Origin of the sequence: Microvirga roseola, from assembly GCF_020866965.1 — a bacterium.
GTDB classification, from domain to species: Bacteria; Pseudomonadota; Alphaproteobacteria; order Rhizobiales; family Beijerinckiaceae; genus Microvirga; species Microvirga roseola.
In genome coordinates this window covers 57385-113432 of record NZ_JAJATX010000006.1, presented here as the reverse complement: position 1 = coordinate 113432, position 56048 = coordinate 57385, and the positions used below count along the sequence as shown (strand labels likewise).

Annotated in this window: 49 protein-coding genes, 2 other RNA genes and 1 pseudogene (2 of these 52 only partly in view); 19 read left to right on the top strand and 33 right to left on the bottom strand. The window is 65.9% G+C overall.

Annotation, left to right across the window (positions count from 1 at the left end; genetic code table 11):
- Positions 1–431 carry the 5' portion of a thymidylate synthase gene (locus LG661_RS06250; RefSeq protein WP_230531017.1) on the bottom strand. 364 nt of this gene lie to the left of the window's left edge, so only the first 431 of its 795 coding nucleotides appear in the window; its start codon is at positions 429–431; the stop codon falls past the left edge of the window.
- 68 nt (positions 432–499) lie between these two features.
- On the opposite strand from LG661_RS06250, the gene ssrA reads away from it, so the two are divergent.
- Together ssrA and LG661_RS06240 are read left to right on the top strand one after the other, a co-directional pair.
- Positions 500–856: a transfer-messenger RNA gene (gene ssrA / locus LG661_RS06245) on the top strand.
- A 24-nt stretch (positions 857–880) separates the two neighbouring features.
- Positions 881–1492 carry an SspB family protein gene (locus LG661_RS06240; RefSeq protein WP_230531016.1) on the top strand — a complete coding sequence of 204 codons (612 nt, stop codon included), beginning with the start codon at positions 881–883 and terminating at the stop codon, positions 1490–1492.
- 42 nt (positions 1493–1534) lie between these two features.
- Here the strand turns inward: LG661_RS06240 and LG661_RS06235 are convergent, their stop codons facing one another.
- On the bottom strand, positions 1535–2947 hold the full coding sequence (locus LG661_RS06235; protein ID WP_230531015.1) for a cytochrome P450: 1413 nt from the start codon (positions 2945–2947) through the stop codon (positions 1535–1537).
- An 89-nt stretch (positions 2948–3036) separates the two neighbouring features.
- Here LG661_RS06235 and fumC point away from each other — a divergent pair, with 89 nt between their 5' ends.
- The 5 genes from fumC to LG661_RS06210 are packed head-to-tail and all read left to right on the top strand — an operon-like array spanning position 3037 to position 6019.
- Positions 3037–4428 (top strand): class II fumarate hydratase, encoded by a 1392-nt coding sequence (gene fumC, locus LG661_RS06230; protein WP_230531014.1) that lies wholly within the window; start codon positions 3037–3039, stop codon positions 4426–4428.
- A 17-nt stretch (positions 4429–4445) separates the two neighbouring features.
- Positions 4446–4631 carry a DUF4169 family protein gene (locus LG661_RS06225; RefSeq protein WP_230531013.1) on the top strand — a complete coding sequence of 62 codons (186 nt, stop codon included), beginning with the start codon at positions 4446–4448 and terminating at the stop codon, positions 4629–4631.
- Positions 4631–4846, top strand: coding sequence for a ribbon-helix-helix domain-containing protein (locus tag LG661_RS06220; protein WP_230531012.1), 216 nt, complete (start codon positions 4631–4633; stop codon positions 4844–4846). Before LG661_RS06225 ends, LG661_RS06220 begins: the two co-directional genes overlap by 1 nt.
- A 47-nt stretch (positions 4847–4893) precedes the next feature.
- Positions 4894–5808, top strand: a complete 915-nt coding sequence (locus tag LG661_RS06215; RefSeq protein WP_230531011.1) for an RHS repeat-associated core domain-containing protein — start codon at positions 4894–4896, stop codon at positions 5806–5808.
- Positions 5780–6019, top strand: a complete 240-nt coding sequence (locus LG661_RS06210) for a hypothetical protein (protein WP_230531010.1) — start codon at positions 5780–5782, stop codon at positions 6017–6019. Before LG661_RS06215 ends, LG661_RS06210 begins: the two co-directional genes overlap by 29 nt.
- Before the next feature lie 129 nt (positions 6020–6148).
- Here the strand turns inward: LG661_RS06210 and LG661_RS06205 are convergent, their stop codons facing one another.
- Positions 6149–9703 (bottom strand): AsmA family protein, encoded by a 3555-nt coding sequence (locus tag LG661_RS06205; RefSeq protein WP_230531009.1) that lies wholly within the window; start codon positions 9701–9703, stop codon positions 6149–6151.
- An 84-nt stretch (positions 9704–9787) separates the two neighbouring features.
- Complete coding sequence (locus LG661_RS06200) at positions 9788–11203, bottom strand: FAD-binding oxidoreductase (RefSeq protein ID WP_230531008.1); 1416 nt, start codon at positions 11201–11203, stop codon at positions 9788–9790.
- Here LG661_RS06200 and LG661_RS06195 point away from each other — a divergent pair.
- Positions 11202–11369 (top strand): hypothetical protein, encoded by a 168-nt coding sequence (locus LG661_RS06195; RefSeq protein WP_230531007.1) that lies wholly within the window; start codon positions 11202–11204, stop codon positions 11367–11369. The genes LG661_RS06200 and LG661_RS06195 overlap by 2 nt on opposite strands.
- A 16-nt stretch (positions 11370–11385) precedes the next feature.
- The gene (locus tag LG661_RS06190; protein ID WP_230531006.1) at positions 11386–11928 is read left to right on the top strand and encodes a thioesterase family protein; all 543 of its coding nucleotides are present in this window, start codon (positions 11386–11388) and stop codon (positions 11926–11928) included.
- Here the strand turns inward: LG661_RS06190 and LG661_RS06185 are convergent.
- The gene (locus tag LG661_RS06185; RefSeq protein WP_230531005.1) at positions 11925–12206 is read right to left on the bottom strand and encodes a hypothetical protein; all 282 of its coding nucleotides are present in this window, start codon (positions 12204–12206) and stop codon (positions 11925–11927) included. The genes LG661_RS06190 and LG661_RS06185 overlap by 4 nt on opposite strands.
- Positions 12207–12342: 136 nt before the next feature.
- Between LG661_RS06185 and LG661_RS06180 the strand changes: the two genes are divergently transcribed.
- On the top strand, positions 12343–14724 hold the full coding sequence (locus tag LG661_RS06180) for an ATP-dependent helicase (RefSeq protein WP_230531004.1): 2382 nt from the start codon (positions 12343–12345) through the stop codon (positions 14722–14724).
- A 78-nt stretch (positions 14725–14802) separates the two neighbouring features.
- Here the strand turns inward: LG661_RS06180 and LG661_RS06175 are convergent, their stop codons facing one another.
- Complete coding sequence (locus LG661_RS06175) at positions 14803–15681, bottom strand: manganese catalase family protein (RefSeq protein ID WP_230531003.1); 879 nt, start codon at positions 15679–15681, stop codon at positions 14803–14805.
- Positions 15682–15882: 201 nt separating this feature from the next.
- Between LG661_RS06175 and LG661_RS06170 the strand changes: the two genes are divergently transcribed.
- Entirely contained in the window at positions 15883–17154 is a 1272-nt protein-coding gene (locus LG661_RS06170; RefSeq protein WP_230531002.1) for an SAM-dependent methyltransferase, read from the top strand.
- Between the two features lie 118 nt (positions 17155–17272).
- A complete protein-coding gene (locus LG661_RS06165; protein WP_230531001.1) occupies positions 17273–18202 on the top strand; it encodes a 50S ribosomal protein L11 methyltransferase in 930 nt (309 codons plus the stop codon).
- Between the two features lie 136 nt (positions 18203–18338).
- Here the strand turns inward: LG661_RS06165 and LG661_RS06160 are convergent, their stop codons facing one another.
- Complete coding sequence (locus LG661_RS06160; RefSeq protein ID WP_230531000.1) at positions 18339–18563, bottom strand: hypothetical protein; 225 nt, start codon at positions 18561–18563, stop codon at positions 18339–18341.
- Positions 18564–18845: 282 nt separating this feature from the next.
- Between LG661_RS06160 and LG661_RS06155 the strand changes: the two genes are divergently transcribed.
- Positions 18846–20666, top strand: a complete 1821-nt coding sequence (locus LG661_RS06155) for an aminopeptidase P family protein (protein ID WP_230530999.1) — start codon at positions 18846–18848, stop codon at positions 20664–20666.
- Positions 20667–20779: 113 nt separating this feature from the next.
- Here the strand turns inward: LG661_RS06155 and LG661_RS06150 are convergent, their stop codons facing one another.
- The 26 genes and pseudogenes from LG661_RS06150 to LG661_RS06025 all read right to left on the bottom strand — a co-directional run bounded on the left by LG661_RS06150 (position 20780) and on the right by LG661_RS06025 (position 51007).
- Positions 20780–21079, bottom strand: coding sequence for an AzlD family protein (locus LG661_RS06150; protein ID WP_230530998.1), 300 nt, complete (start codon positions 21077–21079; stop codon positions 20780–20782).
- Positions 21076–21786: an AzlC family ABC transporter permease gene (locus LG661_RS06145; protein WP_230530997.1), complete on the bottom strand. Its 711-nt coding sequence runs from the start codon at positions 21784–21786 to the stop codon at positions 21076–21078. The genes LG661_RS06150 and LG661_RS06145 overlap by 4 nt, the downstream gene beginning before the upstream one ends.
- A 65-nt stretch (positions 21787–21851) precedes the next feature.
- The gene (locus LG661_RS06140) at positions 21852–22718 is read right to left on the bottom strand and encodes a helix-turn-helix transcriptional regulator (RefSeq protein ID WP_230530996.1); all 867 of its coding nucleotides are present in this window, start codon (positions 22716–22718) and stop codon (positions 21852–21854) included.
- A gap of 46 nt (positions 22719–22764) precedes the next feature.
- Positions 22765–24924: an NAD-dependent DNA ligase LigA gene (gene ligA / locus LG661_RS06135; RefSeq protein ID WP_230530995.1), complete on the bottom strand. Its 2160-nt coding sequence runs from the start codon at positions 24922–24924 to the stop codon at positions 22765–22767.
- A gap of 856 nt (positions 24925–25780) precedes the next feature.
- Positions 25781–26565 (bottom strand): annotated as a pseudogene (locus LG661_RS06130) (DUF2189 domain-containing protein).
- Between the two features lie 143 nt (positions 26566–26708).
- Entirely contained in the window at positions 26709–28382 is a 1674-nt protein-coding gene (recN, locus tag LG661_RS06125; RefSeq protein WP_230530994.1) for a DNA repair protein RecN, read from the bottom strand.
- 13 nt (positions 28383–28395) lie between these two features.
- The gene (locus LG661_RS06120; RefSeq protein ID WP_230530993.1) at positions 28396–29289 is read right to left on the bottom strand and encodes an outer membrane protein assembly factor BamD; all 894 of its coding nucleotides are present in this window, start codon (positions 29287–29289) and stop codon (positions 28396–28398) included.
- Between the two features lie 211 nt (positions 29290–29500).
- Positions 29501–30445: a UDP-3-O-acyl-N-acetylglucosamine deacetylase gene (gene lpxC, locus LG661_RS06115; protein ID WP_230530992.1), complete on the bottom strand. Its 945-nt coding sequence runs from the start codon at positions 30443–30445 to the stop codon at positions 29501–29503.
- Between the two features lie 276 nt (positions 30446–30721).
- Complete coding sequence (gene ftsZ, locus LG661_RS06110) at positions 30722–32425, bottom strand: cell division protein FtsZ (RefSeq protein WP_230530991.1); 1704 nt, start codon at positions 32423–32425, stop codon at positions 30722–30724.
- Between the two features lie 100 nt (positions 32426–32525).
- On the bottom strand, positions 32526–33848 hold the full coding sequence (ftsA, locus tag LG661_RS06105; RefSeq protein WP_230530990.1) for a cell division protein FtsA: 1323 nt from the start codon (positions 33846–33848) through the stop codon (positions 32526–32528).
- Positions 33845–34819, bottom strand: a complete 975-nt coding sequence (locus LG661_RS06100; protein WP_230530989.1) for a cell division protein FtsQ/DivIB — start codon at positions 34817–34819, stop codon at positions 33845–33847. Before LG661_RS06100 ends, ftsA begins: the two co-directional genes overlap by 4 nt.
- On the bottom strand, positions 34786–35709 hold the full coding sequence (locus LG661_RS06095; RefSeq protein WP_230530988.1) for a D-alanine--D-alanine ligase: 924 nt from the start codon (positions 35707–35709) through the stop codon (positions 34786–34788). The genes LG661_RS06100 and LG661_RS06095 overlap by 34 nt, the downstream gene beginning before the upstream one ends.
- A 66-nt stretch (positions 35710–35775) precedes the next feature.
- The gene (gene murB, locus LG661_RS06090; RefSeq protein WP_230530987.1) at positions 35776–36696 is read right to left on the bottom strand and encodes a UDP-N-acetylmuramate dehydrogenase; all 921 of its coding nucleotides are present in this window, start codon (positions 36694–36696) and stop codon (positions 35776–35778) included.
- Positions 36697–36855: 159 nt separating this feature from the next.
- Complete coding sequence (murC, locus tag LG661_RS06085) at positions 36856–38271, bottom strand: UDP-N-acetylmuramate--L-alanine ligase (protein WP_230530986.1); 1416 nt, start codon at positions 38269–38271, stop codon at positions 36856–36858.
- On the bottom strand, positions 38268–39386 hold the full coding sequence (murG, locus tag LG661_RS06080) for an undecaprenyldiphospho-muramoylpentapeptide beta-N-acetylglucosaminyltransferase (RefSeq protein ID WP_230530985.1): 1119 nt from the start codon (positions 39384–39386) through the stop codon (positions 38268–38270). Before murG ends, murC begins: the two co-directional genes overlap by 4 nt.
- A complete protein-coding gene (gene ftsW / locus LG661_RS06075; protein WP_230530984.1) occupies positions 39383–40525 on the bottom strand; it encodes a putative lipid II flippase FtsW in 1143 nt (380 codons plus the stop codon). The genes murG and ftsW overlap by 4 nt, the downstream gene beginning before the upstream one ends.
- Positions 40526–40527: 2 nt before the next feature.
- Positions 40528–41919, bottom strand: coding sequence for a UDP-N-acetylmuramoyl-L-alanine--D-glutamate ligase (gene murD / locus LG661_RS06070; RefSeq protein ID WP_230530983.1), 1392 nt, complete (start codon positions 41917–41919; stop codon positions 40528–40530).
- A gap of 4 nt (positions 41920–41923) precedes the next feature.
- On the bottom strand, positions 41924–43009 hold the full coding sequence (gene mraY, locus LG661_RS06065; protein WP_230530982.1) for a phospho-N-acetylmuramoyl-pentapeptide-transferase: 1086 nt from the start codon (positions 43007–43009) through the stop codon (positions 41924–41926).
- Positions 43010–43015: 6 nt separating this feature from the next.
- The gene (locus tag LG661_RS06060; RefSeq protein ID WP_230530981.1) at positions 43016–44449 is read right to left on the bottom strand and encodes a UDP-N-acetylmuramoylalanyl-D-glutamyl-2,6-diaminopimelate--D-alanyl-D-alanine ligase; all 1434 of its coding nucleotides are present in this window, start codon (positions 44447–44449) and stop codon (positions 43016–43018) included.
- Complete coding sequence (locus LG661_RS06055; RefSeq protein WP_230530980.1) at positions 44446–45915, bottom strand: UDP-N-acetylmuramoyl-L-alanyl-D-glutamate--2,6-diaminopimelate ligase; 1470 nt, start codon at positions 45913–45915, stop codon at positions 44446–44448. Before LG661_RS06055 ends, LG661_RS06060 begins: the two co-directional genes overlap by 4 nt.
- Positions 45912–47678 (bottom strand): peptidoglycan D,D-transpeptidase FtsI family protein, encoded by a 1767-nt coding sequence (locus LG661_RS06050; RefSeq protein WP_230530979.1) that lies wholly within the window; start codon positions 47676–47678, stop codon positions 45912–45914. Before LG661_RS06050 ends, LG661_RS06055 begins: the two co-directional genes overlap by 4 nt.
- 5 nt (positions 47679–47683) lie before the next feature.
- Positions 47684–48079 carry a cell division protein FtsL gene (ftsL, locus tag LG661_RS06045; RefSeq protein ID WP_230530978.1) on the bottom strand — a complete coding sequence of 132 codons (396 nt, stop codon included), beginning with the start codon at positions 48077–48079 and terminating at the stop codon, positions 47684–47686.
- The gene (gene rsmH, locus LG661_RS06040) at positions 48076–49125 is read right to left on the bottom strand and encodes a 16S rRNA (cytosine(1402)-N(4))-methyltransferase RsmH (protein WP_230530977.1); all 1050 of its coding nucleotides are present in this window, start codon (positions 49123–49125) and stop codon (positions 48076–48078) included. The genes ftsL and rsmH overlap by 4 nt, the downstream gene beginning before the upstream one ends.
- Positions 49122–49619 carry a division/cell wall cluster transcriptional repressor MraZ gene (gene mraZ, locus LG661_RS06035; protein ID WP_230530976.1) on the bottom strand — a complete coding sequence of 166 codons (498 nt, stop codon included), beginning with the start codon at positions 49617–49619 and terminating at the stop codon, positions 49122–49124. Before mraZ ends, rsmH begins: the two co-directional genes overlap by 4 nt.
- 311 nt (positions 49620–49930) lie before the next feature.
- Positions 49931–50309: RNase P RNA component class A (gene rnpB / locus LG661_RS06030), an RNA gene on the bottom strand.
- Positions 50310–50356: 47 nt separating this feature from the next.
- Complete coding sequence (locus LG661_RS06025) at positions 50357–51007, bottom strand: lytic transglycosylase domain-containing protein (protein ID WP_230530975.1); 651 nt, start codon at positions 51005–51007, stop codon at positions 50357–50359.
- A gap of 292 nt (positions 51008–51299) precedes the next feature.
- Here LG661_RS06025 and LG661_RS06020 point away from each other — a divergent pair, with 292 nt between their 5' ends.
- From LG661_RS06020 to LG661_RS05995, 6 genes are all read left to right on the top strand, one after another.
- Positions 51300–51578: a hypothetical protein gene (locus tag LG661_RS06020; RefSeq protein ID WP_230530974.1), complete on the top strand. Its 279-nt coding sequence runs from the start codon at positions 51300–51302 to the stop codon at positions 51576–51578.
- Between the two features lie 99 nt (positions 51579–51677).
- Positions 51678–52403 (top strand): TerB family tellurite resistance protein, encoded by a 726-nt coding sequence (locus tag LG661_RS06015; protein WP_230530973.1) that lies wholly within the window; start codon positions 51678–51680, stop codon positions 52401–52403.
- Between the two features lie 4 nt (positions 52404–52407).
- The gene (locus LG661_RS06010) at positions 52408–53178 is read left to right on the top strand and encodes an N-acetylmuramoyl-L-alanine amidase (RefSeq protein ID WP_230530972.1); all 771 of its coding nucleotides are present in this window, start codon (positions 52408–52410) and stop codon (positions 53176–53178) included.
- Positions 53179–53261: 83 nt separating this feature from the next.
- The gene (locus LG661_RS06005; protein WP_230530971.1) at positions 53262–54701 is read left to right on the top strand and encodes an efflux RND transporter periplasmic adaptor subunit; all 1440 of its coding nucleotides are present in this window, start codon (positions 53262–53264) and stop codon (positions 54699–54701) included.
- 11 nt (positions 54702–54712) lie between these two features.
- A complete protein-coding gene (locus tag LG661_RS06000; RefSeq protein WP_230530970.1) occupies positions 54713–55435 on the top strand; it encodes an ABC transporter ATP-binding protein in 723 nt (240 codons plus the stop codon).
- Positions 55432–56048, top strand: the 5' portion of a protein-coding gene (locus LG661_RS05995; RefSeq protein WP_230530969.1) for an ABC transporter permease. 613 nt of this gene lie beyond the right edge of the window; only the first 617 of its 1230 coding nucleotides appear in the window; its start codon is at positions 55432–55434; the stop codon falls past the right edge of the window. The genes LG661_RS06000 and LG661_RS05995 overlap by 4 nt, the downstream gene beginning before the upstream one ends.

The window sequence follows — 56048 nt, the reverse complement described above, 5'->3', positions numbered from 1 at the left end:
GCGAGCGCCATCTTGTCGAGCTCCGCCGGGTTCCAGGCGGAGACGATCAGGCGGCGGGAATCCGGGTTGCGGCGGATCTCGTCGAGCACCCACGCGATCTGGTCGACCGTGCCGCCGTCGGGCTTCGCCCAGGAGCGCCATTGTTTGCCGTAGACGGGACCGAGATCCCCGCTCTCGTCGGCCCACTCATCCCAGATCGAGACGCCGTTATCCTGCAGATAGCGGATATTGGTGTCGCCCTTCAGGAACCAGAGCAGTTCGTGGACGATCGACTTAAGATGCAGCTTCTTGGTGGTGACGAGGGGAAACCCATGGCTGAGGTCGAACCGCATCTGGTGACCGAAGACGGAAATCGTCCCGGTTCCGGTGCGATCGTCCTTGCGGACTCCCTCGTCCATGATGCGGCGGAGAAGATCGTGATAGGCTTGCATGGGGTGCTCCTCGCTTCATCATAGGACAGCAGGGCGACGCTTCCGAGTCGCAATTCCATCCCTTCCCCACCCTTTCAAATTCGATCCGCCACCCCTATATTGGGATTGCCGGTCGCGAGACCGGCTATGGCGATAAACGGCTGTCGGAATAAACCCATCGGACCCGGGGGCGGTACCCGGCGCCTCCACCAAAATCCAGGCGGGACCTGGCTTTCGGCGGGGGCGAAATAGGATCGACGAGGGCGTAAAGGACGGACTTTCGCTCGGCATGGTTCCGCCGTTATCGGGCCGATTCAATAGTTGCCAACGACAACTATGCTCCGGTTGCAGTGGCTGCGTAAGCGGTCCCTAAAGCCGAATCAAAGCCCTAGCGGTTAGCACCGTTAGGCGGGGTCCGGAGGCACCTGGCAACAGAAGCCTCCACTTCAGTTTCTGTGGGGCACCCTTTCATGGCCGGAAAAGACCTGATCCGCTACGATCTTCTGGTGCAGGACGCGCTAAAAGGCGTCGTGCGCAAGGTGTTGATCGATGCCGGCAAGGACGGCCTTCCGGGCGAGCACCATTTCTACATCTCCTTCCGCACCAATTTCCCGGGCGTTCGGCTCTCGAACCGCCTGCGCGAGAAATATCCGCAGGAGATGACCATCGTCCTCCAGCATCAGTTCTGGGACCTCAACATCACCGAGCATACTTTCGAGGTGGGCCTGTCGTTCTCAGGCATCCCCGAGCGGCTGCTCATCCCCTTCGATGCGCTCACCGGCTTCTTCGACCCCTCCGTGCAGTTCGGGCTCAAGTTCGACAGCCAGGACGATGAAGAGGAGCCCGAGACATCTGCTCCCCCGCCGCCCGCCGTTCGCGGCAGCGGGTCGGAGCCTGTCGAGCTCAAGCAGCCGAGAAAGTCGCTGCCTCCGGCCGAAAAGCCGGAGAAGAAGGCCGACAAGGCCGCTTCGCCCAAGGCCGAGCCTCAGGCGGAAAAACCGGCCGAGCCCACCCCTTCGGGCGAGGCTGCGGAATCCGGGGCCGAAGTCGTCAGCCTCGACGCCTTTCGCAAGAAGAACTGAGACGGGGCAAGACAGCTCCTCCCCCATTCCCTTCCAGATATATCAGGCCCGGCCCGCAACGCCCCGCGAGCGGTGGGTCAGCCGCACCGGCACGCCCCCGTGAGGCCTGAGCGTCACGCGATGGAGGGGCGTGACCTGATGTCCTTCCTTCAGCTCGAACCTGACGGCCCGCACGATGGTGGCGAGCACGATCACCGCCTCCTGTAGGGAGAAGCTGGCGCCGATGCACACCCGAGGCCCGGCCCCGAAAGGCAAATACGCGAAACGGTCGATCCGGCTGCGCTCCTCGGGAAGGAAGCGCTCGGGCCGGAAGGCATCCGGCCTGTCCCAGAGGGTGCGGTGGCGGTGGAGCACGTAAGGGGCGACCGCGACCATGGACCCAGCGGGAATCTCCAGATCGCCGATCCGGTCGTCCTTGATTGCCGCCCGACCCAGGAACGGGGCGGGAGGATAGAGCCGCATCGCCTCCTCAATCACGGCGCGGGTATAGACAAGCCTGTCGAGATGATGCGCCTCGAAAGTCTCGTCGCCCAGCACCGCATCCACCTCCTCCTCGATCCGGGTGCGGGCCCGCTCGTCCTGCGAGAGGAGATAGATCGACCATGACAGGGCGTTCGCCGTGGTCTCGTGGCCGGCCCCGATGAAGGTCACGATATTCGCCTTCACCTCCATGTCGCTCAGCCCCTTACCTGTTTCCGGATCGGCGGCTTCGAGCAGGAGGGTCAGGAGATCGCGCGGGGCAGGCTCCCCGCGGGCGAGAAGGCCTTTCCGGTTCTCGATGAGCTCCCCGACCAGTTCCTCGAAGAAGCGGATCGCAGGCCGCGCCCGCAGGCGACCGATCCGGGGGATCCAGTCCGGCATGCCGAGCACATCGACCGGATCGACCCGGCCCAGGCCCTCGAAGTAGCGCGTGATCGCCCGCGCCAGGGCATCCGGATCGCGCGCGACGCCCTGCGTGAAGATCGTCCGCTCCAGCACGTCCAGGGTCACCCGTGTCATCTCGAGGGAGATGTCCACCTCCCGCCGATCCGGCCGCCTCTGCCAGCGCCTCACAAGGCGCTCCGCAGCCTCGACCATGGCGGGGAAGAAACCGGCGACCGTGCGCGGCGTGAAGAGCGGCGCGATGGTGCGGCGCTGGAGCTTCCATTCCTCGCCCTCGGCCGTAAGCAGGCCGCGCCCGAGCCCCGGGGCCAGGACCCGCAACTGCAGATCGTCCTTCCGGTAATTGGCGGCGTTGTCGAGCAGGACGTGGCGGATCACGGCCGGGTCGTTCGCCACGGTAATGCGCCCTAAAACCCCCTCCCCCGAGAGGACCGGCTCGCTGAAGTGCCGCTCGGTCCAGGTCGTGAGCGGGTTGCGCCGCACGGCCATCAGAAAGGCCAGGAGGCCGAGCGGCTCCCGGAGGGGCTCAGGCCTGGGTGGGTTGAAGAGCGGCGCGTCGAGGGTATCGGTCATTCGAATTGACAAGCCCTGTTATGCGCCTTCGCTGTTGCGGGCGCGAAACTTTGAGATAAGAACACGCAACTCCATCGAAAGAGGTCAGGATGTCGCCCTCAACCCGCACCGAAACAGATACCTTCGGCCCCATCGAAGTTCCCGCCGACAAGCTCTGGGGCGCCCAGACGCAGCGTTCGATCCAGAACTTCCGCATTGGCACCGATCGGATGCCGCTCCCCCTCGTCCATGCGCTGGCCATCGTGAAGCAGGCGGCGGCGCTTGTGAACAAGGACCTCGGCAAGCTCGAGCCGCGCCTGGCCGATGCTATCGCGGCCGCCGCCGCCGACGTGGTGCAGGGCAAGCATGACGACGAGTTCCCCCTCGTGGTCTACCAGACGGGTTCGGGCACCCAGTCCAACATGAACATGAACGAGGTGCTCTCGAACCTCGCCATCGAGCGCCTCGGCGGCAAGCGCGGCAGCAAGAAGCCGGTTCATCCCAACGACCACGTCAATATGGGCCAGTCGTCCAACGACTCGTTCCCCACCGCCATGCACATCGCGGTGGCGCGCGAGATCAATGACCGGCTGCTCCCGGCCCTGAAGCACCTGCTGAGGGCCCTGAACGAGAAGTCGGAAGCCTTCAAGGACCTCGTGAAGATCGGCCGCACGCACCTGCAGGACGCCACCCCGGTGACGCTCGGCCAGGAATTCTCGGGCTATGCCACTCAGGTGCAGCTCGGCATCGCCCGCATCGAGCAGACCCTGCCCGGCATCTATGCCCTGGCCCAGGGCGGCACCGCCGTCGGCACGGGCCTCAACGCCCATCCGGAATTTGCGGACCGCTTTGCCGTAAAAGTGGTGGAGCTGACCGCCCTGCCCTTCACCTCGGCCACCAACAAGTTCGAGGCGCTCGCCTCCAACGATGCGCTCGTCTACACCCATGGCGCCTTGGCGAGCCTCGCCGCCGGCCTGTTCAAGATCGCCAACGATATCCGTCTCATGGGCTCCGGCCCCCGTTCGGGCATCGGCGAGATTTCGCTGCCGGAGAACGAGCCCGGCTCTTCCATCATGCCCGGCAAGGTCAACCCGACCCAGGCCGAGGCCATGACGATGCTGTGCTGCCAGGTGGCGGGCAACCAGACCACCGTGACCTTCGCCGGCAGCCAGGGCCATTTCGAGCTCAACGTGTTCAAGCCGGTGATCGTGAATGCGGTGCTGCAGTCGATCCGCCTACTCGCGGACGGCGCCATCAGCTTCACCGACAACTGCGTCGTCGGCATCGAGCCGAACAAGGATCGTCTCAAGGAGTTGATGGAGCGTTCGCTCATGCTCGTCACGGCGCTCGCCCCGACCATCGGCTACGACAAGGCGGCGGCCATCGCGAAGTCGGCGCACAAGAACGGCACGACGCTGAAGGAAGAAGCCCTCAAGGCCGGCGTTTCGGCCGAGGACTTCGACGCGGTCGTCCGCCCCGAGACCATGCTCTCGCCGGGCTGATTGGGTAAGGATGCGCCATGGCTGAGATCATCAATCTGCGCCAGGCGCGCAAGAACAAGGCGCGGGCCGACAAGGAGGCCCGCGCCGAACAGAACCGCATCGCCTTCGGCCGCACCAAGGCGGAGAAGGACCAAACGAAAGCCGAACGGGAGATGGCGGGACGCCGGCTCGACTCCCACAAGCGCGATGACGAGACGCCCTGATGGGTGCAGGCATCGTCAAGCGCTCCGTCTCGATTGCCGGGCACCGGACGAGCATTTCCCTCGAAGAGCCGTTCTGGGAGGCCCTGCGGGAGATCGCAGCCCAGGAAACCCTCTCAATCCAGGCCCTCATCGGGCGCATCGACGCCGAACGGGGCGAGCAGAACCTCTCCTCCGCCATTAGGGTCTTCGTCCTGACGAGGTTTCGAGGTCGTTAGAAACCGACATCCGGCTGCAGCCGGGGATCGGCGGGCAGGACGCGCTGGTGCACCGGGACCACCTGTCCTCGGTGCGGCGTCTGACGAAGGCCGAGGGCGGAGCGGTGCTGTCGGAGGTGGTGCACCGGGCCTATGGCGAGAAGCGGGTGCTGAAGGGCTCGGAGGCGCTCGACACGCACGGCTATATCGGCGAGCGCGAGGACGGCGAGCTGGGGCTGGTGTACCTGAACGCGCGGGTCTACGACCCGGTGCGGGGCCGCTTTCTGTCGCCCGACAGCCTCGACCCGACCCTGCCGGGGGTGGGCACCAACCGCTACGCCTACAGCCTCAACGATCCGGTCAACAAGAGGGATCCGAGTGGGCACTCCGCCGATGGCACAGGAGGCATGACCAGCACCTATGCGGGCGAGAGCGCTTACGATGCGACCCGCGACTTTGAGGCAGCCCGGGCGCGAGGGGAAGTGCAGGTCGCGGGAGCGGGTGCTGTGCTGGGAGGTGTGGGCATCGGTGCGGGCGTTGGCTCGGCAGGTGGAGTCGGCGGAGCGATACTCGGCGGCATTGTCGGTGGTCTGTCCGGTGATACGCCTCAACCTGGAAAGACGCTGAACAACGAGAAAGCAGGAGGTAGTGAGAAGGCAGGCAAAGGGACTTCTAACCCGGCCGATACAAAGGGAACGCCGGATGATCCTGACCCGAAAAATCCAAGAAAAACGGAAACAGAGTGGTCACTAGGTAAGAACCATACTGAGAAGCAGTGGTCTAACCGAATGAATGCACGGGGCTGGACTAATGAGCAGATTACGGAAGCAATAAGGGACGGGCGGCAGTATTCTGCGCCAAATAATATTAACCCTAATAATCCAGCAACTAGGTACGAGCACCCGGTATCGGGCAAGTCGATTGTTCGCGATGAGGTTACAAAGGAGATCATTCATGTCGGCGGGCAAGGGTTCAGATATTAAAAATGAGATCACTATATATGTTCGCCTTATCGGCGAAGGAACTGATGTATGGCGGCCTGTAAGAGCTGAACAGATCACTACAGATAAGTACTGTATTCTTGAAGAGTGCGTGCCACCCGGTGAGACCTGGGAGTTCCAGCCGGGTGATGTCGTTAAGGTGCGGAAACATATTGGACAAAGCGGTGAGTTTCCTGTTGCTAGCCGTGCCTGAATAAGCTGGTACGGCACATCTCTAGGGCGATCACCTACGATGCGGGTGCCCGGCCCGGCGGGCTTCCCGGAGCGGGGGCTGTGGACGCTCTACCCGCATCCCGACATCCGGCTGCAGCCGGGAGATCCGCTAACGGTTGGATCCACCATGGATCAGCGGCGGCGGGGTCAGCTCGATGGGCGCTCCCAATGGCGGCAGCGAGATCGGCGAGGGCTCCGGGGTCGGAATGGCGTCGTTCTGCTGCTGCCTGAGCCTCTCCGCCTCCCGACGGGTGCGTTCCGCCTCTTCCCGCGCCTTGACCTGACGGGCCGCCTCTTCGGCGGCGGCCCTGCGCTGGCGCTCCGCCTCCTGCTGCGCCTGGATCTGGCGCTGACGCTCGGCGGCCGCCTTTTCCAGAGCCTCGATCTTGTCCAGTTCCCGCTTGAGCACGATGGCCGCCAGTCCGTTACGGAATGGGCTGGCATCGATCTCCCGCGTCGGGGATGCAAGGGTGCCGTGCAAGTTCAGGCCGATGGAGGGCGGCGCCCCGCTCCAGGCGGCAGGCGCGGTCTTGGCGGTCAGGGCCCCGCGTGCATCGAGCTCCAGCTTCTTGAGGTCGTAGGTGACGGCTCCCTGCCACGTGACGGGACCGCTCTCGACCGTGAAGGGCGACAACCGCAGCACGCCGTTGACGATGGCCGCCGACGTGGTCACGGACGGGTCCGTCAGGGGCGCGCGCGCAAGCTCCGTGCCGAGGATCTTCTCGGCCTTGCCCTGGACGAGCGGCTCCTCCTCGGCAAGCGCCTGTTTCAACGACCTGTCGAAAGCCGACGGATCGGCGCCCGGGATGCGAAGGTTCGTGATGCGCCACTCCCCCGCCCCTCCGAGATTGGAGACGAGCCCGGACAGGGTCTCAGCCGCAGAGCCGAATTTCAGGTTGCCGGAAACGGTCGCCTCGAAAGGCGTGGCTCCGATGAGCGCCCAGAGAGGGACGTCCCTGATGGCGCCCTCACCGACGATGGTGGCGAGACCGCCCTGCCGGGTGATCGTCGTGGTTCCGGTGACGGCGCCGCCGCCAATGACCGCATCGAGGTCGCGGATCGCGATGCCGTCCGGCTGCGCCTCGACGGTGAAGCCCGCCCGGCTCGCCTGAAGGCCTCGGCCGAGATCGAGCGCACCGACCTTGAAGTCCACCCGTCCGCCGCGCACGAGCCGCCCCGTCTGGCCGAACTTGGCCGTTGACCAGGTTGCATTCGCGTTCGGATCCCCCGGCACGTTGAGGGCGAGCGCACCGACGAGCCACGGCATCGAAAGACGTTCGAGGGAAATCTCGCCGCTGATGTCCGAGCGGGAGCGGGCGGCCAGGCGCGCCTGTATATCGCTGCCGTCGACCTGACCCGTGATGTTGAGAAGGGTCGCGTCCCTCTCGCGGCCGAGGGTGACCCGCGCCTTCACCGGCACCGGCGGGTTGACGCCGGCTCCGTCGCCCAGCAGGAGCAGGAACGGCGTGATGTCGAGCGCCGCAATTTCCGCTTCGCCGCTGTCCACCACGTCGTCATTCGCGCTCAGGGTGAAGGGCCGGTTGGTCGTCACCATCGCCCCGGCGACCTCGCCGGCGACGGTGACGCTGAACAGGCCCGAGCCGATCCGCGTCCCGCGAAGGTCGATCCGGGACGGGCGCTTGAGGCCGGCCACATTGGCCCGGTCGACCCATTTGCCCGTGTTGTCGGTCGCGAGGGTGACGTTGAGGTTCTCCGTGCGCCCATCGACGGAATCGACCTGCCCCTCGAAGGTGCCGCCAGCCGCCGTTCCCTTCGCCGTTGTCCGCAGGCGCAACTCGGAGGAGTTCGGAGCGGGCGCGATCCGCTCCGTCACCACGTCGAGATCGAGAGATCCCTCGCGGACGAAGTAAGGCACGAGCTTGGAGATGCCGCCGATCCAGACGCTTCCCATGAGATCGACCAGGGGAGCCGCGCGCTTTGCCGTCACCTTGCCGGCGATCCGCCCCGAACCGTCGGGGGCGATGCGCCCGCTCACATTGGCATTGGCTCCCGCAAGGTCGGAGACCTCGAGCCGCTCCACTAGCAGGGCCGGGCCGTCGGAGAGAATGCGGGCCGAAATGCGCCCAGCCCCGGCGCCCTTGCCGGCGCTGACGCCGCGGGCATCGAGGATGAAGCCCACATCCAGGTTCTCGGTCGCCTCGAAGACGCTGGAGACCTGGGGCAACTGCTCGAGGTTCAGGTTCTGGATGGCGACCTGTGCCTGCAGCTTGCCGCGCTCCGTCCCTTCCGGCGCAGTGTAGCGCACATTGCCTGTCGTCACCGCATCGCCGATCTTCAGGCGCATGCGGTTGAAGGACAGGACCGGGTTGGAGAAGGCGATGTCGGAGGAGGCTTCGACGGTGCGTCCGTCGAGCACCTTCAGGAATGGCGAGTTGATGCGCAGGCGGCTGAGATAGCGCGCCAGCCGGTCGGAGGCATTGGACGCCACCGCCACCTTGCCGTTGATGCCGCCTTTCGTCGTCAGGCCGAACTGGCCCTCCAGGGCGACGCGTGTCTCGCCGGGCGCCATAAATTCGAGACGATCCAGCCGCGCCTCGCCCTTCTCCAGGGAGACGCGCAGATTGGCGTTGGTGAGGTCGTCCTGGGCTAGGCCGATGCTGTCGAGCTTGAGGTTGAGGTCGATGGGGACCGTAATCGGCGGGAGCGACCATTCCTGGAGGCGGCTTGCGAAATCCTTACCCTCCGAGGACAGGATGAAGCTGTCCGCGTCGAGCCGCCGCCCTTCCAGCTTCAGTGAGATGCGGGGATCGTCGAGGCGGATGCTGCCCTCCCCCGTCAACCGCAGGCTCGCGCCGCCCTCCCCGGCCTCGACGGCGACGGGACCGAGTTCGACGGCGCCGGCCCTGGTCTTGAATTCCGTTTCCACGGAGATGGGGATCGGGATGCCGGCGGCGGCCACCTGCGCCGGCGGCCCGAACAGCACCTTGGCCTTGCCGGCGATGTTCGGAGTCATGGTCCCGTTGCCCTCATCCAATGCGAGCCGGGCGTCGAGATCGAAGCGCGGATAGATGTCCCCGCCGCCTGCGAGCTTGAGCTGGACGGTTCCATCCTCTCCCAGCTCACCCGTGACCAGCCGGAACGGGACGCCGTTCGTGGTGCCCTCGACGCGCCAGGGGCCGGTCAGCTTCTGGCCTTCGATGTGCACGCCCTCCCCGTAGAACTGGTCGGTGCGGCCGGTGCTCGGCATCTGGGTCGTCAGGAGCAGGTGCGCGACGGTGAGATTGTCCACGGCCCACCGGCGGCCTGCGCCATTGCCTGACAGAAGATCCGGCGGCAACTTCCAGGATCCGTCACCGGAAAGCGGAATACGGATGTCGGCCCGCCCGATCCGGGTTTCCGTGAAGCGGATATCGCCCTGGAGAAGCGGCATCAGCTCGGCTTCGGTCCAGACGAGATCGGCAGCAAGCCTGGGCGAATTCTGCCCCTCGCCTCCGAGGTAAAGCTTCTCGAGGCGCAGCCTCGGCGAGGGGAGCAGCCGGATGTCGATGTTGCCTTCGGTCCGCGCCTGCGTGCCGGTGGCGCGCGAGATCATCCCGTCGATCGTGTCGCGATGAGCCTCCCACTCGATGAGAGGCGGCGCAGCGACCGCAATCGCCAGGACCAGGATCACAATGGATGCGATGATCGTCAGGATATCGCGCAAGTGGCTGCCTTTTCTCCGTTTTCCCGCAGGTCCCTTACCCTATCAGTCGCAACAGCGGGAGCGCAGCAAATTGTCCTTCCACCGTCAAAGCGCAACGATCTTGCCCGGATTCATGATGTTGAGGGGGTCGACGGCCTGTTTCAAGGCTCGCATGAGCCCGAGCGCCGCCGGCCCATGCTCGATCTCGAGGTACTTCATCTTCTTCTGGCCGACACCGTGCTCGCCGGTGCAGGTGCCCTCCATGGCGAGCGCCCGCCGCACGAGCCTGTCGACAAAGGCCTCACAGGCTGCGACCTCCGCCGGATCATCCATGTTCACAAGTGGTTGAACATGGAAGTTGCCGTCGCCCACATGGCCGACGATGGGGGCGATCAGGCCGTTTTCCAGGATGTCCCTCTTCGTCTCGTCCACGCATTCCGCAAGGCGGGAGATGGGGACGCATACATCGGTGGCCACCGATTGCGCCCCGGGCCGCAGGCCCCGCGCCGCCCAATAAGCATCGTGCCGGGCCTGCCAGAGACGGGAGCGCTCCTCCGGCTTCGTGGCCCATTCGAACGGCCCGCCGCGGAACTCGGCCGCGATGTCACCGAAACGTTCCGCCTGCTCCTGCACGCCCGCCTCGCTGCCGTGGAATTCGAGCAGCAGCAAGGGGCTTTCCGGCAGGGTCAGTTTCGAGTGGGTGTTGACTGCCCTCACCTGCAATTCGTCGAGCAGCTCGATACGCGCCACCGGAATCCCTGACTGGATCGTCATGATCACCGCATCGCAGGCCGCCTTCACGGACGGGAACGGGCAGATGCCGGCTGAGATCGCCTCTGGAATCCCGTGCAGCTTGAGCGTGATCTCGGTCACGATGCCGAGCGTCCCCTCCGAGCCGATCATGAGGTGGGTGAGATCATAGCCAGCCGAGCTCTTCTTAGCGCGGCTTGCGGTCTTCACGATCTCGCCGTTGGGGAGAACCACGGTCAACGCCAGCACGACGTCCTTCATCGTCCCGTAGCGGACGGCATTGGTACCGGAGGCGCGCGTAGCCACCATGCCGCCGATGGATGCATCTGCGCCCGGATCGATGGGGAAGAATAGGCCCTTGTCCCGCAGGTGCTCGTTCAACTCCTTGCGGGTCACGCCGGCCTCCACCACGCAATCGAGGTCCTCGTCATGGACGGCGATGATGCGCTTCATCAGGCTCAGGTCGATGGAAGCCCCGCCGTAGGGCGCATTGACATGACCTTCCAGAGAAGTGCCGGTTCCGAAGGGGATGACCGGCACCTCATGGGCGGCGCAAAGCTTGACGATATCGGCCACCTCCTCCGTCGTCCGGGGATAGACCACGATGTCCGGCGGCTGATTCTTGGTCCAGGTCAGGGAGTGCCCATGCTGCTCGCGCACGGCTCCGGAGGTCGAAACCCGGTCTCCGTAACGCCCGGTGAGCTCGGACGTCAGGGCGGCGATGGCGGCTTCCGTGGCCTTCGGGCGGACAGGGGCGTGAGGAGCGTTCATGGAGGCTTCAGGTCCGTTTGGAATGCTTGTTAGCCATAGCTACCAAAACCTTCGGCAAAGCAACACTCTGGATGACGAAGGCGGCAATATTCTCATGCGCAACAAAGGGGAATGTGCTAACATTCCTGCTCTTGCTGGGCTGGGAGAGCAATATGACCGGCTCTGAGGACGAACTCTGAACCATGAAGAAGCGGGCTCCCATTTTCTTTTTCGCTCCCTTCGTCTCTTCGACGATGAGGGTCGAGCCCGCATGGATCGATTATAACGGCCACATGAACATGGCCTACTATCATGTGCTCTTCGACCGGGCCGTGGAGGAAGGCTTCAACCTTGTCGGCCTCGGCCAGGATTACCTTGAGGAGCGCAAGGCCTCCTATTTCGCCGCGGAGGTCCACACCCTCTACCGGCGCGAACTGAAGATAAACGACACCGTGCGCGTCACGCTTCAGCTCATCGATTTCGACGAGAAGCGCCTCCACTTCTACATGGAAATCCGCCATGCGGCCGAAGGCTGGGTGGCTGCGACCATGGAAGGCCTGTCGCTCCACATGGACATGGAAGCCCGCAAGGTCTCGCCCTTCCCGGACGACATTGCCGCGAACCTCGCCGTCATGAAGGCGGCCCATTCCCGCCTTCCCCGGCCTCAGGCGCTCGGGCGGATCATGGGCATCCCGGCCAGGAAAGAAGCTCGCGAAGCCCTCCTAGCGTCAGGCACCCGCCACTAACAGGCTACGGAACCCGGAGGACAGGTGCCGATCCGCGCCGGAGGCGTCGGGTTGGAGAACAGCCTCTGCCGGTCGATCTGCCGCTGAAGCTGATTCCTGTCGATCTGGATCTGCTGTTCCAGCCTGAGCTGACGCTGCTCCTGCCGCAGGCTCCTGTTGATGTCCTGAACCTGCCGCTCGGCAGGGCTGGTCCGCGGAAGGCGTGTCTGGGCCTCGGCAGGCAGTGCCAAAGGGAATGCAAAGCTCAATGTTACGGCGCCCATCATCAACCAGCGCATGGGAATTGCCTCTTTCGGATTGCTTGAAAAGACATGGGGATCGGGGCCTGGGTTCACAATGAAATCCGAGCCTGCGGCAGGATCGACAGGCATTCCGGGCTCGACGCCGTTCGCCTTTTGATCCATGGTCGCGCCGATGAATCAGCCTGATCACAGATCTAACCGCCGGGACGACCTCTCGCATGAGCCTTCGGCAGGCTCCCTGAGCGCCCGCGCCCGCGCGGCGGTGGCGCCGCAATCGCCTTACCTTTCGGGCCTGAATCCGGAGCAGCGCGCCGCCGTGGAGGCAACGGAAGGCCCCGTTCTCGTGCTGGCCGGTGCGGGAACAGGCAAGACTCGCGTTCTGACGACCCGCATTGCCCACCTGATCGCTACCGGCAAGGCTCGCCCCTTCGAGATCCTGGCCGTGACCTTCACCAACAAGGCGGCCCGGGAGATGCGCGAGCGCATCACCGCCGTGATCGGCCCCGTGGCCGAGGGGATGCAGTGGCTCGGCACCTTTCACTCCATCGGCACCAAGATCCTGCGTCGCCACGCGGAGTTGGTGGGGCTGCGCGCCGACTTCACGATCCTCGGCACGGACGACCAGCTGCGTCTGATGAAGCAGGTGATTGAGGCCGAAGGGATCGACGAGAAGCGCTGGCCGGCGCGCCAGCTCGCCTCCCTCATCGACGGCTGGAAGAACCGTGGTCTTGGGCCCGACCAGATCCCGGCCGGCGAGGCCGGCGCCTTCGCCGCTGGAAAAGGCGGACGGCTCTACCGGGCCTATCAGGATCGCTTGAAGGTCCTGAACGCCGTCGATTTCGGCGACCTCCTTCTCGAATGCCTGCGCCTGTGGCGCGAGCATCCCGATATCCTGGAGCAGTACCAGAACCGCTTCCGCTACATGCTCGTGGATGAGTACCAGGACACCAACGTCGCCCAGTATCTCTGGCTCAGGCTCCTCGCCCAGGCGCGCAAGAACCTGTGCTGCGTCGGCGACGACGACCAGTCGATCTATGGCTGGCGCGGGGCGGAGGTCGATAACATCCTGCGCTTCGATCACGACTTTCCCGGCGCGACGGTGATCCGCCTGGAGCGCAATTACCGCTCCACCGGCCACATCCTTTCCGCAGCCGCTGTCCTCATCTCCAAGAACCAGGGCCGCCTCGGCAAGACTCTGCGCACGGAGGACGAGCCGGGTGAGAAGGTGACGATCACCGGCGCCTGGGATTCCGAGGACGAGGCCCGCCTCATCGGCGAGGAGATCGAGGCGCTCCATGCCAAGAAGCACTCCCTCTCCGAGATCGCGATCCTGGTCCGCATCTCCGCCCAGATGCGCGAGATCGAAGACCGGCTGGTGACGCTGGGCGTGCCCTACCGCGTCATCGGCGGCCCACGCTTTTACGAGCGGGCGGAAATCCGCGATGCCCTGGCCTATCTTCGCGTCGTCAATCAGCCGGCGGACGATCTCGCCTTCGAGCGCATCGTGAACGTGCCGAAGCGCGGATTGGGCGATGCCACGATCCAGGTGCTGCACAATCATGCCCGCGCAGCCCGAGTTCCGCTCGTGGAAGCGGCCCGCTTCATCGTCGAGACCGACGAGCTGAAACCCAAGCCCCGCACGACCTTGCGCGATCTCCTCATTTCCTTCGGGCGCTGGGCGAAACTCTCCGAGACCATGTCGCAATCGGAGGTCGCCCAGACGGTGCTGGAGGAATCCGGCTACACGGATATGTGGCAGAAGGACAAATCCGCGGATGCGGCGGGGCGGCTCGAGAATCTCAAGGAACTCGTGCGCTCCATGGAGGAATTCCCGGACCTCCAGAGCTTCCTCGAGCATGTTTCGCTCGTGATGGAAGCCAACGAGTCCGACACCGCCGAGCGCGTGAGCCTGATGACGCTCCACGCTGCCAAAGGACTGGAGTTCGATACTGTGTTCCTGCCCGGCTGGGAGGAAGGCCTGTTTCCCAACCAGCGCGCCCTCGACGAGAGCGGCCGCGCGGGCCTGGAAGAAGAGCGCCGCCTCGCCCATGTGGGCCTGACCCGCGCGAGACGCCGGGCGAAGATCTATTTCGCCTCCAACCGGCGCATCCACGGCCTCTGGAATTCCACCGTGCCGAGCCGTTTCATCGATGATCTGCCGGAAGCGAATGTCGAGGTGGTCGAGGCCCCCGCGAACTTCTCCTATGGCGGCGGGTATGGAGGGGGCTCGCGCTTCGACCGGATGCAGCCCTTCAGCGGCTCGTCCTACCAGACCCCTGGCTGGCAGCGCGCACAGGCACACCGCGCCGGCACCAATGACGGCGGCTATTCCGCCCGCAGACCAAGCGACCGGCGCGGCGGGCCGATGCTGATCGAGGGCGAACTGGTCGCCAAATCCACAGGGGGCTCCGGCTTTGCTGTCGGCGGGCGCGTCCTGCACACTAAGTTCGGCCCTGGCACCATCGAGGCGGTGGACGGCAACAAGCTCACCGTCGAGTTCGACAAGGCCGGACGCAAGATGGTGCTGGACAGCTTTGTGGAGCAGATGGGCTAGCGCGTCTCTTCGGCGACGTGGATGCGGTTCGCCGAAAGAAGATGGCCGGGACGAGCCCGGCCATGACGAGAGTATCAGTTATTTCGCAGCCATTGGCGGGACCGGCATCGGCGGCGTGCCGTAGCCACGGGGATCGACCGGGCTGAGCGAACCGTCGTCGGTGGAGTGCTTCGGCGTGTCCACATAGGAGAGCGTGGCTTTACCGTCTGGCGACGGACCGTTGGCCCAGCGTCCCTTGGCGCTTTCCGTGCCTTCCGAGAAATTCATGAACTGATAGGCGGCCTCGGAGAATTCGCGCTCCTGCGGGAAGTTGGACGGTACCGGCGTCATTTCGAGCCCGTCCTCCTCCAGTTCCTTGATGGCGGCGAGCCACTGGTTCTGATGCATCGTATCGCGGGCTATCAGGAACGACAGCATGTCGCGAACGCCGGGATCCTGGGTCATGTTGTAGAGGCGGCAGACCTGGAGGCGGCCCTGGCTCTCGGCGGTTACGTTGAAGCGGAAATCGGCTAGCAGATTGCCGCTTGCGATGGTGAAGCCGGCTGTCCAGTAATTGCCCACGCTGTCGGTCGGCCGCGAGCCGGAGCCGGAAACGATGAAGTGCTGCGGGTTCATCCCGGCGACGATGGCGTCCTCGACCCGCGCCCCGCTCATCACAGCGCCGACGACGGAGTTCTTGGCCATGTCCTCCTGCTGCTCCACCGGCGAGGTCTCGAGCAGTCGGGCGATCATGGTCGCAAGCATCTCGACATGGCCGATCTCCTCGGTGCCGATGTCCATGATCATGTCCTTGTACTTCTCGGGCCCACGGCAGTTCCAGCCCTGGAAGAGATAGGTCATCATGACGCTCATCTCGCCCCACTGGCCGCCAAGCACCTCCTGGAGCTGCTTGGCGAAGATCGGATCCGGCTTCTCTGGCTTGGCGTGGTACTGCAAGTGTCGCTGACGAAAGAACATCGGCTGCTCCTGTGATGTGTGGAAAGCGAGACTCCCAGCCCCGCAAGAGTCTCGTTCACAACCTGAGCGAATCGACCTTGTTCCCGTTTTGGATATGAATTCCTGTATTTTAGACCCATTCTGAACTGTGATTACCTCTAGCCACATGCTTGCAACTGTGGAACGATCCCGCCCCGTTCCAAGGCATCAGCGAGGCTCTCCATGTTCCCCTTGTCACATATGCTGAAATCCTTCGTTCGAGCCGGCACGTTGAAGGTCATTGATGCCGATGGCGGGGTGCATGTCTTCGGTGGGGAGAAACCTGGCCCAAGCGTCACGATGCGGCTGACGGACCGCTCGCTCTATCACAAGCTCTTCCTCAACCCGGAGCTCCATGCAGGCGAGGCCTACATGGACGGGCGCATGAGCTTCGAGGATGGCTCCACCTTGCGGGATTTCCTGAACCTATTCTCGATGAACCGCTCGACTCTCGCCAATTATCCGCTTCAAAACGTGCTCAAGCGCATTTCGCGCGGCGTGAAGCGCTTTCAGCAGACGAACCCGGTTGGCAAGGCGCAACAGAACGTGGCGCACCACTACGATCTCGGCAACGACTTCTACAAGCTCTTACTCGACAAGGGCATGCAGTATTCCTGCGCCTACTTCATCAACGACAATGACACTCTGGAAGAGGCGCAGCAGAACAAGCTTCGACTCCTCGCATCGAAGCTCCAGCTCAGGCCCGGACTGAGGATCCTCGATATCGGCAGCGGCTGGGGTGATCTCGCGCTTTATCTTGCAGCCATGGAGGAGGTGGACGTCACCGGCGTGACGCTCTCCAAGGCGCAGTACGAACTCTCGAACGAGAAGGCGCGGCGCGCGGGTCTCTCCCATCGCGTGCGCTTCGAGCTGCTCGATTACCGCAAGGTGGACAAGCGCTTCGACCGCATCGTTTCGGTCGGCATGTTCGAGCATGTGGGCGTGCACCATTACGGCGAGTTCTTCGCCAAGATTAATGCGCTGCTCGATGACGACGGTCTGATGGTCCTGCACTCCATCGGCAAGATGAGCCCGCCCGGCACGGCAAGTCCGTGGCTGCGAAAGTACATCTTCCCCGGCGCCTATTCCCCTGCCCTGTCGGAGGTTTTCCCGGTCGTCGAGCAGAACAGCCTGTGGGTGACTGATCTCGAATTCCTGCGCCTGCACTATGCCAAGACGCTCAACCACTGGCACCGGCGCTTCGAAGCCAACCGGGAGAAGATCGCCGCCATGTACGACGAGCGGTTCTGCCGGATGTTCGAGTTCTATCTCATCAGCGCAGAGACGATGTTCACGACCGGCAGCCAGCTGGTCTTCCACATGCAGCTCGCCCGCAAGCGTGATGCCGCGCCCATCGTGCGCGACTACGTCACCGACTTGCAGCGGGACTACAAGGAAAAGGAAGCCGAGCGGCTGAAGGTGCTCGACGGAGCAAGGGAACTGACGCCAGCGTGAGGCAGGGCCCCTTCGGACATTGCCGCGACGGACGCGAAGCCGGGCGGCTCCTCTTGGGACCCGGAGCGGCCGATCAGAGCAGGTGACCTCCGGCCCGAGGGGTGATAAGGCGGGTGCCATGCTTGAAGGTCTGCACCCCAACCGCCCCACCCATGTCTTCCGGATCACAACGGACGAGCGCTCTGCGCGCGCGATGACCGACCTGATCGGCGAGATTTTCGATCCGGCCGAGACGGCCGTCGCCGCCTTCGAGACGGAGGAGGACGGTCCCTGGCTGCTGGAGGCCTATTTCGCCCGCGATCCGGACGAGGCGGCGATCCGGGATCTGCTGCGCCCGGTCGTGGGGGAAGAGGCCGACAAGGGCATCTTCCTGCCTTTGGAGCAGAAAGACTGGGTGAAGGCATCGCTCGAGGGTCTCAAGCCCGTCCGCGCCGGACGCATCCTTGTGCATGGCTCCCATGACCGCGACGAGCGCCGCTCCAACGACATCGCCATTGAGATCGAGGCAGGCCTTGCCTTCGGGACGGGGCATCATGGAACGACGCTGGGTTGCCTTCTCGCCTTTGTGGACGAACTGAAGATGCGCAAGCCCCGCCATGTGCTCGATGTCGGCACGGGAACGGGCATCTTGGCCTTTGCAGCGGCCAAGGTGTTGAAGCAGCCGGTGGTCGCGGGTGATATCGACCCTGAGGCCGTGCGCGTGGCGCGGGAGAATGCGCGGCTGAACGGGATCGGGCCCTGGGTGAAGCTCTATACTGGCCCCGGTATTCGTCATGAAATGGCGGATCGTCCCGGCTATTTCGATCTCGTCTTCGCGAATATTCTGGCGAAGCCCCTGCGGATGCTGGCGCCGTCGCTCGCGAGCGTGGCAAGCCGGGACGGAACGCTCATCCTCTCGGGCCTTCTAGCCCATGATGTGGCGGGGGTTCTGTCAGCCTATGCGCTCCAGGGTTTTTTCCTGGAGCGTCGCTACGACCTCGAAGGCTGGGCCGCTCTCGTCCTGAAGCGGGGCGGCGCGCATCCGCTGCCCCGCAGCCTATCGTCTTAGTCGGCCAGAACGCCCGGATAGCGCTTGGCGAGTTCCCGGCGAAGCTTCAGGGTCTCGACCCAGACTTCACGGACGACTTTCAAGGCTGAAATGATGATCATGATTCCTACTCGGTGTCGTGTGCGAGAACGTTGTCTCAAACCTTGAACGGCAGGGCATTGTCCTGGATCAAGAACAGCGGCGAATGATCCTGCCTGCGGCCGAGATCGCTCAGGAAAGCCTCATGCCGGCGCAGTTCACGCGCGGCGCTTCTGGCGCGGCTCTCGACGAGTGCATCGACGATGCTCTTCGCGAGGGCGGAAAGCTTGGACGGGGTCTGGGTCTCGCCGGCGAAAGCGGAAGTGAAAACAGCTGTATTCATGGGCTCATCTCCAACAGGTTGGTGTTGAGACCCTTCAGCGTTCCTCTTTATCGTTGAGAGAAAGGTAAGCGATCCTGACCTTTATGGACAGAGTATCGCGTGCATGAGACCCATGCGCTTGTTGCAGCGCACAAGCATAGAGCTTTAATCTTTAGGCACTCCGCGCATAGACGGTGGGCATGCCTGCCCCTGTAGGAGGCACTCCGCACAGGCCTGCAGCAGTTGCAGCCGCGTGCGGTCCGGCCTAGCGTGTCGCTCCCAATCCTGACGGTGTTCTCACGAATGGCCCAGTTTCAACTCTTCGACGATACGACCTCCCCGTCTCAGGGCCCGGCCCGCATTGCCAAGCTGCGGGCCGAGCTCACCCGGCGCGGCTTCGATGGCTTCATCGTGCCCCGGGCTGACGAGCACCAGGGAGAATACGTGCCGAAAAGCGCCGAGCGCCTGGCCTGGCTCACCGGCTTCACGGGCTCGGCCGGCACCGCCATCATCCTCCAGAACAAGGCAGCCCTGGTGGTTGACGGTCGCTACACGGTGCAGGCGGCCGAGCAGGTGGATACCTCCGTCGTCACACCCGTGCAGCTGGCCGAGACCTCGCCGGAGGACTGGATCGCCACCCATCTGCCGGAGGGCGGCGTTCTCGCCTATGACCCGTGGCTTCACACCAGCGACAGCCTGAAGCGGCTGGAACAGGCGGTCGGCCGCGCAGGGGGCAAGCTTACTCCCGTCGACATCAATCTGGTCGACGTGATCTGGATCGACCGCCCTGCCCCGCCGCAGGCTCCGGTGCGTCCACACGCCCTCGACCATGCCGGCGAGGCCGCGCCCGCAAAACTCGAGCGCATCCGCAGGAAAATGGCGGAGGCGAAGGTCGACGCCCTCGTGATCTCTGATCCGCACAACCTCGCCTGGGCCTTCAACCTGCGCGGCGGCGATGTGGGACACACCCCCCTGCCGCTGGGCTATGCGATCATTCCCCGGGAAGGTCGCGCGAGCCTCTTCTTCGATCCCGCGAAGGTGACCAACGAGGCCGGAGATGCAGTCGGCGATCTCGCCGAGTTCAAGCCGATCAGCGCCTTCCAGACCGCCCTCGACGAACTCAGCCACAGGGGCGGCAAGGTCCGCATCGATTCCGCGACCGGCGCCGTCGCCCTGATCCGGCGCATCGAGGCTGCGGGCGGCAAGGCGGACGTGGGATCCGACCCGATTGCCCTGATGAAGGCTGTCAAGAATCAGGCGGAGATCGCCGGCTCGCGCACGGCGCATCTGCGTGACGGCGTGGCGGTGGCGCGCTTCCTCGCCTGGCTCGACCGGGAGGCGCCCAAAGGCAGCCTCACGGAAATCGATGCGGTCGAGGCGCTGGAGGCCTTTCGGGTCGAGACGGGCGCTCTCAAGAATATCTCCTTCCCGAGCATCTCGGGGGCGGGCCCCAACGCCGCCCTGCCCCATTATCGGGTGACGAGCTCCAGCAACCGGCGGATCGAAGTCAACCAGATCTTCCTGATCGATTCCGGCGCACAGTATGAGGACGGCACCACGGACATCACCCGCACGATCATCGTGGGCGATCCGACGCCGGAAATGCAGGACCGCTTCACCCGCGTGCTGAAGGGCCATATCGCCATCGCACAATCCGTCTTCCCGAAAGGCACGACGGGCGCGCAGATCGACTCCTTTGCCCGCAAGCCGCTCTGGGACGCGGGCCTCGATTTCGATCACGGCACGGGTCACGGCATCGGCAGCTATCTCTCCGTGCACGAGGGTCCGCAGCGCATAGCGAAAACCGGCCACACGCCGCTCGAGATCGGCATGATGCTGTCCAACGAGCCGGGCTATTACAAGCCGGGCGCCTACGGCATCCGCATCGAGAATCTCATTCTGGTGGAGCCGCGCACGATCCCCGGCGGCGACCGCGAGATGTTGGGCTTCGAGACGCTCACCTTCACGCCCATCGACCTGCGCCTCGTGGAGCCTGCCATCATGACCGCCGACGAGATCGCCTGGCTCAACGCTTACCATTCCGCCGTGCGCGAGAAGATCGGCCCGAACCTCGATGCGGAAACGCGCGCCTGGCTGGAGAATGCGACGCGGACGATCGGCTAAAGCATCGGACCCAAAAGTGGATTTGCACTTTTGGGATCCAATCCGATGCTTTCTTCCTGATCTAGAGCATCGTTGGTGTGCGGAAAACCGGATCCACTTTTCCGCACGATGCTCTAGATCAGGTTCCGCAGCACCACGACGGAGACCACGCCGATGGCGACCGTGCCGAGCAGCGGAAGCCGGAAGGCGGCGAATGCCGTGATGGCGGCGGCGATGGCCTCCGCCCATCCGGTGGTGAGCGCGGTCGGCGCGATCACGGCCACCAGGACCGCCGGGGGAATGGCGTCGAAGGCGGCTTTCGCCCGGCCCGCGAGCACGAGGCGGTCCGCCACGAGCAGGCCTGCGATGCGCGTGAGATAGGTCACGACCGCCATGGCGAGGATGGCGAGCAGCGTCGTCATGTCGAGGCTCATGAGCGCGCCTCCTCAGGGGCAGCGAAATAGGCGGCGGCGATGCCGGCGAGCGCTCCGGACGCCACGTGCCAGGGTGCGCCGATGAAATGGTGGACGAGCGCCGCGACGGCCGCGCTGACGGCGACCGTGACGAGCGTCACGCGGCTTCTCCCGAAACCGGCGATCAGCCCGATGAACAGGGCCGTGAAGGCGAAGTCCGCACCGATGCGCTCCGGGTCGCCGAGAAACGAGCCGAGAATGGCGCCCAGCGCCGAGGACAGGGTCCAGTTTCCCCACAGCACCAGCCCCATGGCCGCCCAATAGGCCCCGGTGACGGGCCTCTCCAGGGCGCGGCGCTCCGAGAGCGCCCAGGCCTCGTCCGTGAGGAAGAAATAGGCGAGGAAGGTCTGCGCCCGCGACAGCTTCATCTTGGGCGTGAGCGAGGCTCCCATCAGCACGTGACGCACATTGATGAGCAGGGTCGCGAAGGCCAGCGCCACGATGGGGGCCGGATGGACCCAGGTCTCGATGGCGGCGAATTGCGCGCCGCCCGCATAGACCAGCGCCGACATGAGCCCGACCTCGAGGGGCGACATCCCTTTCGCCGCCGCGACCGCGCCGAACAGCAGGCCGATGGGAACGGCCGCGACGGCGACGGGCGCGATGTCGTGCAAGCCTGCCCGGGCTTCCCGGCGGTAGGTGGAGACGAGGGGGTTCACTTGATCCATGGCCATTTCTCTTTCCGCCCTTATGCGCGACGGGCGGTGGGCCGTCTTGGATGAAAGTGCTCTTTTCAGGCGGCGCGATAGGCGCCCGGCGTCACGCCCATGCGGGCCTTGAACACCCGGTTGAGATGGCTCTGGTCGAAGAAGCCGCAGGCGGCTGCCACATCCCCCGGAGCCTCCCCCTTCTGCAGCAGCCGCGTCGCCGCGCGGAAGCGCCGGTCGAGGAGATAGGCGTGCGGGGTCAGCCCGGTCTCCTTGGCGAAGGCGCGGATGAAGTGGCTGCGGGACAGTCCCGCCAGCTTCGCGAGGTCGGCGAGATCCGCCTCCTCGCCGAGATGGGCGTCCAGGCAGTCGCGCGCCCTCAGGATGCTCTTCGAGCCGTAGCGGAGGGACGGCAGGGCATCGAGATCGGCCCAGCGCGCGATGAGGCGGCTCAGGAAATCGACGAGGCGCGTGTCCTGCTCCATCTCGGAGGTCCAAACGCCGTCCCGCGACAGGCAGGCATGGAGCTTCGCGTGGGCCCGGACGAGTTCGGGATCGTCGATGACCGAGCGCGGGAACCATGGCGGACGGGACAGCGGCCGCCCGGCCACGTCCTCCGCGATCTCCTGCATCAGTTCCGGCGAGGGATAGAACGTCCGGTACTCGAAGCCGCCGCCATAGGGCTCGCCGTCGTGGATCTCGTCGGGGCAGATGATGCCGATCATCCCCGCATAGGCATAACGCTGCTCGCCGCGATGGAAAAAGGTCTCGCAGCCCGAAACGATTGCCGCGACCGCATAGGTTTCGTGGGTGTGACGGGCATAGGCGTGACGGCGGAAGGTCGCGCGCAGGCAGTCGAGGCCGCGATAGCGCGGCACCCTCCAGAAATGCGTTACGTCGCCCGCCGCCCTCTGGCCGGGATCGAGCGAGACCTCAGGCGTCATCACCGTCATGCGCCGACCATGCCACAGAGGCTGAGCGATGTCTTGGACAGGAGTCTCACCCGCGCCCGACGAGGGCGAACCAGCCGTCCTCGTCCATGACCTGGACGCCGAGTTCGGCCGCCTTGGCGAGCTTGGAGCCTGCCCCCGGCCCCGCCACCACGATGTCGGTCTTCTTGGACACGGAGCCTGCCACCTTGGCCCCGAGCCGCTCGGCCATGGCCTTGGCCTCCTCCCGGGTCATCTGCTCGAGAGAGCCGGTGAACACCACGGTCTTGCCTGCAACCGGCGAGTTCGCGGTGGCGGGCGCTTCCATGGGCTCGATCGTGACCTCGGCGAGAAGCGCATCGAGCATCTCCTCGTTGTGCCCTTCCTTGAAGAACTCGACGACGGCCTCCGCCACCACCGGGCCGATGCCGCCGATGGAGGTGAGCTCCGCATGGGCCTCCGAGTCCGGATCGGCGGCCGCCTTCGCGACCTCGCGCAGGTGCTCGAAGGTACCGAAATGGCGTGCGAGCAGACGTGCGGAGGTCTCGCCGATATGCGGGATCCCCAGGGCGAAGATGAAGCGGTTCAGCGCAACCGAGCGCCGCGCCTCGATGGCGTCGAACAGGTTCTTCGCGCTTGTCTGGCCCCAGCCTTCCCGGTTCTCCAGCCGCTTGAGGCTGCGCGCATTGCGCGCCTGCAGCGTGAAGATGTCCTGCGGGCGCTGGATCAGGCCCTCTTCGTAGAACTCGTCGATGCGCTGCTCGCCCATTCCCTCGACGTCGAAGGCGTTGCGCGACACGAAATGCTTGAGGCGCTCGCGGGCCTGCGCCGGGCAGATGAGGCCGCCGGTGCAGCGGCGCACGGCATCCTCCTTGCCGGTGCGCGGATTGACCTCGCGCACCGCATGGCTGCCGCAGGCCGGGCACGTGGTGGGAAGCTCGTAAGGCTTTGCGTCGGCGGGACGCTTTTCCAGCACCACGTCGAGCACCTTCGGGATCACGTCGCCCGCGCGGTTGATCACCACCGTGTCGCCGATGCGGATGTCGATTCCGTTGCGGATCTTCTCGCCGTTGCCGCCGATGCCCTTGATATAGTCCTCGTTGTGGAGCGTCGCATTGGAGACCACGACGCCGCCGACGGTCACGGGCTTCAACCGCGCGATGGGATTGAGCGAGCCCGTGCGGCCCACATTGATCTCGATGTCCTCCAGCACCGTCACGGCCTTCTGCGCGGGGAACTTGTGCGCCAGCGCCCAGCGGGGCGAGCGCGAGACGAAGCCGAGGCGCTGCTGCAGGCTCAGGGAATCGACCTTGTAGACGACGCCGTCGATGTCGTAGCCGAGATTGGCGCGGTCAGTCTCGATGGCGCGGTAATGCTCCAGCATGTCCGCGATGCTTTCGCAGCGGCGCGTGAGCGGGTTGACCTTGAAGCCGAAGCTGCGCAGGCACTCCATCATGCCGTATTGCGTATCGGCCGGCATTGCGCTCGCCTCGCCCCAGGCATAGGCGAAGAAGCACAGGGGCCGCGAGGCGGTGATGGCCGGATCGAGCTGGCGCAGGCTGCCCGCCGCAGCGTTGCGCGGGTTGGCGAAAAGCGGTTTCCCGGCGGCCTCCTGACGCGCGTTGATGGCGGTGAAATCCGCATGGGACAGGTAGACCTCGCCGCGCACCTCGAACACGTCCGGGACGTTCGGGCCGTTCAGCACATGGGGAATGTCGTCGACGGTGCGGGCATTGGCCGTCACGTCCTCGCCTTCCGCGCCGTCGCCGCGGGTGGCGGCGGAGACGAGCCTGCCGTTCTCGTAGCGCAGGCTTAAGGAGAGCCCGTCGATCTTGGGGTCGGCGGTGAAGACCAGCGGCGTCTCCGGGCCCAGGTTCAGGAAGCGGCGGATGCGCTCGACGAACTCCTCCACCTCCTCGTCCGTGAAGCCGTTGGAAAGCGACAGCATCGGCACCCGGTGCCGGATCTTGCCGAACTTTTCGGAGACCTTGGAGCCGACCTTCTGGGTCAGGCTCTCGGGCGTCTTCAGTTCGGGAAAGCGCGCCTCAATGGCCTCGTAGCGCAGACGAAGGGCGTCGTATTCCGCATCCGAGACGGAGGGCGCATCCTCCTCGTAGTAGCGCCGGTCATGCTCCGTGATCTCGGCCCCCAGCGCGTCATGCTCCGCGCGGGCCTCTTGTGGCGTCAACTGGTCGACGGGAATCAGGAGCGTGGCTTTGTCTGCGGGCATGATCGAATCGCGTTTGAAATCGGTTGAACCATAGCGCTCCGGGCCGGACTCTCCAGTGCAGGGGCGCAGCGGTGCCCGCAATCCACCGGCGCTGGGGCTTTGAGACGGCAACGCGACATCGTCCCTCCCGGCATGCATGCTCGTTCCCGGCCCCGTTTCGGGGCGGGTGGCTGTCGGCTGGTCCTGGCTTCTCGTGGTGTCGAGGGAAGCGCGGGACGCGGTTTCGCCTCGCGTCCGCAGTGGAGCGCGAGAAGTCGGGCGGGACCGCCCGGACCAGAACCGTATCCCGCCTCCCCGACCGACGCCTCGGGCGTCCCTCGTGAGACCGGACCCGCTCAGATATAGCAAAGCTTAGGACAACAGTCAGGAACAAAAACAGAACATATGCTCTGCCCTCATCCTGAGGAGCCGCTGCAAGCGGCGTCTCGAAGGAGGCTCCAGTGCGCGCGGGAGACGCCCTCGTCCTTCGAGACGCTTCGCTCCTCAGGAGGAGGGCTATGGGGCGCAGAGAGGACTGCGGGGAACAAAACAAGCCCGGAGGAGGAGGGTGTCATTCCCGGCCGGAGAGGGCGCAGCCATCGCAGGGGAAGGGAATCCATAGCGCCGCGCCTGTGCGTGGATCCCCTTCCCGGCTGCTTCGCTGCCGCCGGGGATGACACGTGCATTCCCCTCCCCCTTGGGGAGGGGCCGGGGGTGGGGGTGCTTGCGCTGAACTGGACCAGCGTGGCGCTCACACCCCCACCTCCAACTCCTCCCCACAAGGCGGAGGAGAGCTCACGCTGCGCCCTTCATTCCCGACTTGCGCAAGCCAAAAGCAAGCTCCTGGCATGATGGGATCTGCGGGAGGCGGAGAGCCCTACGCGACCAGCTTCCGGTAGAGGTGCCAGGTCGTGTGGCCCAGAACCGGAAGCGCCACGAGAAGGCCGAGGAAGACAGGCAGGGATGCGACGAAGAGCAGGAGCACGATGCACAGGCCCCAGCCCAGCATCGGCAGCGGATTGCTGAAGACGGAGCCCACGCTGGCAATCATCGCCGTGATGAAATCCACCTCGCGGTCGAGGAGAAGCGGAAACGAGACGACGGTGATGGAGAAGGTGACGATGGCGAGCACGCCGCCGATCACATGCCCCACGGCGAGGAAGGCCAGCCCCTCGGGCGTGGTGAAGAGGATGCCCGGAAACGCACCCGCCGGAAGGCCATGCAGCCCGCAGAACAGGGCAATCAGAAGCCGGACCTGATAATCCAGATGATGAACAGGAAGACGGTGACGAAGGCCATCCAGGAGATTTCCTTGGCGCCCTGCGCATAGATCGCCTTGAAGACGGTGGACCAGGATGGCCGCTCTCCGCGCTCGCGAAGCCTGCTGACCTCGTAGAGTCCGACGGCCACGAAGGGACCGATCAGCGCGAAGCCGGCGGCGAGGGGATAGACCAGATAAAGAAGATCCCACCAGAAGGCGCAGGCGAGAATGGCGAGCCCTCCGAGGGCGTAGAGGCCGCCGAAGAACAGCCCATAGGCCGGATAGGCCTGGAAATCCCGCAGCCCCGCCAAGAGCGCATCGACGATGTCGGCAAAGCCGATCCGGCGGATCGCGAGGTCCCGGCGCTGGCCGGGCGTGGTGACTGGAGTATCCTGGCTCATGCGATCCCTCCCTCATGCCTGCGATCGCCGGATGACGTGTCCTCAATCGCGGGTGCCGCCGCTGCCTTTGCGGCTTCTTCAGCGAAACGGCACGAATGGGATCATAGCGGAGATCGCAAGGCGATGTCCTATCAGGAATTGTCCTAGTGCGCCGCCGCTTGCAGCAACCGCGCCGCCGCGGCGCGGGCTTCCTCGGTGATCGTCGCGCCGGCGAGCATGCGGGCGATTTCCTCGCGGCGGGGATCGGCCTCTAGGGGCACGACGCGGGTGGCGACCCGGTCGGAGCCGCGCACGCCTTCCTTGGCGATGAGGAAATGGCTCGTGGCCTTGGCGGCGACCTGGGGCGCGTGGGTGACGGCCATGACCTGGACGCGCTGCGCAAGGCGCGCGAGGCGCTGGCCGATGGCGTCCGCCACCGCGCCGCCGACGCCGGTGTCGATCTCGTCGAAGACGAGGGTCGGGGCCGAGCCCTTGTCCGCCAGCACCACCTTCAGCGCCAGCATGAAGCGCGAAAGCTCGCCGCCCGAGGCCACCTTCATGAGGGGGCCGGGCTTGGTGCCGGGATTGGTCTGGGCCCAGAACTCCACCCGCTCGAAACCGGCGGGATCGCGGCTCGTCTCGTCGGTCTGGATATCGGTGATGAACGTCGCCCGTTCGAGCTTGAGGGGCGGCAGCTCCGCCTGAACGGCGGCGTCGAGCGCCTGGGCGGCCTTCCTGCGGCCGGCGGAGAGCGCCTTCGCGGCTTTCACATAGGCGTCGTCGGCGGCCTTGAGCGCCTTTTCCAGGCCCGCAAGCTGCTCCTCGCCCGCATCGATGGCGACAACATCCGCCTCGAAGCGCTGGCGAAGGGCCGCGAGTTCATCGGCAGGAACGTCGTATTTGCGGGCGGCGGCGCGAAGCGCAAAGAGGCGCTCCTCCGTCTGCTCCAGCTCGCGGGGATCGTATTCAGTGGCGCGGATGGCGTCTTCCAGGGCCGCCCTCGCCTCGTCGATGGCGACGAGCGCGGCATCGAGCGCGCGCACGCTCGGATCGACCAAGGCAGGCGCCTGGGCGCTGCGCCGTTCGAGCTTGCGCACGGCGGCGGAGAGTTCGGGGACAGGCGATGCATTGCCCGCAACGGCCTCGTAGGCCTCGTTCAGATCCTGCGCCACCTTCTCGGACTGCATCATCACGACCCGGCGCTCGGCAAGGGTCTCCTCCTCGCCGGGCAGAGGATTGAGCGTCGTCAGCTCCTCCACCGCATGGCGCAGGAAATCGGCCTCCTTGCGGGCCTTCTCGATGCGGTTGCGGTGATCCTGCAGGGCGCCTCTCGCCTCGCGCACGCGCCGCGCCGCCTCGCCGACCGCCTGGACCTCGCCGGCGAGACCGCCGAAAGCGTCGAGGATGGCGCGGTGGGTGACGGGATCGACCAGGGCGCGGTCGTCGTGCTGGCCGTGGATCTCGACCAGGGTCGAGCCTATGGCCCGAAGCACCTGCACGCTCACGGGCTGGTCGTTGACGAAGGCGCGGGTGCGCCCGTCGGCCACCTGGACCCGGCGCAGGATCAGGTCGCCCTCCACGTCGATCTCCGCCTCCGTCGCGATGCGGCGTGCGGGATGGTCGAGCGGGCAGTCGAACACGGCCGTGATCTGGCCCTGGGTTTCCCCATGGCGCACGAGGCTGCCGTCGCCGCGCCCGCCGAGGGCGAGCGCGAAGGCGTCGAGAAGAATGGATTTGCCAGCGCCCGTCTCACCCGTGAGGACGCTGAGCCCTTCATGGAAGTGGAGCTCGAGCCGGTCGATGAGGACGATATCGCGGATCGCGAGCTGGATCAGCATGGAAGTGGGGGTTTTAGGCCCTCTTCTGGCCGACCTGCGGGACGCCGCGGAAGGCCTTGCTGATCCAGGATTCGGAATCCTCGCGCGGCTCGACGCCGCCCTTGGTCAGCAGGGCGTAGGCATCCTTGTACCAGGGGCTGTCGGGGAAGTTGTGCCCGAGCACGGCGGCGGCCGTCTGCGCCTCGCTGACGATGCCCATGGCCATGTAGGCCTCGGTCAGGCGCTCGAGAGCCTCTTCCACGTGGCGGGTCGTCTGGTAGCGTGAGACCACGTGACGGAAGCGGTTGATGGCGCCGGAATAGTTGCGCTTCTGGAGGTAGAAGCGGCCGACCTCCATCTCCTTGCCGGCGAGCTGGTCGCTGGCCACCTGGAGCTTCTTCTTCGCATCCGCCACGTATTCGGAGGACGGATAGCGCTGGACGAGATCCTGCAGCGTCAGGATGGCGCGCTCGGAGGCGGCCTGGTCGCGGGTGATGTCCGGGATCTGATCGTAATAGGCCGAGGCCATCAGATACTGGGCATAGGCCGCGTCCGGAGAGTTGGGATAGCTCTGGAGATAACGCTTGGAGGCGTTGATCGTCTCCTCGTAGAGGCCGCCCTCGTAATTGGCGTAGGCCTCCATGATCAGTCCCTTGCGCGCCCACTCGGAATAGGGGTGCTGCTTGTCGAGACTGGCAAATTTCTTGGCGGCGCCCTCGAAATCCTGCTTCTGGATACGGGCGAGGCCGTCGTTGTAGACCTCCTCCGCCGGAGTGCTCGCGACGATCTCCGGCTTGTAGGTGTCGTCCTTGTCGAACGGGTTGATCGACGACAGGGTGTCGCAACCGGCCAGCAGCATGCCGCATGCGCCGATGATAAGCGCGCGTCCCGCTGCGCCGAAGCCCGAATAAGCCTTCGCGAAAGACATGCCTCGCGGTCCTCCAATAACCGTGCCCGGAATTGTTTAACGATGCACGGAAGGTTCTTTAACCTAAGCGCAGGGAAAGAGCCAACCCCATCCGACAGGCTTTACCCAAGGGTATTGCGAGGGGCCTGCCCGAAATCATGCGGCCAATGGGCGCTTGCCTGCGAAGGCAGCGCCCGAAAATGGCCGAAGAGGTCGTTCGAAGAGGTCGTTCTCAGTGAATTTCCGGAGCGAAGGCCGGCACGGCCACAGAGCCGAGATCGGCATAGGCGCCCTCGCGGCGCGGCACGGCGTCCACGATGGCGTAGTTGGACCGGCTTGCGAACAGGGCCTCGAGGACCGAGAAGTTCAGGCGGTGGCCGCCGCAATAGGAGCGGTAGGTGCCGAGCAGCGGCAGGCCGGCCAGGGAAAGATCGCCGATGGCGTCCAGGAGCTTGTGGCGGACGAACTCGTCGCTGTAGCGCAGGCCTTCCGGGTTGATGATGCCGTCGTCGCCGATGGCCACCGTGTTGTCGAGGGAAGCGCCGAGCGCGAAGCCGGCGCCCCAGAGCTTCTCCACGTCGCGCATGAAGCCGAAGGTGCGGGCCCGGGAGATGTCGCGGCGGAAGACCGACGGGCTGAGGTCGATCATCTTGCGCTGACGGCCGATCACCGGGGTCGGGAAGTCGATCTCAACGTCGAGACGGAAGCTGCGCTCGTTGGGGAGGAGTTCGGCGAAGGCCTTGCCCTGCGTGACGCGGACGGGGCGCAGAACCTTCAGATAGCGGCGGCTCGCATTCTGCATCGCAATGCCGACCTGGTCGATGGCGTCGATGAAGGGAGCGGAGCTGCCGTCGAGGATCGGAACCTCCGGCCCGTCGATTTCGACGAGCACGTTATCGATGCCGAGGCCGGTGAGCGCCGCCATCAGGTGCTCGATGGTCGCCACGGCCCCGCTGTCCCGGTCGCCGATCACAGTGCAGAGCTCGGTCGCGGTGACCGCCAGGTGGCGGGCGTCGATCAGGCGATCCACCCCGCCCGGGAGACCCGTGCGCAGGAAGGCGATGCCGTGGTTCACTTCCGCCGGGTGAAGGATCATCTTCACCTCGTCCCCGGAATGAACTCCGACGCCCACGAGTGTCACGGCGGCGCGAAGCGTGGTCTGCTGGCTCTGCTTCATTATTTTGGACCTCGAATGCCATCACCGCTTGGAGAGGCTCGTCTGCGGTGGGAATGGCTTCCGCTGCTGTGGTTTCTGTGACCGGCAGGCCCCCTTGCAGCCTGCCTTTCGACTTGAGGGCACCATAGTCCCGCTCGCAGGCTAGGCCAAATCACGCTTTTTAACGATGTGTTACAAACTCGACCATTCGCAAGTTATTGATCTTAATGCTTTTTTAACAAATAGACCCCCAGCCGGTCTCCGACTGAGGGCCTCGTCTGTGACAGTGCCGATAGGTCAGTTGGCCTGGCGGCGCAGGAAGGCGGGAATCTCCAGCTGGTCATCCTCCGCGCTCCGCGCAGCCGCAGGCGCCTGGCCCGCAGCGGGACGGTAGCCCTGGGGGGCGGCCGGACGCTTGGCGTATTCCGCATGGACCGAGGACATCTGCGGACGCGGGGCCTCGGGCGCAGGGCGCTGGGCCGCCGGTTCCGCAGGCTGAGCCTCCTCCCGGCCGCGGCCGAAGCCCATGGTGGTGAGCCTCTGAATCAGCGACGGCTTGTGGGCCTGGGAAGGCTCGACCTCGCCGCGGCTGGCGCGGATCTGGTTCTGGGCCGGAACCGGCAGCTCGTCGATTCGCGGCATCCGGGCCGGGCGCACGGCCCGCTCCGCCTGCGGCGGGATGAAGGCGCCCTGCTCCATGGGCTCCTCCTCGAAGGCCGCCTGAGGAGCCGCCGGGGGCTCATAGGCCATGGCCGGCTTCGGCTGGGTCGGCGTGAGGACCACCTCGTCGCGAATCACGGGCTGCGGGGCAGGCTCCACCGGGGTTGCCAGGGAGACCGGCGCGACCGGCGCAGGCATCGGAGTCGCCTGAGGCAGGACGGGGGTCGCCCTCACCGGCTCGGCCTGGGGCGTGGCGCGAAAGGTGGGAACGGGCTGGGTATGGGTGGCGCGGGCGCGGGCCTCGGCCCGGAGACGCTCGGCCACCTCGGAGATCCGCTGCTCGGTTGCAGACAGGTCCGCGCCGTTCTCGACGAGCGCATGGTCGATGCCGGTCGCGACGACGGAGACGCGGATGATTCCCTCCAGGCTCTCGTCGAAGGTCGCGCCGAGGATGATGTTGGCATCCTGGTCCACTTCCTCGCGGATGCGGGTGGCGGCCTCATCGAGTTCGTAGAGGGTGAGATCGTTGCCGCCGGTGATGGAGATCAGCAGGCCGCGCGCGCCCTTCATCGACACGTCGTCGAGGAGCGGGTTGGCGATGGCGGCCTCGGCCGCGCGCATGGCGCGCTTCTCGCCGGAGGCTTCGCCCGTGCCCATCATCGCCTTGCCCATGCCGCGCATCACGGAGCGGACGTCGGCGAAGTCGAGGTTGATCAGGCCTTCCTTCACCATGAGGTCGGTGATGCAGGCGACGCCCGAATAGAGCACCTGGTCGGCCATGGCGAAGGCGTCCGCGAAGGTCGTCTTCTCCGTGGCGACGCGGAAGAGGTTCTGGTTCGGGATGACGATGAGGGTATCGACCGCCTGCTGCAGTTCGGCGATGCCGGCTTCCGCGAGGCGCATGCGGCGCACGCCCTCGAACTGGAACGGCTTCGTGACGACGCCAACCGTCAGTATACCGAGCTCACGAGCCGCCCGGGCGACCACCGGGGCGGCGCCCGTGCCGGTGCCGCCGCCCATGCCGGCGGTGATGAAGACCATGTGCGAGCCCGAGAGCTGATCGCGGATTTCGTCGATCACCTCTTCGGCGGCGGCGCGGCCGACTTCCGGCTGCGAGCCGGCGCCGAGGCCTTCCGTCACCTGGATGCCCATCTGGATCACGCGCGGGGCCTTCGAGGAAGCCAGCGCCTGCGCGTCGGTGTTCGATACCACGAATTCGACGCCCTCCAGACCGGACTCGATCATGTTGTTCACGGCATTTCCGCCGGCGCCGCCGACGCCGAAGACCGTGATGTGCGGCTTGAGTTCCCGGATGTCCGGAGCTTGCAGATTGATTGCCATGACCTATGCCTCTTTGGCCCTTTACCGATAGCGTTTGGCAGACGCTTACCCTTGTTGACTTGTACGCTCCGCAACGGCCCGCCGCGCCGTTGCGGTACTCTTAAAAACTGTCGCGAATCCAGCGGCCCACCCGTGAGAAGTAGCCGTCGGTTCCCGTACCCTGGAACAAGCCGCTGGAACGCGGCTCGAAATATTCGACATGCGCCACCTGGGGATAAACCAGGAGGCCGACCACCGCCGAGAAGGCGGGGCCCTTCGCCGCCTCGGGCAGGCCCTTGATGCCGAGCGGACGCCCGACACGAACCTGTCCCTGAAGAATGCGCCGCGCCGTTTCGGGCAGGCCCACGAGCTGGCTTGCGCCGCCCGTCAGGATGACGCGCCGTCCGGCCTGCGCCGCAAAGCCCGCCGCCCTCAAGCGGTCGCGCACGAGTTCGAGAACCTCCTCGACGCGCGGCTTGATGATCCGCACGAGATGCGACTTCGGCAGATGGTTCGGCACGTCGCGCTCGTCCTCGTCGACCTGCGGAACCGCAATCATGTCGCGCTCGTCCGCGCTCGAAGCGATGGCCGAGCCGTAGAGCGTCTTGAGACGCTCGGCCGCGGAAATGCGGGTCGTGAGACCGCGCGCGATGTCCATGGTCACGTGGTGGCCGCCGACCGCGATGGCGTCGGTGTGGACCATGTGACCGTTCGCGAAGATGCCGACGCTTGTGGTGCCGCCGCCCATGTCGACCACGGCGCAGCCGAGATCCGCCTCGTCGTCGATGAGAGCCGAGAGGCCCGCCGCGTAAGGCGTCGCGATCACAGCCTCGACGCCGAGGTGGCAGCGCTCGACGGCCAGCATCAGGTTGCGCGCGGCCGCCGCTTCCGACGTGACCACATGCAGGTCCACGCCGAGCCGCTCTCCGATCATGCCGGTGGGGTCGACGATGTGATTCTGCGCATCGAGCGAGAAGCCCGTCGGCAGCGCGTGCAGAACGGTCCTGCCCCGGCGCAGATCGTAAGAGGACGCCGCATCGAGCACGCGCTGCAGATCGCCCTCGCCCACGGCCCCGCGCACCGGGATATGCGCATCGAAATGTTCGGAGCCGAGACGGCCGCCGGTGAGGTTGACGATCACCGACTGGATCTCGACCTTCGCCATCCGCTCGGCCGCGTGAACGGCCTGGCGGATCGACGCCTCGGCCGCCTCCAGATCGACGATCACGCCGCCTTTGAGTCCCATGGAGCGCTGGTGGCCGATGCCGAGGATGCGGGCCACGTGCGTGCGGCCATGCAGCGAATCGACATCGTCCGTCGGCTTCAGCTCCGCAACGACGCAGACGACCTTGCTCGTCCCGACATCGAGGACCGAGAGAATGGCGCTCTTGCGCGCGGACAGCGGCTTCAGGCGCGGCGTCAAACCATGACCTGAGAGATTCATGTACCGACCCCCTTGCCGCGCATCGGTTTCTTCTTGAGAGCCTCGGCGCGAGCCGAAGCAGCTTCTTCCGTCAGGCGAACCACGACCCGATCGGCCATGCGCAGATCGATTGCGAGCACGTCCTTCTCCAGGATCTTCTGGTCCTGTTCGAGCTTCACGAGCCTCGCCAGCGCATCGGCTGCTCCGATCTCCGGCAGGCGCACGTCCATGCCGTTGTCCATCTTGAGCGTCCAGCGGCGTCCGGAGACGAGAGTTCCGGCGCGGATGCGGTCCTTCAGCGGGCCTGCGGCCTCGATCAGCGCAAGGTAGTCCTTGCTTCGCGTGTTGGCGCGCTCGCCCACCACGAAGGGCAGGCCGATGAAGCGCGCATCCTGCATCAGGTCGACGACGGTGCCGTCCGCGGCGATGACGAACAACTCGCCATTGAGCTGCCAGATCGCGTGCGGCTCGCGCTCGTTGAGCGAGATGACGAGTTCGTTCGGATAGAGCTTGCGCACCGAGGCGCTCTTGATCATCGGGACGTTCTCGAGGCGCTCACGCACGTCGTTCACGTCGATGAAGGCCAGCGACAGCTTCGGATTGATGCCGGCGGCCAGAAGAACCTCGCTCTCGCGGATCTGCGAAATGCCGGAGATCGTCACCTGTTCGAGGCCGAGGCCCACGGCGCGCCCCAGCGCATGGTGCGGCTCCCCGTGCCTGGCGATGAATTCGTTCAGATGCCCGCCCTGCCAGAGGCCGAGCGTGACGACGGCGGAGAAGAAGCCGAGGGCGAGCCCGGTTCCGAGGAAGCGCGGAACCCGGCGCTCGATGGGTAAGGTGACGGACCGCCCGGGGCGGACGCTCCGGGAGGAGCCGAAGAACGACTTGATTCGGGTAGAACCTGGCCTCCGGCCTCCGGAGGCAGCGCGCGCAACCGCAACGCCGGCCGGGTAGGCCGTCATCGGTTGCAGGTAGCGTCCTCCACCATCCATTGCATAAGCTCGCCAAACGTGTAGCCCGCATGGGCTGCGATTTCTGGCACCAAGCTTGTCTCGGTCATGCCGGGTTGCGTGTTGACCTCGAGAACGACGAGTTCCCCGGTCCCCCCGGGCGTATCGTCGTACCGCAAGTCGGCGCGGCTGATTCCCCGACAGCCGAGCGCTTGATGCGCCGTTAACGCCAACTCTTGGACCTTTTGGTAAATATTCGGTTTAATTTCCGCAGGCAGCACGTGAATGGAGCCGCCCTTCACATACTTTGCGTCGTAATCGTAGAAGACGCCGGTCGCCGGGCGGATGTCGATGACCCCGAGCGCCTTGTCGCCCATGACGGCACAGGTGAGCTCGCGGCCCGCAACATATGATTCGACAAGGACTTCCTCGCCGAAGGCCCAGTCTTCCCGCAGCAGTTCCTGAGGCGGATGGGAGCGGTCCTCGCGCACGATGATGACGCCGACGGAGGAGCCCTCGCTGACCGGCTTGATGACGTAGGGGCCCGGAAGGACATGGCGCCTGGCCGCCTCGAGGCGGTTAACCACCACGCCCCTGGGCACGGGCACGCCGGCAGCGGCCATGACGGTCTTCGCCCTGTCCTTCTGCATGGCGAGCGCCGAGGCGAGGACGCCGGAATGGGTGTAGGGAATTTTCAGGATCTCGAGCAGGCCCTGGATCGTGCCGTCCTCGCCCACACGTCCGTGGAGGGCGTTGAACACCACATCCGGCGATGTGGCCTGGAGCACGGTGGCGATGTCGGGCTGCACGTCGATGGGGGTGACCTTGTAGCCCTGCTCTTCCAGGGCTTTCGCACAAGCCCGGCCGGAGGCTAGGCTGACCGTGCGCTCCGCCGACCAGCCGCCGTAAAGGACGGCAACGTGCTTGGCCATAATCCGCTCTCCCCTTGCACCCGGCGCTCCGGCACCGGGACGTTGACGAAGTGATTCGCGCCCGAATCAGGCCTTGGGCAGCCCGACGCGCTTGATCTCCCATTCGAGCTCCACGCCCGAAGTCTCGCGGACCCGGCGGCGCACCTCCTCCCCGAGACCTTCGATCTCGGCGGCGGTGGCCGAACCGTGATTGACGAGGAAGTTGCAGTGCATCTCGGAGACCTGGGCGTCGCCCATGCGAAGGCCCCGGCAGCCGGCGGCGTCGACCAGCTCCCAGGCCTTCTTGCCTGGAGGGTTCTTGAAGGTGGAGCCGCCGGTGCGGGTATTGACCGGCTGGGTGGAGGAGCGCGCCTCGGTGATGGCGTTCATCTCGGCCAGGATCTCGTCCGGATCCCCCGGACGGCCCTCGAACAGCGCCTCGGTGAAGATCACGTCCTCGGGCACGCCGGAATGCCGATAGGTGAAGCCCATCTGCGCATTCGTGTAGGAGACCGCCTCGCCCGTGCGCGTGACGCCCTTGGCTTCCACGAGCACGTCCTTGGTCTCGCCGCCATAAGCCCCGCCGTTCATGCGCAAGGCCCCGCCGATCGCGCCGGGAATGCCGCGCAGGAACGAAAGGCCGGCGATGCCCGCCTCGGCGGCGGCCCGCGCCGCTTTCACGTCGGGAGCGCCCGCGCCCGCGCGGATGCGGCGGCCGGGCTCGACCGACACCTCGGCAAAGCCCTTCCCCAGGCGAATGACGACGCCTTCCAGGCCCCCGTCGCGGATCAGCAGGTTGGAGCCCAGCCCCACCACGAGCACCGGGATCGTCCGGTCGAGATGCTGGAGGAACGTGGCGAGATCGTCCGTGTCGGCTGGCGTGAACAGAACCTGCGCCGGGCCGCCGGTGCGAAACCAGGAGAGCGGAGCCGTCGGCGCATTGGCCTGCAGCTTGCCCCGCAATTCGGGCATGCGCGCTTTGAGTTCGGGAACGATGTCAGGAAACATGCGATACCCCGCGGGCCTCATCCTGAGGAGCGAGCTTGCCTCGCGTCTCGAAGGACGGGGGCGTCTCCAGAGTGCACTGGAAGCGGATTCCTCGTCCTTCGAGACGAGCGCGTAGCGCTCTCCTCAGGATGAGGAAACCTCGGGTCTCCGCGACAATCATCAGGCCGCCTTCTCGCTCAGCGCATCGAGTTCGCCGGGCAGCGCATAAGCCCATTGCGTGATGTTGCCGGCGCCGAGGCAGAGCACGTAATCGCCGGGCTTCGCGATGCCCTTCACGAGGCTGGCGAGGTCTTCCGACTTCTCCAGCGCCATGACGTTGCGGTGGCCGCGGGCCTTCAGGCCCGAGACGAGCCCATCGCGGTCGGCGCCGGGGATCGGCTGCTCGCCCGCGGCGTAGACCGGCGCGACGATGACGGAATCCGCATCGTTGAAGCAGGTGCAGAACTGGTCGAACAGGGACGACAGGCGCGTATAGCGGTGCGGCTGCACGACGGCGATGACGTTGCCGTCCGTGGAAGCGCGGGCCGCCTTGAGCACCGCCGCGATTTCGGTCGGGTGATGGCCGTAATCGTCGAAGACGGTGACGCCGTTCCACTCGCCCGTGCGGGTGAAGCGGCGCTTCACGCCGCCGAAGCCGGCCAGTGCCTTGCGGATCGCATCCGCCGAGACGCCGAGTTCGTGCGCGACCGCAATAGCGGCCGTCGCGTTCAACGCGTTGTGCGCGCCTGGCATCGGCAGGACGAGGTCCTCCAGCTCCTGCCGGAAGCCCGGGCGGCGGTCGCGGATCATCACGCGGAAGCGGTTCTGCCCGCCGCGGGAATCCACGTCCATCAGGCGCACGTCGGCCTGCGGGTTCTCGCCATAGGTGATGATGCGCCGGTCCTCGATGCGGCCCACGAGATCCTGCACCACCGGATGGTCGATGCACATCACCGCGAAGCCGTAGAAGGGGATCGAGTCGATGAAGGAGCGGAAGGCGTCCTTGATCGCATCGAACGTGCCGAAATGGTCGAGATGCTCCGGGTCGATATTGGTGACGACCGCCACGTCCGCCGGAAGCTTGAGGAAGGTGCCGTCGGATTCGTCGGCCTCCACCACCATCCACGCGCCGTCGCCCATGCGGGCATTCGTGCCGTAGGCATTGATGATGCCGCCGTTGATGACGGTGGGATCGAGCCCGCCCGCGTCGAGCAGCGTGGCTACGAGGGAGGTCGTCGTGGTCTTGCCGTGGGTGCCCGCCACCGCGACGCAGGACTTGAAGCGCATGAGTTCGGCCAGCATCTCGGCGCGGCGCACCACCGGCAGGCGACGCTCGCGGGCGACGATCAGCTCCGGGTTGTCGCGCCTGATGGCGGTGGAGACCACCACGATCTCGGCATTCTCCACGTTCTCGGCCTTGTGGCCGATGAAGGTCTTGATGCCTTTGTCGGCGAGGCGCTTGACGTTGTAGTTGTCGGCGGCGTCCGAGCCCTGCACCGTGTAGCCGAGATTGTGCATGACCTCGGCGATGCCGGACATGCCGATGCCGCCGATGCCGATGAAATGAATGGGTCCGAGCTTCGGCGGCAGTTTCATGGGCTTATTCCGTTGTGGTTCGCAGGGACGAGCTGGAGGACGGCCTTGGCGAGGCGCTCGGCCGCATCCGTGATGCTGGCGCTATGTGCGGCAGCGGCGGCCTGGGTCAAGCGCTCAGGCTGTTGACAATAGGAGCGAATTTCATTCGCCAGGCGCTCAGGGGTGAAGTCCGATTGCGGACAAAGGATGGCGGCGCCGATATCGGCCAGGGTCCTGGCATTGGCGGCCTGATCCTGGTCGAGGGAGCCCGGCAGGGGCACGAGGATCGAGGGGCGGCCGATCACGGCGAGCTCTGCCACCGTCGAGGCGCCCGAGCGGGAAATGACGAGATGGGCGTCGGCGATGCGCTGCGGCAGGTCCTTGAAGAAGGGCTCCGCCTCGAAGGCGACGCCGAGCCGCTGGTAATGGGCGCGCACGCGCTCCAGATCCTCGCCCCGCGCCTGCTGGGTGATGACGAGACGGGAGCGGATCTCCTCCGGCAGCAGCTCGATGGCGGGCGGCACCACGTCGCTCATCACCCGCGCGCCCTGGCTGCCGCCGGTGACGAGGAGGCGGAACGGGTCCCCGGCCGAAAGGGCGGGATAGGGCGTTTTTGCCGCTTCCAGCACCGCGGGCCGGATCGGATTGCCGGTCTGGATCACCTGGCCCGGCACCTTGGCCGGAATGCCCTTGATGTCGGCGAAACCCGTCGCGATGAGAGTGGCGCGGCGGGCGAGCAGGCGGTTCGCCCGTCCCATGACCCCGTTCGCCTCATGGATCACCGTCGGCACCTTGAGGAGCGAGGCGGCGATGACGGGCGGAACGGTGGGATAGCCGCCGAAGCCCACGACCGCGTCGGGCTTCATGCCGCGGACGAGGGTCGCGGCCTTGAGCGTGCCCTGGGCCAGGAGAAGGGCGGCCTTCGCCATTTGCGGCACCGAGCGTCCCGATGGGGTGGCTGAAGGGATCTCCACGATCTCGTCCGCCGGGAAGGAGCCCGCATAGGCATTGGCGCGCTTGTCGGTGGCGAGCGCCACACGGCAGCCTTGCGCCTTCAGCACATTGGCAAGGGCCTCCGCCGGGAAGAGGTGGCCGCCGGTTCCGCCGGCGGTGAGCAGGATCAGCGGAGCCGTCATGCGCGCGCCCAGCTCTGGTTGTGCTCCATCATCTCCGCGCGCGGGCGGCGGCGGGTGAGCGCGATCAGGAAGCCCATGCCGAGCGCGAGCGACAGCAGCGACGAGCCGCCATAGGAGATGAAGGGGAGCGTCATGCCCTTGGCGGGCATGAGGTGCACGTTCACCATCATGTTGATGGAGGCCTGCAGGCCGAACATGAGGATGAGGCCCGTGGCCGCGAGGCGGCAGAACGTGTCCTCGTTGCGCCGCGCCAGCATGAGGCCGCGCAGCACGATGAAGGCGAAGAGCGTAAGGAGGAGGAGGCACACGACGATGCCGAACTCCTCCGCCGTGACGGCGAAGATGAAGTCGGTATGGGCGTCGGGGAGAATGCGCTTCACGGTGCCCTCCCCCGGACCGCGCCCGAGCCAGCCGCCGCGGGAGAAGGATTCCATCGCGGTGTCGACCTGGAAGGTATCGCCGGAATCCTTGTCGAGGAAGCGCTCGATGCGGGCGCGCACGTGCGGCAGGAATTCATAGGCCGCGACGATGCCCACGAGCCCCGCGCCGCCGAGCCCCATGACCCAGAACCAGTGCAGGCCCGCCACGAAGAAAAGGCCGCACCACACGATGGTGACGAGCATGGTCTGGCCGAAATCGGGCTGGAGGATGAGCGGGATGATGGTGGCGGGAAGGATCAGCAGCGCCAGCAGCGCCCCCGGCATGTCCTTGTTGCGCGCGCCCTCGGAAAAGGCCCAGGCGGCGAGCACCACGAAGGCGGGCTTCACGAACTCGGAGGGCTGGATGCCGAGCGGGCCGATCATGATCCAGCGATGCGCGCCCTTGATCTCGGGACCGTACTGGAACGCGAGCAGGATCAGCACCATGCCGCCCGCATAGACCAGCAGCGCCAGCCGCCGCAGATGGCGAAGCGACAGGAACGAGACCGTCAGCATGAGGCAGGCCGCCGGAACCAGGAACAGCACCTGGCGATTCACGAAGTGGAAGGTGGAGAGCCCGAGGCGCTCCGCGACGGGCGGCCCGCCCGCCATGAGGAAGACGAGGCCCGACAGCATCAGGATGGCGAGCGCCGCCAGCAGCAGGCGGTCGACCGTCCACCACCAGTCGCTGAAGGGAGAGCGTTCCGCGCGCGATACCATCTCTAAGCCCCCTTGACGTCGATGCCGGGCAAGGCCCGGACCAGATCGCGGAAGTGGTTTCCGCGCACTTCGTAGTTCGGATACTGATCGTAGGATGCGCAGGCGGGCGACAGGAGAACGACCACAGGGCCATTCACGGCCTCTGCATCGCTCGCTACCTGCTCCACCGCCTTGTCGAGCGTGCCGCAGCGGACATAAGGAACGTCGTTCCCAAGCGTCTTTGCGAAGTCTTCCGTCGCCGCGCCGATGAGATAGGCTTTCCTGATCTTCGGGAAGTAGGGCCTCAGCGGCTCGATGCCGCCTTCCTTCGCCTTGCCGCCGAGGATCCAGAGAATGTTGTCAAAGGACTTCAGAGCCTTCTCGGTGGAGTCGGCGTTGGTGGCCTTGGAATCGTTGATGAAGAGCGTCGAGCGGATGCGGCCGACCTCCTCCATGCGGTGGGGAAGACCGGGGAAGGTATGAAGGCCGGACCCGATCTTCTCGCCCGGAATCCCCAAGGCCATCGCGACGGCGACCGCGGCTGCTGCGTTCTGCGCATTATGGGAGCCGCGGAGCGAGCCGATGCCCGAAAGGCTGGCAACCGCGACAGCATCGGATGCCGCTGACTGAACCAGCGTGTCGCCGTCGACAAAGACGCCCTTCACGCTGAAAGGCTCAATCGACACGTAGCTGACATCCACTCCGCGTGCCGAACAGGCCTTGGCAATGGCGCGGCTCATTTCATCGTCGATGCCGACAATGGCCTGCTTCGCCTTCGCGACCAGCCGCTCCTTGATCGCCGCGTAATTCTCCATCGTCCCGTGCCGGTCGAGATGATCCGGCGAGATGTTGAGGAGGACGCCGATGGTGGGGTTGAGCGAGGGTGCCAGATCGATCTGAAATGAGGAGCACTCGATGACGTGGATGCGGTTGTCGGAGGGCGGCTCCAGCGAGAGAATCGCCGTGCCGATATTGCCGCCCATCTGCACGTCGCAGCCTGTCTCGCGCAGCATATGCGCGATCAAAGCCGTCGTGGTGGACTTGCCGTTGGTGCCGGTGATGGCCACGAACGGCGCGTTCGGCGCGATCTTCGCCCGCTCGCGGCAGAACAGCTCGATATCGCCGATGATCTCGACGCCGTTCTCCTTCGCGAGCCTTGCCGACCAGTGCGGCTCGGGATGCGTCAGCGGCACCCCGGGCGAGAGGACGAGAGCGGAAACCTTGGACCAGTCGATCTCGCGCAGGTCGCCCGTCTCGATGCCCTTGGAGGCGGCTTCCGCCATCTTCGCCGGGTTGTCGTCGCAGGCGATCACATGCGCCCCGCCCGCCTTCAGCGCCAAAGCCGTCGCGAGCCCCGACCCGCCGAGGCCGAAGAGAGCAACCGTTTTTTCGGCGAAGGTGGTGACGGGCGTCATCGGCTCACCGCAGCTTCAGGCTTGAAAGGCCGACAAGGGCGAGCACCACGGCAATGATCCAAAACCGGATCACCACCTGCGGCTCGGTCCAGCCGAGCTGCTCGAAATGGTGGTGGATGGGCGCCATCTTGAAGACGCGCTTGCCCGTGAGCTTGAACGACGTGACCTGGATGATGACGGAGAGGATCTCCAGCACGAAGAGGCCGCCGACGACCGCGAGCACGATCTCGTGCTTGGTCGCCACTGCGATCGTGCCAAGAAGGCCGCCCAGCGCCAGCGATCCCGTATCGCCCATGAAGATCTGGGCCGGCGGCGCATTGAACCAGAGGAAGCCGAGACCGGCGCCGATCAATGCGCCGCAGATGACGGCAAGCTCGCCGGTACCCGGCACGAAATTGATCTGCAGGTAATTGGAAAAGACCGCATTGCCCACGAGGTAGGCGATGAAGCCGAAGGTGCCCGCAGCGATCATGACCGGCACGATGGCAAGGCCGTCGAGACCGTCCGTGATGTTGACCGCATTGCCAGCGCCGACGATCACGAAGCTGGCGAACACGATGTAGAACCAGCCGAGATTGAAGATCAGCTCTTTCGAGAAGGGCAGCACCAGCCGGTTGGTGAGGCCGGGCGCATCCACATAGGAAATGATGATGCAGGCCACCGCCGCGATCACGGCCTCGATGGCCAGCCGCGAGCGGCCGGAGAACCCCTTGTGCGACTGCTTCGTCACCTTCAGGTAGTCGTCGTAGAAGCCGATGGCGCCGAAGCCCACCGTGACGAAGATGACGACCCAGACATAGGGGTTCATCAGGTTGGCCCAGAGCAGGGTCGAGACCAGGACGCCCGCCATGATCATCAGACCGCCCATGGTCGGGGTGCCGCGCTTGGTCAGCAGGTGCGTCTGCGGCCCGTCCTCGCGGATCGGCTGGCCCTTGCCCTGGCGCAGGCGCAGGAGCGAGATGATCGACGGGCCGAACAGGAACACGAAGAGCAGCGCCGTCGCCGTCGCCCCGCCGGTGCGGAACGTGATGTAGCGGAAGATATTGAGGGGGCTGAAGTAGGGGCTGAGCTCAGCCAACCAGGTCAACATTCGTCGTTATCCTTTCAGCGCGGAAGCCGCGTGCCCCGCGCCGTAACGTTCTTTCAGAGCCTTGACAACCAGGGCCATCTTCATGCTGAGCGATCCCTTGACCATCACGGCGTCGCCGGGGCGGATGGCGGCGCAGACCGCATCGACCAGCTCGGCCGAGGTCTCCGCTTGGGCGGCGACCTTCGCCTTCGGCAGTTTTTCCACGAGATGAGCCATGAGGGGACCGGCTGCGAAAAGCAGGTCGATTCCGTTCGCCTCGATCACGTCAGCCAAACCCTCATGGAGGCCGGGGCCTTCGCTGCCCAGCTCCTTCATGTCACCCAGCACAGCTAGACGCCGAGCTTGGCGGTTGAGTTCCACCGCGCCCAGATTGGCGAGCGCCGCGCGCACGGAGGCCGGGTTGGCGTTGTAGCTCTCATCGATCAGCAGCGCCTCGCCGTCGCCGATGGAGAGCATGGTCCGCTCGCCTCGCCCGACAGGCGGCTTGAGGTCGGCAAAGGAGAGCGCCACCAGCGCCAGATCAGCGCCAAGGGCATGGGAAGCGGCCAGGACGCTCAAGGAATTCAGCGCGATGTGACGCCCGGGCGTGCCGATCCGGTAGGTCAGCGGCACGCCGAAGACCCGCGCCTCGACGATGGACTGGTCCGGCTTCACGATGATCCGCTCGGCGCGGATATCCGACGCCTCGTGCTCGCCGAAGGTGACGACGCGGCCCGCATTTGACGCGAAGGCATGGGCCTTCATGCGCTCGAAATAGGCGTTGTCGCGGTTGATGACCGCCGTGCCGCCGGGCTCGAGGCCGGAAAAGATCTCGCCCTTGGCGTCGGCAATGCCCCAGAGCGAGGGGAAGAACTCGATATGGACCGGCTCGACGGTGGTGATCACCGCCACATGCGGACGGACCATGCCGGTGAGCGGCAGGATCTCGTGGGCATGGTTCATGCCGATCTCGAACACGCCGAAGGCGCTCTCGCGCGGCATGCGGGCGAGCGTCAGCGGCACGCCCCAATGATTGTTGTAGGAGGCGACGGAGGCATGGGTCGCGCCCTGGCGGGAGAGCGCGAGGCGCATGGCCTCCTTGGTGCCGGTCTTGCCGACGGAGCCGGTGATCGCGACGATCTTGGCGTTGCTGCGCCTGCGCGCTGCACGGCCCAGCTGCCGCATGGCCTCGAGCACGTCCGGCACGACGATGAGCCGGTCCGCATCCTCGAAGCCGGGAGCCTTCTCCTCCGAGACCACGGCGCCCGCCGCGCCCTTCTCCAGGGCGGCGGGCACGAAATCGTGGCCGTCATGCACATCGCCCCTGATGGCGAAGTAGAGATCGCCCGGCTCGAGCGTCCGCGTGTCGATGGATGCGCCGCTGACAGGGGTGCAGGCGCTGCCGACGCGGGCGCCGGTGGCGGCCGCGATCTCGTCCAGGGTCCAAAGGGGCGAACTCATCCCTGCCTCTCCGCAATGGCCGCCCGGACTTCGTCGTGGTCCGAGAACGGCAGGGTCCGGTCGCCGATGATTTGGCCCGTTTCATGGCCTTTGCCCGCCACGACCAGGATATCGCCCGGCTCGAGCTCCTTCACCGCCGTGCGGATCGCGAGGGCCCGGTCCCCGATCTCCCGCGCGCCGGGAGTCCCCTTCATCACCTCGGCGCGGATCGCCGCCGGGTCTTCCGAGCGGGGATTGTCGTCCGTGACGACGACGGCGTCGGCCTTTTCTGCGGCGATGCGGCCCATGAGCGGGCGCTTGCCGCGATCCCGGTCCCCGCCGCAGCCGAGAATGCAGACGAGCCGGCCCCTGGCGAAGGGACGCAGGGCGTCGAGCACATGGGCGAGCGCGTCCGGCTTGTGGGCATAGTCGACGATGCAGAGCGCGCCATCGACTTCGCCGACCTGCTCCAGGCGGCCCTTGACCCCTTTCAGGCCCTTGAAGCCCTCGAAGACCTCGGCAGCCCTCCCCTCGCCTTCCACCGCCAGGACCAGGCCGGCGGCCACAAGGGCGTTCTCGACCTGGAATGCGCCGAGAAGCGGCAGCGAGGTGTGGAAGGTCCGCCCGAAGGCCTCGATGGTGAGGGCCTGGGTGAAGCCTTCGGGCCGCGCCTCCACGAGCCGCAGGGTCTCACCCGTGCTTCCCGTGGTGTGAAGCGGCAGGCCGCGCTCCCCGATGCCGCGCAGGAAGACATCGGCGAAGGGACCGTCGGCATTGACGATGGCGGGCGCATCCCCCGGCACCAAGGTGTCGAAGAGGCGAAGCTTCGCCTTCGCGTAGGCCTCTGTGGTGCCGTGGTAGTCCAGATGATCGCGGCCGAGATTGGTGAAGCCCGCGGCGCGCAACCGCACGCCGTCGAGACGGCGCTGGTCGATGCCGTGCGAGGAGGCTTCCATGGCAAGGCGCGTGACGCCGTCCTTCGCCAGGCGGTCGAGAGTCTCGTGCAGCGAGATCGGATCGGGTGTCGTGAGCGAGCCATAGGCCGCGCCGTCCGAGGTGATGACCCCGAGGGTGCCGAGGCTTGCGGATTTGTAGCCCAGGCCCGCGAAGAGCTGGCGCGTGAAATCCGCAACCGAGCTCTTGCCGCTCGTGCCGGTGACGGCGACGACCTTCTCCGGCTGGCGCGGATGGAAGCGCGCGGCGGCGAGCGCCAGGGAGCGGCGCACGTCCTGCACCCGCACATAGGCGATATCCGCGGCAAGATCGGCAGGACGCTCCGCCTCGCCCGCGATGGCGACTGCACCGGCAGCGGCGGCCTGCGGCACGAAGCTCATGCCGTCGACCTTCGTGCCGGGAACGGCGAAGAAGACGCCGCCCTTCTGCACCTTGCGGCTGTCGGACGCGATGGAGGCGACCGCAAGCGAGGCCTCCGGACGGCCCTGCATCTCCGGCAGAAGATCGACGAGGTGAATGCTGTGGGCGCTCATGGTTTCGATCCCCAGGCGCCGAGGCGCGTCATCAGCGGGAAGGGCTGGACCGGCGGCTCGAAGCGCGGCGGCACGCCGAGCAGCGGCGCGACGCGTTCGATGATGTTTCCCGTCACGGGGCCCGCGTTCCAGCCGGCGGTCGAGAAGCCATAGGTGCCTTCCACCGCCTGCGGCTCGTCCATGATGGTGAGGAACACGTATTTCGGCTTGTCGGCCGGCACGATGGCCGTGAAGGTGGTGAAGTTCTTGTTCTTGGCGTAGCGGCCGTTGACGACCTTCTCGGCCGTGCCGGTCTTGCCGCCCACGAAGAAGCCTGCGATCGAGGCAGAGCCCGCCGAGCCCTGCGGCGTGGAGGCGTTGAGGCGCATCACATAGCGCATCGCCTCGCTGGTCTCGGGCTTGATGACCTGCATGGCGTTCTGGCGCGCCTCTTCCGCCGTGCGCTTGAGGAAGGTCGGCTTGATGAGCACGCCGCCATTGACGAGCGCGCCGACGGCCATGAGCGCCTGGAGCGGCGCGACCGCGAGGCCGTGGCCGAAGGCGATGGTCATGGTGTTGAGCTCGCCCCAGCGCGGCGGGATGATCGGCGCGGCGTTCTCGGGCAGCTCCGTCTCGAGCCGACTGAGCTGGCCCATCTTGCGCAGGAACGCCTTGTGACCCTCGACGCCGATGCCGAGCGCCATGCGCGCCGTGCCGATGTTGGAGGAGTGAACGAACACCTCCGGAGTCGTGAGGATGCGGCGGGTCGCGTGGTAGTCGCCGATGGTGAACTTGCCGTAGCGCAGGCCGGAGCGGGCGTCGAAGGTGGAGTTGATGTTGTACTTGCCGGAATCGAGCGCCATCGCCACCGTCAGCGCCTTGAAGGTCGAGCCCATCTCGAACACGCCGACATTGATCCGGTTGATGTTGTCGTCCTTGAGCGCATCGACCGGGTTGTTCGGGTCGTAGTCCGGCAGCGACACGAGGGCGATGATCTCGCCGGTGTTCACGTCCAGGATGGCGCCGGCGGTGGCCTTGGCCTTGAACTTGGCCATGCCCTTCTGCAGCTCATCGCGCAGCGCATGCTGCACGCGCAGGTCGATGGAGAGCTCGACGGGCTTGAGGTCCTCGGCGGAGATGTTGAAGCCGGCGCCATTGAGGTCCTGCAGGCCCATGCTGTCGATGTATTTCTCGATGCCCGCGATGCCGACATTGTCCACGTTGGCGAAGCCCAGCACGTGGGCAGCCGCCTCGGCATTGGGATAGACGCGCTTGTTCTCGGGCAGGAAGCCGACGCCCGGGATGCCGAGGCGGTGCACTTCCGCCTGCTGGCGCGGGGTGATCTCGCGCTTGACCCAGACGAAGCCCTTTTTGGTGCCGAGCTTGTTGCGCAGATCCGTGGCGTCGAGATCCGGCAGGACGGCGGTGAGCAGCTCGACCGCCTCGTCCTTGTCGATGATGTTGCGCGGCTCGGCAAAGACCGACACCATCTTCACGTCCGTCGCCAGGATCTCGCCGTTGCGGTCGACGATGTTGGGGCGCGCAGCCGAGATCTCGGAGGAGGTCACGCGGCGCACCTCGCTCGTGTTCTCGCTCGTGACCGCGAGGTGGACGAGACGCCCGCCGATCAGGCCGAAGAGGCCGACGAAGCACACGGCCGCAAGGCCCACCCGCGACGTGCTCTTGTCGACGCGCAGGCGGAACAGCTCGCGGGCATGGAAGAGGACGCCGCGCTTCGGCGGATTGTTCGGACCCTTGAGATCGGTATCGGGCTCTTGCAACACGTGGCTTACCGTTTCGGGGTTTGTGTCGTCGGGGTGCGGGCTTCCGAGTTCTTGTCCTTGGGAGTCGAGGTCGGCTCAAGCAGGCCCAGCGCCTCGAGCTTGCGGCCGATCTCGTCCTCGCGCTCGGGCCGGTTCGGCAGGTCCGAGAGGCGGGCGAGCTGCTGGATCTTCAGCGGCTGGAGATCGAGATGCTGGTCGGCGGCCGCCTGGAGCCGGTCGGGCCGGTCGAGATACTGCCATTCCGCCTCGAGCACCGCGATGGCCTCACGCTCGCGCTGCACCTTCGATTTCAGCTTCGCCACCTGCTCGGCATAGTAGAGCGTGTCGTACTTGATGGAATACGCATAGCCCGCCGAAGCGATGAGAGCAGTGATCACAACGAAGTGGAGCAACTTGGTCATCGCCGCCCTCCCCTTTTCTCCGCCGTCTGCGGCAGCTCGGCCAGCATGGTGATGGCGCTCAGGGGCTCCTGAGGCGGCGTATCGGTCCGCGCGCCAGCCCGAAGCTTCGCCGAACGCGCCCGCGGGTTGCGCGCCATTTCCTGCTCGCCCGGACCCACGGGGCCCCTCGTGATCGCATCGAAAGTCGGCTCCGGCGCGGCGGCCGTCGGCAGATGGCGCGATCCCGTCGCCGCGCGCCCCGTGCGGGCCGCGAAGAACTGCTTCACGATCCGGTCTTCGAGGGAGTGGAACGTCACGACCACGAGGCGACCACCCGGCTTGAGAATGCGTTCGGCCGCATGGAGCGCCCGCACAAGCTCGCCGAGTTCGTCGTTGACCGCGATGCGAAGGGCCTGGAAGACCCGCGTCGCGGGATGGATGCCGCCCGGCTCCTGCCGGATCAGGGACGCGACCAGATCCGCCAGCTGGCGCGTGCTCTCGAAGGGCTGCCGGCGTCGCGCCTCGATGATGGCGCGGGCGACCGCGCGGGCGCGCCGCTCCTCGCCGTAATGATAGAAGATGTCGGCCAGCTCGGCCTCGGAGGATTCGTTGATGAGGTCCGCGGCGCTCGGCCCCTCGCGCTCCATGCGCATGTCGAGCGGACCCTCGTTGCGGAACGAGAAGCCGCGTTCGGCCTGGTCGAGCTGCATGGAGGACACGCCGATATCGAGCACCACGCCGTCGGCGGATGGCGCGCCCTGCGCCCGCACGATCTCGTCGAGGTCGCCGAAGCGCCCCGGCACGAGCATGAGACGCTTCTTGAATTTCGCCGTCATGGCCGCGCCGCCGGCGATCGCATCCGGATCCCGGTCGATGGCGATGACCTTGTTCTGGGGATGGCCGTCGAGAATGGCGCGCGTATATCCGCCGGCGCCGAAGGTGCCGTCCACAAAGAGGCCGCCGCGCTTCATATCGAGCGCCTCGCAGACCTCCGCCAGGAGAACGGGAACGTGACGGGTCGGTCCGCCAGCGGCTCCGGCTCCTGGGCCGTCGCCGCGTCCCATCATCGCTCCCGCACTCCTGGTGAGGTGTTCTGCACCATACGTGGCTCCATAACCCGGGTTCCGAGCACTCGCTTCAGGTCTCTGACCTTCGTGCGCGCCTCCTCCAGATGCGCACGGAAGCGCTCGGGTTCCCAAATCTGGAACTTGTGGCCGAGTCCGACGAACGTCACCGCATCCCCGATCCCGGCATGTACTTTCACTGAGTCCGTCAGGATGACACGCCCCTCCGGATCGACCTTGAGAATCTCGCTTGTCCCGAACAATGCCGTCGACAGCTGATCCCGCTCGTCCGAATAAGGCGACAGCGTCGATAAAAACGCATCGATTTCGTTCAGAAGCACATTGCCACCTGCGTCCAAGGCCGGCGCGTCCAGCGCCGGATGCACGTAGAGGCCCTCGAATCCATCCCTGGCCAGCACGGCCCGGAAGGATGCGGGGATCGAGACGCGACCCTTCGAATCCAACTTGTTGGTGAAATTGGACACGAAGCGGTTCATTGGCCGCAGCTCGCGCGCTCCTGATTGTCAGCCCCCCAGCGGACCTGGACGGTCCGCCACCCGAAGCCGGCGGTAACGCTTCAGTCCGAGCGGAGATGCCAGCGTTTCTCGAGCGCTTGACGTCCCCTTCGGAAGACACCGTCGACGGGATGGTTTGGGATAACATGGGATACTATGGTCGTCAACGGAACGGGAATGGGCCGCGGGCCTTCTGGCCCTCGCGCTCCATCAGACGCATTTAGGGTTAATGAATCGTAAGCAGGCCAACGCTTTGGCCTGTTTTTCCGAAGAACGGGGGGCTGTGGATAAAGGGCGTCAGCTGGCCTGTAAGCCGGGTTCTGTATGGCCCAAAGCTGTCGCTCTGGACGTGGCGGCCATTCCTCTGGGACGATCATTGCTGACCGCCTCAAGCAACCAACCCGGACGACGAGCCTGGAAGCAGGCCTGGCGCGAACGCCTGTCGTCCCTATTCGGTTTTGCTCCTGGTGGGGTTTACCTTGCCGTCCGCATTACTGCGTCCGCGGTGCGCTCTTACCGCACCCTTTCACCCTTGCCCTGCATGCAGGGCGGTTTGCTTTCTGTGGCACTTTCCCTGGGGTCGCCCCCGCCGGACGTTATCCGGCACCGTGCTTCCATGGAGCCCGGACTTTCCTCCCCGAGCGAACTCGGAGCGGCCGCCCGGCCAGCTGACCCCCCGGATGTGGTGCACGAGACGGTCCCTCGTCAAGGCCGAAAGGTCAATCGGCGGAAGCCGTAATCACTTTCACTTTGGCGCAATAGGCGCGGGAGGCGTTGGTCATGGTCGTGGTCCGGTGGCCGAACTGGTAGCGCAGGATGGTGCCGCACAGATCGCCGCCGGCCAGCTTGAAGGCTTGGGCAAGGTATTTCAGGCCGAAGCGGAGATTGGTCTCGGCATCCAGAAGCCCGGCCGCGTCCCCCTTGTAGCCGAGGGACTGGGCGGTGCGGATATTGATCTGGGTCAGGCCCATATTCGGTCCGTTGCGGGCACCCGGGTTGTAGCGGCTCTCCAGGCGGATGACGGCGTCGGCGAGTTCGTAGGGAACGCCGTGTTCGGTTGCGAAGCGGACAATCAGAGGCTTGAGGGCAGCGGCCCGGACGGCGTCGGCCTGGCGGGTGCGGGACTTCGCTGGCAACGGATCGGACGGGATCGCAGCCGTCTGCTCGACGTTGAGCTCGCCCTCCTCCGTGGCGGCCGCCTTCTCGCCGGCCTTCGCTTCGTCCACGGCATTCAGGAACGCCTCGGCCTGCTCGGGAGACACGAGGCTCGAGCCCTCGCCTCCCTCCGCCCTCGCATGCGACGCCAGGGCCAGTGCGGCCGCCCCAAGGATCGCGACCGCCAAAGTTCTGAGAAGATGCCGCCAAGTCATAGGTGAGTTTCCAATGGCAATGATCGCGAGGGTCCGCTCGGTGGGGTCCAATTTGGGCGAAGATGTGGCGGGGCATGACGAAACGATGTTCCGATTGTTCTGAACCTTGACAATAAGCGGCTTGGCTTTCAGCTTCTGCCGGCTCGGAAAAGCCTGCCGACAAAGCAGAAAATTTCGGCAACACGCTCGCGCTGCCGAGGAACTCTTTCCCCTCTGAAGAGTTGGCGACAGCGTAAGGTCAAGCTAGGTAGGGCTGGGTGACCTGCAGCCCGACAGACACAGGGAAGCCTCCATGAAAAAGATCATTTCTGCGATTGCCGCCGGTGCCCTCACCCTCTCCGTGGCGGCTTGCAACACTCCCGGCGAGCGTGCAGTCGGCGGCGCGGCCATCGGCGGTCTGGCGGGTGCTGCCATCGGCGGCGCAGCGACCGGTCGTGCAGGCGGCGCCCTTGCCGGTGCGGCCATCGGCGCTGCGGGCGGCGCGATCGTGGGCGCCGGTACGGCTCCGGCCCGCCCGGCCTGCCCCTACGGCGTATATCAGGACGCCTACGGCAACGTCTACTGCCGCTAATCGCGCCTGGCGCGAGAACAGGGGCCGGGAGAAATCCCGGTCCCTTTTCTTTTGCCCGCACCTTTTCTTTTGTCTGTACTTGGGCGTACCACTGAAAAAATGATTCAGTCGATTTGGGGCAAGTTGGGCGGCGCCGGCATCGGGCTCGCACTGGGAGGGCCGATAGGCGCTCTCCTGGGCGGCGTTGCGGGCCATGTGCTGGTGGACCGTGAGGGCGCGCCCTTCGGAAAGCCACCCCGGGACGTCATCTTCACCATGGGTCTGGTCGCGCTCGCCGCCAAGATGGCGAAGGCCGACGGCGTCGTGGTGGATGTGGAGGTGAAGGCCTTCGAACAGATCGTCGAGGTGCCGCCCGCCGAGCATCCCCGGGTGAAGCGCCTGTTCGAGCTCGCCATGCAGACCTCCGACGGGTTCGAGGCCTATGCCCGCCAGATCCGGGAGGAGTTCAAGGACGAGCCCGCCCTGCTCGAGGATGTGGTGGACGGTCTCTTCCACATCGCCAAGGCGGATGAGGCGGTCCATGAGGCCGAGTACATCTACGTCAAAAGCGTTGCGACGATCTTCGCCTTCTCCGATATCGATTTCGAGCGCATTGCCGCCCGTCATGTAAGCCGGGCCGACGATCCCTATCTCATCCTCAAGGCCGAGCGGGGCATGAGCGACGAGGAGCTGAAGCGGCATTACCGGAAGATGGTGATCGAGAACCACCCGGACCGGGAGATCGCCCGCGGGTTGCCGCCGGAGGCGGTGAAGATTGCGACCGAACGGCTCGCCGCCATCAACGCCGCCTGGGAACGGGTCGCCGCCGAGCGGAACATCAGGTGAGAGCATGAGCCCCCCCCTTCACCCCGAAAGTCCTGTTGCCGCGAAGGTGTTTCCTTCGCCCAACCACGGGGAGCGGAAGGACGGCCAGCGCCCCAGCATGCTTATCCTTCACTACACGGGCATGCCGGATGAAGGCGAGGCGCTGCAATGGCTGTGCAATCCGGTCTCGCAGGTCTCCGCCCACTACTTCGTGTTCACGGACGGGCGCGTCCTGCAAATGGTGCCGGAAGCCCGCCGCGCATGGCATGCGGGCGTTTCCTTCTGGGACGGCGAGACGGATATCAATTCCTGCTCCATCGGCATCGAGATCGCCAATCCCGGCCACCCGGGCGGCCTGCCGCCCTTCCCTGACGCACAGATGGACAGCGTGGCGGCGCTGGCGAAGGACATCGTGACCCGCTGGCGCATTCCGGCGACCCGGGTGCTCGGGCATTCGGATGTGGCGCCCGGCCGCAAGGTCGATCCCGGCGAGGCCTTTTCCTGGAAGCGTCTGCACGAGGCGGGCGTCGGTCATTGGGTGCCGCCTGCGGCCATGAGCGACGGGCGCTTCTTCTCCCGCGGCGACCAGGGCATGCCCATCGAGGCGCTCCAAGCGATGCTCGTCATGTACGGCTACGCCGTGAAGATCAACGGCGTGTTCGACGAGGACACGGAAAAGGTGGTCGCCGCCTTCCAGCGCCATTTCAGGCCGGAGCGCGTGGACGGCGTCGCCGACGCCTCGACGATCATGACTCTGCGTGATTTGATCGCAAAGCGCCCGCAAGCGGCCACATGACAAAGAGTTAACTCGAAGCGACCCGGCAATTCAGCCACAATCCCCGCTCATGGACAAAAGGGTCCGTCGGAGGGGCATTTCTCGTGCGTCGCGTCTTTCTAGGGTTGGTCGGTTTTGTCGCCATAGCGGGAACGGCAGGTTTCGTCCTGTGGCAGCCCACGGGCGGCAATGCGTCCGATGCCGCCTACAGGCTCGCCGCCGTGGATCGCGGCCCGCTCACCGCCAGCGTCCGCGCCACGGGCACGCTCAATCCCGTGACGACCGTTCTCGTAGGCTCGCAATTGTCGGGCCAGGTGGTCGAGATCCTGGCTGACTACAACACGCCGGTGAAGGAAGGCCAGGTGGTCGCGCGCCTGAACTCCGAGCAGATCAAGTCGCGGCTCGATGCGGCCCAGGCCGAACTCGCGCAGGCCAGGGCCGACAGGGAGACCAGGAGCGCGCAGATCGCAAAGGCCCGTTCGGCCATCGAACGCTCCGCGGCGCAGGCGGAGGACCTAGCCGCCCAGCGCGACCGCGCGCAGGCGCAGCTCGAAGAGGCGCAGCGCAATCTCGAACGGCAGACGCAGTTGTCGGCCCGCGCCGTCGGCACGCAGGCTGCCCTGGAACAGGCGCAGACGCAGGTGGAGATCCAGAAGGCGAGCCTTGCCTCCGCCACTGCGCAGATCGCCTCGAACAAGGCCGAACTGGAGGGCCTCAAGGCCGATCTGGCACTCGCGGAATCGGGCGTGAAATCGGCGGATGCGGTCATTCTCCAGCGTCAGGCGAAACTGCGCGACCTTGAGATCGATCTCACGCGCACGAACATCAAGTCGCCGGTCGACGGTGTCGTGGTCAAGCGCGACATCGAACTCGGCCAGACGGTCGCCGCGTCGCTTTCCGCCCCCACCCTCTTCACCATCGCCCAGGACCTGAGCGAGATTCATATCCACGCCAATATCGACGAGGCGGATGTGGGCCGCCTGAAACCCGATCAGAGGGTCAGCTTCACGGTCAATGCCTATCCGAACCGCACCTTCGAGGGCACCGTTCGCATGGTTCGCCTCGGAGCCGAGACGGTTCAGAACGTGGTGACCTATACGGCGGTGATCGCCGTCAAGAACAAGGACCTGGCGCTTCTGCCCGGCATGACGGCGAACCTGCAGGTCATCACCGATGAACGCGAGGACGCGCAGCGCATCCCGAACGCGGCGCTGCGCTTCCGTCCTGCCACCTTGGTTGCCGGAGCTCCCCGCGGCGAGGCGCAGGATGGGCAGGCTTCCAGGCGTCCGGTGCGCGGCAGCAAAGCCGCCCGGCCCGCAGCCGAGGAGGGCACCGAAGGTCGCGTGTACCGGCTCGGAGCCGACGGCGCGCCCGAACTCGTGCGCCTGCGCCTCGGCGTGACGGACGGCTCCCATACGGAGGTGCTCCAGGGCGATCTCGATGAAGGCACGGCCGTCATCGTCGGCGGACCGCGCGCGAGCGGGTCCGGAGACGAGAGCGGCCCGGCCGCGCGCTCGCGCCCTCGTCCGCCGCGCCTGTTCTAAAGGAAGCGCTCGTGGCTCTCATCGAAACGCGCGATCTCGGACGGGTCTACAATCTCGACGCCGGCCGCGTCGTGGCGCTCGATCATGTCTCGCTCGATATCGAGAAGGGCGATTTCGTCGCCGTGATGGGTCCGTCGGGCTCCGGCAAATCGACCTTCATGAACCTGATCGGCTGCCTCGACCGGCCGACCGGCGGCCAATACCGGCTCGCGGGCACGGCGGTGGAGAGCCTCGATGCCGACGGGCTCGCCACTTTGCGCAATCGCGAGATCGGCTTCGTCTTCCAGCAGTTCAACCTTCTGCCCCGCGTCGATGCCTTGGGAAATGTGGAACTGCCGATGATCTATGCGGGCTACGACCGCAAGACGCGCCGCGAACGCGCCCTGCAGGCGCTCGGCCGCGTCGGTCTCGCCGAGCGGGCGCATCATCGCCCCATGCAATTGTCCGGCGGCCAGCAGCAGCGCGTCGCCATCGCACGGGCGCTCGTGAACAGTCCGAGCCTGCTCCTTGCCGACGAGCCTACCGGCGCGCTCGACAGCCGCACCGCGAACGAGATCCTCGGCCTGTTCCAGGAGTTGAACCGCGAGGGCGTCACCATCGTGCTCGTGACCCACGATGCGGAGGTGGGCCGCCATGCCCATCGCCTCATCCGCTTCAAGGACGGGCGGGTGATCGAGGATCGCCGGCAGGAACCGGTCGATGCGCGCGACCTCGTGCCGGAGGCGGCCGAATGAGACTGATCGAGGCCATCCGCTCCGCGCTCTCCGCGATCACCGCCAATGCGCTGCGCAGCCTGCTCACCATGCTCGGCATCGTGATCGGCGTCGCCGCCGTCATCGCCATGGTCGCCATCGGCTCCGGCGCGCGCAATCTCGTGGACCAGCAGATCAGGTCGCTGGGCGCCAACCTCGCCATCGTCACGCCCGGAAACGTGACGCAGGGCGGCGCGCGCCTCGGCGCGGGACAGGCCTCGACCCTGACGAACGAGGATGCGGAGGCGATCCGGCACGAGGTCGACGGCGTGGTGGCGGCCGCCCCCTTCGTGCAGGGCTATGCGCATGTGGTGGCGGGCGGCAGCAACTGGGGCACGCGCATCTACGGCATCGACCTCGACTGGTTCTCCGCCCGCGAGTGGGACGTCGCCGACGGCCGCACCTTCGATCCGGAGGAAATCCGCCGCGGCGACATCGTCGTCATCCTCGGACAGACGGTGGCGCGCAATCTCTTCAGCGAGGAGGACCCGATCGATCAGATCGTGCGCGTGCGCAACGTACCCTTCCGCGTCATCGGCGTCATGGCCCCGAAAGGGCAATCGGCCTTCGGCCAGGATCAGGACGACGTGATCTT

Excerpts from the sequence above, each read along its gene's own strand:
- LG661_RS06240 (WP_230531016.1), top strand. The coding sequence starts at position 881 with ATGGCCGGAAAAGACCTGATCCGCTACGATCTTCTGGTGCAGGACGCG.
- LG661_RS06235 (WP_230531015.1), bottom strand. The coding sequence starts at position 2,947 with ATGACCGATACCCTCGACGCGCCGCTCTTCAACCCACCCAGGCCTGAG.
- fumC (WP_230531014.1), top strand. The coding sequence starts at position 3,037 with ATGTCGCCCTCAACCCGCACCGAAACAGATACCTTCGGCCCCATCGAA.
- LG661_RS06225 (WP_230531013.1), top strand. The coding sequence starts at position 4,446 with ATGGCTGAGATCATCAATCTGCGCCAGGCGCGCAAGAACAAGGCGCGG.
- LG661_RS06220 (WP_230531012.1), top strand. The coding sequence starts at position 4,631 with ATGGGTGCAGGCATCGTCAAGCGCTCCGTCTCGATTGCCGGGCACCGG.
- LG661_RS06210 (WP_230531010.1), top strand. The coding sequence starts at position 5,780 with ATGTCGGCGGGCAAGGGTTCAGATATTAAAAATGAGATCACTATATAT.
- LG661_RS06195 (WP_230531007.1), top strand. The coding sequence starts at position 11,202 with ATGGAGGCTTCAGGTCCGTTTGGAATGCTTGTTAGCCATAGCTACCAA.
- LG661_RS06200 (WP_230531008.1), bottom strand. The coding sequence starts at position 11,203 with ATGAACGCTCCTCACGCCCCTGTCCGCCCGAAGGCCACGGAAGCCGCC.
- LG661_RS06190 (WP_230531006.1), top strand. The coding sequence starts at position 11,386 with ATGAAGAAGCGGGCTCCCATTTTCTTTTTCGCTCCCTTCGTCTCTTCG.
- LG661_RS06185 (WP_230531005.1), bottom strand. The coding sequence starts at position 12,206 with ATGCGCTGGTTGATGATGGGCGCCGTAACATTGAGCTTTGCATTCCCT.
- LG661_RS06180 (WP_230531004.1), top strand. The coding sequence starts at position 12,343 with ATGAATCAGCCTGATCACAGATCTAACCGCCGGGACGACCTCTCGCAT.
- LG661_RS06175 (WP_230531003.1), bottom strand. The coding sequence starts at position 15,681 with ATGTTCTTTCGTCAGCGACACTTGCAGTACCACGCCAAGCCAGAGAAG.
- LG661_RS06170 (WP_230531002.1), top strand. The coding sequence starts at position 15,883 with ATGTTCCCCTTGTCACATATGCTGAAATCCTTCGTTCGAGCCGGCACG.
- LG661_RS06165 (WP_230531001.1), top strand. The coding sequence starts at position 17,273 with ATGCTTGAAGGTCTGCACCCCAACCGCCCCACCCATGTCTTCCGGATC.
- LG661_RS06160 (WP_230531000.1), bottom strand. The coding sequence starts at position 18,563 with ATGAATACAGCTGTTTTCACTTCCGCTTTCGCCGGCGAGACCCAGACC.
- LG661_RS06155 (WP_230530999.1), top strand. The coding sequence starts at position 18,846 with ATGGCCCAGTTTCAACTCTTCGACGATACGACCTCCCCGTCTCAGGGC.
- LG661_RS06150 (WP_230530998.1), bottom strand. The coding sequence starts at position 21,079 with ATGAGCCTCGACATGACGACGCTGCTCGCCATCCTCGCCATGGCGGTC.
- LG661_RS06145 (WP_230530997.1), bottom strand. The coding sequence starts at position 21,786 with ATGGATCAAGTGAACCCCCTCGTCTCCACCTACCGCCGGGAAGCCCGG.
- LG661_RS06140 (WP_230530996.1), bottom strand. The coding sequence starts at position 22,718 with ATGACGGTGATGACGCCTGAGGTCTCGCTCGATCCCGGCCAGAGGGCG.
- ligA (WP_230530995.1), bottom strand. The coding sequence starts at position 24,924 with ATGCCCGCAGACAAAGCCACGCTCCTGATTCCCGTCGACCAGTTGACG.
- recN (WP_230530994.1), bottom strand. The coding sequence starts at position 28,382 with ATGCTGATCCAGCTCGCGATCCGCGATATCGTCCTCATCGACCGGCTC.
- LG661_RS06120 (WP_230530993.1), bottom strand. The coding sequence starts at position 29,289 with ATGTCTTTCGCGAAGGCTTATTCGGGCTTCGGCGCAGCGGGACGCGCG.
- lpxC (WP_230530992.1), bottom strand. The coding sequence starts at position 30,445 with ATGAAGCAGAGCCAGCAGACCACGCTTCGCGCCGCCGTGACACTCGTG.
- ftsZ (WP_230530991.1), bottom strand. The coding sequence starts at position 32,425 with ATGGCAATCAATCTGCAAGCTCCGGACATCCGGGAACTCAAGCCGCAC.
- ftsA (WP_230530990.1), bottom strand. The coding sequence starts at position 33,848 with ATGAATCTCTCAGGTCATGGTTTGACGCCGCGCCTGAAGCCGCTGTCC.
- LG661_RS06100 (WP_230530989.1), bottom strand. The coding sequence starts at position 34,819 with ATGGATGGTGGAGGACGCTACCTGCAACCGATGACGGCCTACCCGGCC.
- LG661_RS06095 (WP_230530988.1), bottom strand. The coding sequence starts at position 35,709 with ATGGCCAAGCACGTTGCCGTCCTTTACGGCGGCTGGTCGGCGGAGCGC.
- murB (WP_230530987.1), bottom strand. The coding sequence starts at position 36,696 with ATGTTTCCTGACATCGTTCCCGAACTCAAAGCGCGCATGCCCGAATTG.
- murC (WP_230530986.1), bottom strand. The coding sequence starts at position 38,271 with ATGAAACTGCCGCCGAAGCTCGGACCCATTCATTTCATCGGCATCGGC.
- murG (WP_230530985.1), bottom strand. The coding sequence starts at position 39,386 with ATGACGGCTCCGCTGATCCTGCTCACCGCCGGCGGAACCGGCGGCCAC.
- ftsW (WP_230530984.1), bottom strand. The coding sequence starts at position 40,525 with ATGGTATCGCGCGCGGAACGCTCTCCCTTCAGCGACTGGTGGTGGACG.
- murD (WP_230530983.1), bottom strand. The coding sequence starts at position 41,919 with ATGACGCCCGTCACCACCTTCGCCGAAAAAACGGTTGCTCTCTTCGGC.
- mraY (WP_230530982.1), bottom strand. The coding sequence starts at position 43,009 with ATGTTGACCTGGTTGGCTGAGCTCAGCCCCTACTTCAGCCCCCTCAAT.
- LG661_RS06060 (WP_230530981.1), bottom strand. The coding sequence starts at position 44,449 with ATGAGTTCGCCCCTTTGGACCCTGGACGAGATCGCGGCCGCCACCGGC.
- LG661_RS06055 (WP_230530980.1), bottom strand. The coding sequence starts at position 45,915 with ATGAGCGCCCACAGCATTCACCTCGTCGATCTTCTGCCGGAGATGCAG.
- ftsL (WP_230530978.1), bottom strand. The coding sequence starts at position 48,079 with ATGACCAAGTTGCTCCACTTCGTTGTGATCACTGCTCTCATCGCTTCG.
- rsmH (WP_230530977.1), bottom strand. The coding sequence starts at position 49,125 with ATGATGGGACGCGGCGACGGCCCAGGAGCCGGAGCCGCTGGCGGACCG.
- mraZ (WP_230530976.1), bottom strand. The coding sequence starts at position 49,619 with ATGAACCGCTTCGTGTCCAATTTCACCAACAAGTTGGATTCGAAGGGT.
- LG661_RS06025 (WP_230530975.1), bottom strand. The coding sequence starts at position 51,007 with ATGACTTGGCGGCATCTTCTCAGAACTTTGGCGGTCGCGATCCTTGGG.
- LG661_RS06020 (WP_230530974.1), top strand. The coding sequence starts at position 51,300 with ATGAAAAAGATCATTTCTGCGATTGCCGCCGGTGCCCTCACCCTCTCC.
- LG661_RS06015 (WP_230530973.1), top strand. The coding sequence starts at position 51,678 with ATGATTCAGTCGATTTGGGGCAAGTTGGGCGGCGCCGGCATCGGGCTC.
- LG661_RS06010 (WP_230530972.1), top strand. The coding sequence starts at position 52,408 with ATGAGCCCCCCCCTTCACCCCGAAAGTCCTGTTGCCGCGAAGGTGTTT.